The sequence below is a fragment of the Intrasporangium oryzae NRRL B-24470 genome, from assembly GCF_000576595.1.
Classification (GTDB): domain Bacteria; phylum Actinomycetota; class Actinomycetes; order Actinomycetales; family Dermatophilaceae; genus Intrasporangium_C; species Intrasporangium_C oryzae.
Window position 1 is genome coordinate 1 of record NZ_AWSA01000031.1, and the last position, 56,318, is coordinate 56,318.

At 72.2% G+C, this 56,318-nt stretch carries 46 protein-coding genes and 1 pseudogene; 32 read left to right on the forward strand and 15 right to left on the reverse strand.

All coding sequences use genetic code 11. From position 1 onward, the window contains the following. Positions 1 to 16: 16 nt before the first annotated feature. Genes N865_RS14045 through N865_RS14060 form a run of 4 tightly spaced genes read left to right on the forward strand, consistent with a single transcriptional unit; the run spans position 17 to position 3,318 of the window. Positions 17 to 898: an ABC transporter substrate-binding protein gene (locus N865_RS14045; RefSeq protein ID WP_034807149.1), complete on the forward strand. Its 882-nt coding sequence runs from the start codon at positions 17 to 19 to the stop codon at positions 896 to 898. 7 nt (positions 899 to 905) lie between these two features. Next, positions 906 to 1,835, forward strand: a complete 930-nt coding sequence (locus N865_RS14050; protein ID WP_245603770.1) for an amino acid ABC transporter permease — start codon at positions 906 to 908, stop codon at positions 1,833 to 1,835. Beyond that, positions 1,832 to 2,611 (forward strand): amino acid ABC transporter ATP-binding protein, encoded by a 780-nt coding sequence (locus tag N865_RS14055; RefSeq protein ID WP_051510590.1) that lies wholly within the window; start codon positions 1,832 to 1,834, stop codon positions 2,609 to 2,611. Before N865_RS14050 ends, N865_RS14055 begins: the two co-directional genes overlap by 4 nt. Further along, positions 2,608 to 3,318 (forward strand): TrmH family RNA methyltransferase, encoded by a 711-nt coding sequence (locus N865_RS14060; protein WP_051510591.1) that lies wholly within the window; start codon positions 2,608 to 2,610, stop codon positions 3,316 to 3,318. The genes N865_RS14055 and N865_RS14060 overlap by 4 nt, the downstream gene beginning before the upstream one ends. A 51-nt stretch (positions 3,319 to 3,369) precedes the next feature. Here the strand turns inward: N865_RS14060 and N865_RS14065 are convergent, their stop codons facing one another. Continuing rightward, a complete protein-coding gene (locus N865_RS14065) occupies positions 3,370 to 4,566 on the reverse strand; it encodes a citrate/2-methylcitrate synthase (RefSeq protein ID WP_034807151.1) in 1,197 nt (398 codons plus the stop codon). A 113-nt stretch (positions 4,567 to 4,679) separates the two neighbouring features. Between N865_RS14065 and N865_RS14070 the strand changes: the two genes are divergently transcribed. The 4 genes from N865_RS14070 to N865_RS14085 all read left to right on the forward strand — a co-directional run bounded on the left by N865_RS14070 (position 4,680) and on the right by N865_RS14085 (position 8,720). Beyond that, positions 4,680 to 5,921 (forward strand): citrate/2-methylcitrate synthase, encoded by a 1,242-nt coding sequence (locus N865_RS14070; protein ID WP_084328247.1) that lies wholly within the window; start codon positions 4,680 to 4,682, stop codon positions 5,919 to 5,921. A 97-nt stretch (positions 5,922 to 6,018) separates the two neighbouring features. Next, a complete protein-coding gene (locus N865_RS14075) occupies positions 6,019 to 7,257 on the forward strand; it encodes an MFS transporter (protein WP_051510592.1) in 1,239 nt (412 codons plus the stop codon). 98 nt (positions 7,258 to 7,355) lie between these two features. Continuing rightward, entirely contained in the window at positions 7,356 to 7,562 is a 207-nt protein-coding gene (locus N865_RS23570; protein WP_034807153.1) for a dodecin, read from the forward strand. Positions 7,563 to 7,592: 30 nt separating this feature from the next. After that, a complete protein-coding gene (locus N865_RS14085; protein ID WP_034807155.1) occupies positions 7,593 to 8,720 on the forward strand; it encodes a M24 family metallopeptidase in 1,128 nt (375 codons plus the stop codon). Between the two features lie 52 nt (positions 8,721 to 8,772). Here N865_RS14085 and N865_RS14090 read toward each other — a convergent pair whose 3' ends face one another. Together N865_RS14090 and N865_RS14095 are read right to left on the reverse strand one after the other, a co-directional pair. Beyond that, positions 8,773 to 9,159, reverse strand: coding sequence for a nitroreductase family deazaflavin-dependent oxidoreductase (locus tag N865_RS14090; RefSeq protein ID WP_034807157.1), 387 nt, complete (start codon positions 9,157 to 9,159; stop codon positions 8,773 to 8,775). Between the two features lie 67 nt (positions 9,160 to 9,226). After that, the gene (locus tag N865_RS14095; protein ID WP_051510593.1) at positions 9,227 to 10,654 is read right to left on the reverse strand and encodes an NAD(P)/FAD-dependent oxidoreductase; all 1,428 of its coding nucleotides are present in this window, start codon (positions 10,652 to 10,654) and stop codon (positions 9,227 to 9,229) included. A gap of 34 nt (positions 10,655 to 10,688) precedes the next feature. Here N865_RS14095 and N865_RS14100 point away from each other — a divergent pair, with 34 nt between their 5' ends. From N865_RS14100 to lysS, 6 genes are all read left to right on the forward strand, one after another. Then, positions 10,689 to 11,498, forward strand: a complete 810-nt coding sequence (locus tag N865_RS14100; RefSeq protein ID WP_034807161.1) for a GNAT family N-acetyltransferase — start codon at positions 10,689 to 10,691, stop codon at positions 11,496 to 11,498. Positions 11,499 to 11,720: 222 nt separating this feature from the next. Beyond that, positions 11,721 to 12,749 carry a class II fructose-bisphosphate aldolase gene (gene fbaA, locus N865_RS14105; RefSeq protein ID WP_034807163.1) on the forward strand — a complete coding sequence of 343 codons (1,029 nt, stop codon included), beginning with the start codon at positions 11,721 to 11,723 and terminating at the stop codon, positions 12,747 to 12,749. Positions 12,750 to 12,809: 60 nt separating this feature from the next. Beyond that, on the forward strand, positions 12,810 to 13,220 hold the full coding sequence (locus N865_RS14110; RefSeq protein WP_034807165.1) for a DUF3151 domain-containing protein: 411 nt from the start codon (positions 12,810 to 12,812) through the stop codon (positions 13,218 to 13,220). A gap of 181 nt (positions 13,221 to 13,401) precedes the next feature. After that, positions 13,402 to 14,310 (forward strand): type IV toxin-antitoxin system AbiEi family antitoxin domain-containing protein, encoded by a 909-nt coding sequence (locus tag N865_RS14115; protein WP_034807167.1) that lies wholly within the window; start codon positions 13,402 to 13,404, stop codon positions 14,308 to 14,310. Positions 14,311 to 14,452: 142 nt separating this feature from the next. Further along, the gene (locus N865_RS14120; RefSeq protein WP_034807174.1) at positions 14,453 to 15,772 is read left to right on the forward strand and encodes an adenylosuccinate synthase; all 1,320 of its coding nucleotides are present in this window, start codon (positions 14,453 to 14,455) and stop codon (positions 15,770 to 15,772) included. 82 nt (positions 15,773 to 15,854) lie between these two features. Further along, positions 15,855 to 17,660: a lysine--tRNA ligase gene (lysS, locus tag N865_RS14125; protein WP_034807176.1), complete on the forward strand. Its 1,806-nt coding sequence runs from the start codon at positions 15,855 to 15,857 to the stop codon at positions 17,658 to 17,660. 106 nt (positions 17,661 to 17,766) lie between these two features. Here the strand turns inward: lysS and N865_RS14130 are convergent, their stop codons facing one another. Next, positions 17,767 to 19,338 (reverse strand): M4 family metallopeptidase, encoded by a 1,572-nt coding sequence (locus tag N865_RS14130; protein ID WP_034807178.1) that lies wholly within the window; start codon positions 19,336 to 19,338, stop codon positions 17,767 to 17,769. Between the two features lie 700 nt (positions 19,339 to 20,038). Beyond that, positions 20,039 to 22,357, reverse strand: a complete 2,319-nt coding sequence (locus N865_RS14135; protein WP_407636782.1) for a HelD family protein — start codon at positions 22,355 to 22,357, stop codon at positions 20,039 to 20,041. A gap of 56 nt (positions 22,358 to 22,413) precedes the next feature. On the opposite strand from N865_RS14135, the gene N865_RS14140 reads away from it, so the two are divergent. Genes N865_RS14140 through N865_RS14150 form a run of 3 tightly spaced genes read left to right on the forward strand, consistent with a single transcriptional unit; the run spans position 22,414 to position 25,263 of the window. Then, positions 22,414 to 23,043 carry a GNAT family N-acetyltransferase gene (locus tag N865_RS14140; protein ID WP_034807180.1) on the forward strand — a complete coding sequence of 210 codons (630 nt, stop codon included), beginning with the start codon at positions 22,414 to 22,416 and terminating at the stop codon, positions 23,041 to 23,043. 10 nt (positions 23,044 to 23,053) lie between these two features. Then, on the forward strand, positions 23,054 to 24,334 hold the full coding sequence (purD, locus tag N865_RS14145) for a phosphoribosylamine--glycine ligase (protein WP_034807182.1): 1,281 nt from the start codon (positions 23,054 to 23,056) through the stop codon (positions 24,332 to 24,334). Positions 24,335 to 24,357: 23 nt separating this feature from the next. Further along, complete coding sequence (locus N865_RS14150; RefSeq protein ID WP_034807184.1) at positions 24,358 to 25,263, forward strand: phosphoribosylaminoimidazolesuccinocarboxamide synthase; 906 nt, start codon at positions 24,358 to 24,360, stop codon at positions 25,261 to 25,263. A gap of 98 nt (positions 25,264 to 25,361) precedes the next feature. On the opposite strand, the gene N865_RS14155 is transcribed toward N865_RS14150, so the two are convergent. Further along, a complete protein-coding gene (locus N865_RS14155) occupies positions 25,362 to 26,513 on the reverse strand; it encodes an acyltransferase family protein (RefSeq protein ID WP_034807185.1) in 1,152 nt (383 codons plus the stop codon). A gap of 190 nt (positions 26,514 to 26,703) precedes the next feature. On the opposite strand from N865_RS14155, the gene purL reads away from it, so the two are divergent. Continuing rightward, complete coding sequence (gene purL / locus N865_RS14160; protein ID WP_051510594.1) at positions 26,704 to 30,603, forward strand: phosphoribosylformylglycinamidine synthase; 3,900 nt, start codon at positions 26,704 to 26,706, stop codon at positions 30,601 to 30,603. A gap of 72 nt (positions 30,604 to 30,675) precedes the next feature. Here purL and N865_RS14165 read toward each other — a convergent pair whose 3' ends face one another. Next, entirely contained in the window at positions 30,676 to 31,692 is a 1,017-nt protein-coding gene (locus N865_RS14165) for an LLM class flavin-dependent oxidoreductase (protein WP_034807186.1), read from the reverse strand. 119 nt (positions 31,693 to 31,811) lie between these two features. On the opposite strand from N865_RS14165, the gene N865_RS14170 reads away from it, so the two are divergent. Both N865_RS14170 and N865_RS14175 read left to right on the forward strand, forming a co-directional pair. Beyond that, positions 31,812 to 33,200 carry a magnesium chelatase gene (locus N865_RS14170; RefSeq protein WP_034807188.1) on the forward strand — a complete coding sequence of 463 codons (1,389 nt, stop codon included), beginning with the start codon at positions 31,812 to 31,814 and terminating at the stop codon, positions 33,198 to 33,200. Then, positions 33,197 to 35,209 carry a vWA domain-containing protein gene (locus N865_RS14175; protein ID WP_034807190.1) on the forward strand — a complete coding sequence of 671 codons (2,013 nt, stop codon included), beginning with the start codon at positions 33,197 to 33,199 and terminating at the stop codon, positions 35,207 to 35,209. Before N865_RS14170 ends, N865_RS14175 begins: the two co-directional genes overlap by 4 nt. Positions 35,210 to 35,215: 6 nt before the next feature. Here the strand turns inward: N865_RS14175 and N865_RS14180 are convergent, their stop codons facing one another. Further along, positions 35,216 to 36,028, reverse strand: coding sequence for a spermidine synthase (locus N865_RS14180; RefSeq protein WP_034807242.1), 813 nt, complete (start codon positions 36,026 to 36,028; stop codon positions 35,216 to 35,218). A gap of 152 nt (positions 36,029 to 36,180) precedes the next feature. On the opposite strand from N865_RS14180, the gene N865_RS14185 reads away from it, so the two are divergent. From N865_RS14185 to purM, 6 genes are all read left to right on the forward strand, one after another. Continuing rightward, the gene (locus N865_RS14185) at positions 36,181 to 37,071 is read left to right on the forward strand and encodes an LLM class flavin-dependent oxidoreductase (protein ID WP_034807192.1); all 891 of its coding nucleotides are present in this window, start codon (positions 36,181 to 36,183) and stop codon (positions 37,069 to 37,071) included. Positions 37,072 to 37,131: 60 nt separating this feature from the next. Further along, positions 37,132 to 37,512 (forward strand): sterol carrier family protein, encoded by a 381-nt coding sequence (locus N865_RS22775; protein ID WP_034807194.1) that lies wholly within the window; start codon positions 37,132 to 37,134, stop codon positions 37,510 to 37,512. Further along, positions 37,509 to 37,736 carry a hypothetical protein gene (locus tag N865_RS14195; protein WP_034807196.1) on the forward strand — a complete coding sequence of 76 codons (228 nt, stop codon included), beginning with the start codon at positions 37,509 to 37,511 and terminating at the stop codon, positions 37,734 to 37,736. Before N865_RS22775 ends, N865_RS14195 begins: the two co-directional genes overlap by 4 nt. 78 nt (positions 37,737 to 37,814) lie before the next feature. Then, positions 37,815 to 38,381 (forward strand): RNA 2',3'-cyclic phosphodiesterase, encoded by a 567-nt coding sequence (gene thpR, locus N865_RS14200; RefSeq protein WP_034807198.1) that lies wholly within the window; start codon positions 37,815 to 37,817, stop codon positions 38,379 to 38,381. Between the two features lie 52 nt (positions 38,382 to 38,433). Then, positions 38,434 to 39,996: an amidophosphoribosyltransferase gene (gene purF / locus N865_RS14205; RefSeq protein ID WP_034807200.1), complete on the forward strand. Its 1,563-nt coding sequence runs from the start codon at positions 38,434 to 38,436 to the stop codon at positions 39,994 to 39,996. Positions 39,997 to 41,184: 1,188 nt separating this feature from the next. Continuing rightward, complete coding sequence (gene purM / locus N865_RS14215; protein ID WP_034807202.1) at positions 41,185 to 42,312, forward strand: phosphoribosylformylglycinamidine cyclo-ligase; 1,128 nt, start codon at positions 41,185 to 41,187, stop codon at positions 42,310 to 42,312. Between the two features lie 76 nt (positions 42,313 to 42,388). Here purM and N865_RS14220 read toward each other — a convergent pair whose 3' ends face one another. Beyond that, positions 42,389 to 42,583 carry a DUF3073 domain-containing protein gene (locus tag N865_RS14220; protein WP_034807204.1) on the reverse strand — a complete coding sequence of 65 codons (195 nt, stop codon included), beginning with the start codon at positions 42,581 to 42,583 and terminating at the stop codon, positions 42,389 to 42,391. Between the two features lie 340 nt (positions 42,584 to 42,923). Here N865_RS14220 and N865_RS14225 point away from each other — a divergent pair, with 340 nt between their 5' ends. After that, on the forward strand, positions 42,924 to 43,115 hold the full coding sequence (locus N865_RS14225; protein WP_034807206.1) for a BldC family transcriptional regulator: 192 nt from the start codon (positions 42,924 to 42,926) through the stop codon (positions 43,113 to 43,115). A gap of 81 nt (positions 43,116 to 43,196) precedes the next feature. Here N865_RS14225 and N865_RS14230 read toward each other — a convergent pair whose 3' ends face one another. Continuing rightward, positions 43,197 to 43,655, reverse strand: a complete 459-nt coding sequence (locus N865_RS14230; RefSeq protein WP_034807208.1) for a hypothetical protein — start codon at positions 43,653 to 43,655, stop codon at positions 43,197 to 43,199. 154 nt (positions 43,656 to 43,809) lie between these two features. Between N865_RS14230 and N865_RS14235 the strand changes: the two genes are divergently transcribed. After that, positions 43,810 to 44,250, forward strand: coding sequence for a VOC family protein (locus tag N865_RS14235; protein ID WP_034807210.1), 441 nt, complete (start codon positions 43,810 to 43,812; stop codon positions 44,248 to 44,250). Between the two features lie 46 nt (positions 44,251 to 44,296). On the opposite strand, the gene N865_RS14240 is transcribed toward N865_RS14235, so the two are convergent. Next, on the reverse strand, positions 44,297 to 44,770 hold the full coding sequence (locus N865_RS14240; RefSeq protein ID WP_034807246.1) for a GNAT family N-acetyltransferase: 474 nt from the start codon (positions 44,768 to 44,770) through the stop codon (positions 44,297 to 44,299). A 69-nt stretch (positions 44,771 to 44,839) separates the two neighbouring features. Between N865_RS14240 and N865_RS14245 the strand changes: the two genes are divergently transcribed. Continuing rightward, on the forward strand, positions 44,840 to 45,415 hold the full coding sequence (locus N865_RS14245) for a Dps family protein (protein WP_034807213.1): 576 nt from the start codon (positions 44,840 to 44,842) through the stop codon (positions 45,413 to 45,415). Between the two features lie 18 nt (positions 45,416 to 45,433). On the opposite strand, the gene N865_RS14250 is transcribed toward N865_RS14245, so the two are convergent. After that, on the reverse strand, positions 45,434 to 47,017 hold the full coding sequence (locus tag N865_RS14250; RefSeq protein ID WP_034807216.1) for a PucR family transcriptional regulator: 1,584 nt from the start codon (positions 47,015 to 47,017) through the stop codon (positions 45,434 to 45,436). 142 nt (positions 47,018 to 47,159) lie between these two features. On the opposite strand from N865_RS14250, the gene N865_RS14255 reads away from it, so the two are divergent. Continuing rightward, on the forward strand, positions 47,160 to 48,428 hold the full coding sequence (locus N865_RS14255; protein WP_034807219.1) for an NAD(P)/FAD-dependent oxidoreductase: 1,269 nt from the start codon (positions 47,160 to 47,162) through the stop codon (positions 48,426 to 48,428). Between the two features lie 246 nt (positions 48,429 to 48,674). On the opposite strand, the gene N865_RS14260 is transcribed toward N865_RS14255, so the two are convergent. The 3 genes and pseudogenes from N865_RS14260 to N865_RS14270 all read right to left on the reverse strand — a co-directional run. Beyond that, the gene (locus tag N865_RS14260) at positions 48,675 to 50,441 is read right to left on the reverse strand and encodes an alpha-amylase family glycosyl hydrolase (protein ID WP_034807222.1); all 1,767 of its coding nucleotides are present in this window, start codon (positions 50,439 to 50,441) and stop codon (positions 48,675 to 48,677) included. A gap of 89 nt (positions 50,442 to 50,530) precedes the next feature. Then, positions 50,531 to 53,605: a glycoside hydrolase domain-containing protein gene (locus N865_RS21870; protein WP_051510595.1), complete on the reverse strand. Its 3,075-nt coding sequence runs from the start codon at positions 53,603 to 53,605 to the stop codon at positions 50,531 to 50,533. Positions 53,606 to 54,000: 395 nt separating this feature from the next. Beyond that, positions 54,001 to 54,261: pseudogene (locus tag N865_RS14270) on the reverse strand (ATP dependent DNA ligase); the annotation flags it as partial. A gap of 31 nt (positions 54,262 to 54,292) precedes the next feature. Here N865_RS14270 and N865_RS21875 point away from each other — a divergent pair. Both N865_RS21875 and N865_RS14280 read left to right on the forward strand, forming a co-directional pair. Next, positions 54,293 to 55,648: a recombinase family protein gene (locus N865_RS21875; RefSeq protein ID WP_169735751.1), complete on the forward strand. Its 1,356-nt coding sequence runs from the start codon at positions 54,293 to 54,295 to the stop codon at positions 55,646 to 55,648. Next, entirely contained in the window at positions 55,638 to 55,868 is a 231-nt protein-coding gene (locus tag N865_RS14280; RefSeq protein WP_034807226.1) for a hypothetical protein, read from the forward strand. Before N865_RS21875 ends, N865_RS14280 begins: the two co-directional genes overlap by 11 nt. The last annotated feature ends 450 nt before the right edge of the window (positions 55,869 to 56,318 follow it).

Here is a 56,318-nt window from a genome sequence, read left to right on the forward strand (position 1 = left end):
CCCACAGGAGTCACTCATGTCCCGCTCCCGATCCTCCCTCGCCCTCGCCGCCGCGTCGGCGCTCGCCGTCGCAGCCCTGGCCGCCTGCGGGTCGTCCACCCCGGCCGGCGGCACGGGCGCCTCGAGCGCGGCCGGCACGGCAGCCGCCGACGCCTGCGCCACGGGCGCGCTCAAGCTCGTCACGCCCGGCAAGCTGACGGTCGGGACCGACAAGCCGGCCTACGAGCCGTGGTTCTCCGCCGACACCCCGAGCAACGGCAAGGGCTACGAGTCGGCCGTCGCGTACGCGATCGCGGAGAAGATGGGCTTCGCCAAGGGCGACGTGACGTGGGTCGTCGTCCCGTTCAACACGGCGATCTCGCCGGCGCCGAAGAGCTTCGACTTCGACGTCAACCAGGTCTCGATCTCCGAGGACCGCAAGAAGGCCGTCGACTTCAGCTCCGGCTACTACGACGTGCGCCAGGCCGTCGTCTCCTACAAGGGCAGCCCGATCGACGGCAAGACCTCCGTCGCCGACCTCAAGGCCGCCAACCTCGGCGCGCAGGTGGGCACGACGTCGCTCAAGGCCATCCAGGACCAGATCCAGCCGAGCAACGACCCGAAGGTGTTCGACACCAACGACATCGCCGTGCAGGCCCTGAAGAACAAGCAGATCGACGGCATCGTCGTCGACGTGCCAACCGCGTTCTACATGACCGCAGCCCAGCTCGACAACGGCGTCATCGTCGGCCAGCTCCCGGCGGCCGGCACCCCCGAGCAGTTCGGCGCAGTGCTCGACAAGGGCTCCGCCCTCACGCCGTGCGTCACCAAGGCGGTCGACGCGCTCCGCGCCGACGGCACCCTCGACAAGCTGCAGCAGGAGTACCTCGCGAACGCCGGTGCCCCCGAGCTGAAGTGACCTCGCGGTGACGTCACCAGCAGGTATGCCGGCAGGCCCGGTCCCCGGGCCCGCCGCGGTCGTGGGCGGTGAGGCCGCCCAGCAGGATGCCGCCTCGTGGAGCCCGTCGACCGTCGAGGTGGAGCGCCGGGCCTACCGGCGCTCACGGGCGACGCGCTCGGCGGCCGTCTCCGCCGTCAGCACCGTCGTCGTGCTCGGCGTGCTCGCCTGGCTCGTGACCCACTCCGAGGGGTGGCCGCGGGTCCAGGAGACCTTCTTCAGCTGGGACAAGGCCGTCTCCTCCTTCCCGGCCGTGCTCAAGGGCCTGTGGCTCAACATCAGGCTCATGATCGTCTGCGGCATCTCGATCCTCGTGCTCGGGCTGACGCTCGCGATCATGCGGACCCTGCGGGGGCCGATCTTCTTCCCGCTGCGGCTCATCGCCACGGTCTACGTCGACCTCTTCCGCGGGCTGCCGCTCCTGCTCCTCCTGCTGCTCCTCGGCCTCGGCGTGCCGGCCCTTCGGCTGCCCAACGTGCCGACCGAGCTGGTCTTCTGGGGCGCCGTCGCGATCGTCCTGTCGTACTCCGCCTACGTCGCTGAGGTGTTCCGGGCCGGCATCGAGTCGGTGCACCCGTCGCAGCGCGCCGCCTCACGGGCGCTCGGCCTCTCGAACGGGCAGACGCTGCGCCACGTCGTGCTGCCGCAGGCGGTGCGCCGTGTCACCCCGCCGCTCATGAACGACTTCGTCTCCCTCCAGAAGGACTCGGGCCTCATCGCCGTCCTCGGGGCCACCGACGCCATCCGTGCGGCCCAGATCGAGACGGCCTCCGACTTCAACTACACGCCCTACGTCGTGGCCGGCGTGCTCTTCCTCTGCCTCACCATCCCGATGGCGCGGCTGACCGACCACGTCGCCCGCAAGCAGGGCTGGCACGGCGCCGGGGGTGCCCTGTGACGTCGGAGTCCGCCACGACGCCCACAGGGGGCGCCGCCCCCGACGCGCCGCTCCTCACGGTGCGCGGGCTGCGCAAGAGCTTCGGCGAGCACGTCGTGCTCCACGACGTCGACCTCGAGGTACAGCCGGGGGAGTGCGTCGTGCTCATCGGCGCCTCCGGCTCGGGCAAGTCGACCCTGCTGCGCTGTGTCAACCTCCTCGAGCAGGTCGACGACGGTGTCATCACCCTGGGCGGCCTCGACATCACCGACCCCCGCGTCGACGCCGACGAGGTGCGCTCGCGCACCGGCATCGTCTTCCAGGCCTACAACCTCTTCCCGCACCTCAGCGTGCTCGACAACGTGACCCTCGCGCCCCGGCGTGTGCATCGGGTCGCGCGGGCCGAGGCCGAGCGTCGGGCCATGGCGATGCTCGACCGGGTCGGCCTCGCGGAGAAGGCCCGGGCCCGCCCCGACGACCTGTCCGGTGGCCAGCAGCAGCGGGTCGCCATCGCGCGGGCCATGGTCAACTCGCCGCAGCTCCTCCTCCTCGACGAGGTGACGTCGGCGCTCGACCCCGAGCTCGTCGGCGAGGTCCTCGACCTGCTCCGCGACCTGCGCGCCGAGGGCATGACGATGATCCTCTCGACCCACGAGATGGGCTTCGCGCGCAACGTCGCCGACACCGTCTGCTTCCTCGACGGCGGCCGGATCCTCGAGCAGGGCGCGCCCGCCGAGGTGCTCGGGGCGCCGCGCGAGCCGCGGACCCGGCAGTTCCTCTCCCGACTCGTCTCGTGACCGGTCCGCAGCACGAGCCGTCGGGTGCGCCCACGACCGGGCCCGACGAGGAGTCGGGCACCTCGCGAGAGCCCGCCGAGCGGCATACGGACGTGGGGGTGGGGCCGTGGGAGGGCCCATGGCCCGAAGGCGACCACTGGGACCCTGAGCTGCTCGGCGAGGGCGACCGGCGCAACGTCGTCGACGCCTACCGCTACTGGCGGCACGAGGCGATCGTCGCCGACCTCGACGCGAGACGGCACGACTTCCACGTCGCCGTCGAGAACTGGGGGCACGACTTCAACATCGGCTCGGTCATCCGCACCGCGAACGCCATGGGCGCCAAGGCGTTCCACATCGTCGGGCGGCGGCGCTGGAACCGGCGCGGCGCGATGGTGACCGACCGCTACCAGCACGAGCACCACCACCCCGATGCGGCGAGCCTCGCGGAGTGGGCGCGAGCCGAGGGCCTGACGCTGGTCGGCATCGACAACCTGCCAGGGTCGCTCCCGCTGGAGACGTTCGACCTCCCACGGCGGTGCGTCCTCGTCTTCGGGCAGGAGGGGCCCGGCCTGTCCGAGGCCATGCGGGCCGAGTGCGCCGTCGTGCTCCACATCGAGCAGTTCGGCTCGACGCGCTCGATCAACGCCGGGGCCGCGGCGGCGATCGCCATGCACGCCTGGGTCCGGCGCCACGTCTTCGGCCAGGGGGCCCGTGCTCCGGGTTGACGTGTTCGACCCGGTCGTCGCCTGGCGGAACACCTCAACCCGATCGCACCGTCAGCCGATCGCCTCGCGACCCCGCCAACGCAGCGGCTGCTCGGCGTACTCCTCGAGGACGTGGGCGACGACGCCGAACGAGCGGGCGACCTGGAACGCGACCTCGCCCGCGGCGGCCGGCAGGTCGAGCGCGTGGAGCAGCGCGGCGCTCGCGAGGTCGATGTTGGGGTGGTCGCCGGTCCGGTCCCGGACCGCCATGGCGAGCGCGTCGACGCGGCGTCGAAGGTGGCCCGTCCCCGGCAGGCGCCACACCGTCTCGAGCACGACGTCGGCCCGGGGGTCGCCAGCCGGGTAGAGGAAGTGCCCGAACCCCGGCACGTGGCCGCGCTCCCGGATCGCCGCGGCAATGGCGGCCTCGGGCCGTCGCTCGTCGGCGAGCAGGTGGTGGGCGGCGATCGGGGCCGCGCCGTGGAGCGGTCCGGCCATCGCGGCATACGCGGCGGTGAGGCAGTCATGGACGCCGGCCCGCGTCGACGCCGCGACCCGCGCGGCGATCGTCGAGGCCGTGAGGCCGTGGTCGAGCAGCGAGGTGAGCAGGACCCGGACGGCGTCGACCTCGGCCGGGCTGCCAGGGACGGCGCGGAGCCCGGCGAGGAGCGTCGCGGCGAGGTCGCCCCTGGCCGCCTCTGGGCCCGGGCCGGCGGCGGAGATGAGCGACGTCGCGGCACGGATCGTCGGCAGGGCGGACGCGCGCACCCGGTCCGGGTCGAGGTCGGCCGCCCAGGGGTCGTCGGCGGCGAGGACCTGGACCGCGACCGGGATCCGACGCTCGAGCGGCAACCGCTCGATGAGGCGGCGCACCGGGGCAGGAGGCGTCGTGGGGGTGGCCCGACCCACGTCGGCAGCCGCTGCGGCGTCGGCGGCACCGACCACGAGCGCGGCCGCCTCCTCCAGGGTGGTCGTCGCCACGACCTCCGCGAGTGGGACGCCGCGGTAGAAGAGCTCCCCGTCGACCTGGGTGCTGACCGAGCTGGCGACGCTGCGGAAGCGCAGGACCGGCTGGGGAGTCCCGGAGGGCCGGGTCGCCGCGGCCATGGCGTCGATCTGGGCCCGGTCGAAGAGGCTCTCCTGCTGGCCGGGTCGTCGCTCGCTGTGGAGCAGGCCCCGGCTGACGTAGGCGTAGAGGGTCGCGCGCTTGACGCCGAGGCGCTGGGCGGCCTCCGTGGTCGTGATCCACTGGCCCGCCGGACCGCTCATGGCTCCTCCTGTCGACTCGAGCAACGTTGATCGGATCAACGTTGACTCGATCAATATTGACGATGTTGATCAACACGTCTCAGAGTGGCGGGTGAAATGGAGAGGAGCAAGCCATGACCATCGACCACACCCGCAACACCACCTCGGGCACCACCGGCGACGACGGGTTCGTCACCGTGCCCCCCGGCCTGGCCAAGGTCGTCGTCACCGACACCGAGCTCGGCGACGTCAGGGGAGCGGAGGGGTTCTACCACTACCGCCAGTACTCGGCCGTGGACGTCGCCGAGCACGCGACCTTCGAGCAGGCGGCGCACCTGCTCGTCCACGGGCACCTGCCCGACGCGGCCGAGGAGGCTGCGTTCCGGACCCGGCTCGGGGCGCTGCGTGTGCTGCCCGACGAGCTCGCGGCCCTCCTGCCCGCCGTCTGCGCCACGACGGACGACCCGCTCCAGGTCCTGCGCACCGCGCTGTCGGCGTGGGGTGGCGTCATGGGCCTCCGTCCGCTCTACGACGCGTCGGCCGACGAGGCCCTCGACGCCGCGCTCGCCGCGGTGGCCGTCACCCCGACGATCCTCGCCGCGGCCCACCGGATCAGCCGCGGCCTCGAGCCGGTCGCCCCGGACCCGTCACTCCCGCACGCGGAGGACTACCTGCGGATGGTGGCCGGGACCGCGCCCTCGACGTCTTCGACGTCTTCGACGGCTTCGGCGCCCTCGGCGCGCGACGTGAGGGCGGTCGAGCAGTACCTCGTCTCGACGATGGACCACGGCTTCAACGCCTCGACCTTCACGGCCCGGGTCATCGCCTCGACGGGAGCCGACCTCGCCGCCTGCCTCGTTGGCGCCCTCGGCTCGTTCTCCGGGCCGAAGCACGGCGGCGCACCGAGTCGGGCGCTCGAGGCCCTCGACGAGATCGGCACCGTCGACCGGGCCGAGCCCTACGTCCGCGAGCGGATCACCAAGGGGGAGCGGGTCATGGGGTTCGGGCACGCCGTCTACCGGACCAAGGACCCGCGTTCCGAGATGCTCAAGGCCGTCGCGCGGCGCTACGACGACCCGCTCGTCGACTTCGCCGTCGCCGTCGAGGACGCCTTCGACCGCAGCCTCGCCGAGCTGAAGCCGGGCCGTGAGCTGCACGCCAACGTCGAGTTCTACGCGGGTGTCGTCATGAAGCTCGCCGGCCTCGACCCGAGCATGTTCACGCCGACCTTCTGCGTGGCCCGCGTCGTCGGCTGGACGGCCAACATCCTCGAGCAGGCGCGCGACCCGAAGATCATCCGCCCGGCCGCCCGCTACGTCGGCCCCACCGCGCCGCAGCCGATGCCGCACCTGCTGCCCGAGCCCGTCCCCGCCTGACGGCGCGCGCCGGCCGTCGACCGAGCGGGTGCGCCGCCGGGCCGGGTCGCGCGACCCGGCCCGGCGGCATATGGCCGGCTCATGGAGGATGGGGCCCGTGCCCGCCCCGTCCGTGACCAGCGACCGCTCGTTCGTCCGCTTCTGGATCGCCGACGCGGTCTCCAACCTCGGAACGTTCGTCTCGACCCTCGCGATCCAGCTCCTCCTCATCGACACGCTCCACGCCGACCAGCGCGCCATCGGCTTCGTCCGTTCGGCCCAGTGGCTGCCGTACCTCCTCTTCGGCGTCCTGGCGGGCGTCGTCGTCGACCGGGTACGGCGCCGGCCGCTCCTTGTCGCCGCTGACGTGCTCTCCGCGGTGTTCCTCGGCACGGTCGCCGCCCTCGCGCTGGCCGGCCGCCTCACCGTCCCGGCCCTCTGCGTGCTCGTCTTCCTCGCCGGGTCGGCGTCGATGTTCTTCATCGCGGCGCACCAGTCGTTCCTGCCGAGCCTCGTGCCGGTGACCTCCCTGCCCACCGCGTGGGCGCGGCTCGAGCAGACGACGACCGCCGCCCAGTCGATCGGCCCCCTCGTCGGCGGCCTGCTCGTGCGGACGCTTACCGCGCCGGTGGCCGTGCTCGTCGACGCCGTGTCGTATGCCGTGTCCGCCGTCCTGCTCGCGACCCTCCGGGTCCACGAGCCGGCTCCCGCACGGACCGAGGAACGGCACGTCTGGCGAGAGCTCAAGGAGGGGGCGCACTGGGTCTACCGCCACCGGATGCTCGCGCCGTACGCGGTGTCGCTCCACCTCTGGTTCTTCGCCAACGCCATCGTCTCGACGGTGCTCGTCTACTTCGCCGCCACCGAGCTCCACCTCGACGCCCTGGCCATCGGCGTCGTCCTCGCCGCCGCGGGGGTGAGCGGGGTCGTCGGCGCCGGGCTCGGACCCCGCCTGGCCCGGCGCTACGGCATGGGCAGGGTGGTCGCGGCCTCGGGGTGGCTCAGCCCAGCGGCATACGCCCTGCTCCTCCTCGCGCAGCCCGGGCCGGGGGCCATCGTGTGGCCGGTCGTGGCCAACCTCGTCTTCGGCTTCGGGCTCGGCGTGCGCGGACCGCTCGACATGAGCTACCGCAACATGGTGACGCCCGACCGGCTCCGGGGCCGGATGAACGCGACGATCCGATCGCTCAACTGGGGGTCGATCTCCGTTGCAGCCCCCCTCGCCGGCGCGGCCGCCGCGACATGGGGCAACCGGGTTGCGATCGGCATCGGCATCGCCGGGCTGGCCGTCGCTGCGGCTGTCCTCAGCCTCTCGCCGTACCGCGAGGCCGAGCTCGCGCCGGTCGCTCCCGCGTAGCCGGCGGCCGCCCACCACTAGCCAGCGACCGGCCGGGGCTGGACGATGGGGGAGGCCCCGACGGGTGTTCGGTGGCGTCCCCAGAGAGGTGGTGCAACGTGGCACACACATACGGCGTCACGGAGGTCGTCGGGTCGTCGACGACGTCCATCGACGATGCGATCCGCGGCGCGGTCGAGCGAGCCAACCAGACCGTGCGCCACCTCGACTGGTTCGAGGTGACGCAGATCCGGGGGCATCTCGAGGACGGGGCCGTCGGCCACCTCCAGGTGACGCTCAAGCTCGGCTTTCGCCTCGAGGAGTGACGCCCGCGCCACCCCGCTAGGGTCGGTGCCATGAGTGCCGGCCCCACCCTCCTCGACGTCACGACGATGCGCTCGCGCCTCGACCGGCTGCGGCGGGCCGCCGATGCCGCGGGCGTGACGGCCGTCATCGTCTCGCCCGGGTCCGACCTGCGCTACCTCGTCGGCGTCGGCGGGTCGTCCTTCGAGCGGCTCACCGCCCTCGTCGTGCCGACCGACGCGTCCGCGACACCCGTCTTCGTGTCGCCGGCCCTCGAGTACGCCGGCCTGGGCCACGTGCCGCTCGGCGACCTCGGCGTCGAGGTCCGGACGTGGGTCGACGGCGAGGACCCCTACGCGCGCGCCCTCGGCGGCGCGCCCGCCGGTCTCGTCGCCGTCTCCGACATGACGCCGGCGCTCCACCTGCTCCGGCTCCGCGACGCGGGCGCCACGGAGCAGGCGCTCGCCGGCCCGATCCTGCGCGAGCTGCGGATGCGCAAGGACCCCGCCGAGCTCGAGCAGCTCCGCCTCGCCGGCGAGGCCATCGACCGCGTCCACGCGCGGGTGGGCGAGTGGCTCAGGCCCGGCCGCACCGAGGCGGAGGTCGGCGCCGACATCGCGGCGGCGATCGTCGAGGAGGGCCATGCCGCGGCAGACTTCGTCATCGTCGGCTCCGGCCCCAACGGCGCGAGCCCCCACCACGAGCTCTCCGGCCGCGTCATCGAGGCCGGCGACGTCGTCGTCGTCGACATCGGCGGCCCGCTCCCCTCCGGCTACAACTCCGACAGCACCCGCACGTATGCCGTCGGGTCGCCTCGGGAGGCCGACGTCGAGTCCGTCTACGCCGCGCTCCGACGAGCCCAGCAGGCTGCCGTCGACGCGGTGCGGCCCGGCGTGACCTGCCAGGACGTCGACCGGGCGGCGCGCGCGGTGCTCGCGTCGGCCGGGCTGGCCGAACACTTCATCCACCGGACCGGACACGGCATCGGGCTCGACGTCCACGAGGAGCCGTACATCGTCGAGGGCAACGACCTGCCGCTCGAGGCGGGCATGACGTTCAGCATCGAGCCGGGGGTCTACCTGAGCGGCCGGTGGGGAGCCCGGATCGAGGACATCGTCGCGGTCACCGACGACGGCGTGGCACGCCTCAACAACCGACCTCACGAGCTCGTCGTCCTCTGACCGCCCCTGAGGCTGGGGTCCCCTCGTGGGGGGGTGTCGTCAGGGTTCGTCGTCAGGGGGCGGGGCGATGTGTCAGCTGGAGGAACCCGCCGCTGAAGTCCTGCCGCTCGAGCACCCGGCGGATCATGCCGTTCGCCGCGGCGAGGGCGACGTCCTTGCCCACGAAGGTCGGCTCGGTGCACTCGTGCGCCGCGCCCTTCCACAGGACCGTGCACCCGCCGGCGGCCCGGACGTTGCGCACCCAGTCGGTGCCGCGTCCCCAGGGCAGCCCGATGACGAACGTCGAGTCCGTGGCGATGACCGCGACCGGGGTCGTGTACTCCGTGCCGCTCCGCCGTCCCCGGTGGTGGACCACCGCCCAGAGGGGGAACCAGCGGTGGCCCGCCAGGCGGATCGCGACGCGGTTGAACTGCCTGGCTGCAGCAGGAGGTCCGGACATGACCCCAGCATGCTCCCCCGATGACCGAGGGAGTGGCGAAGGAGCCGCCGATCCGCCGAGGGCAGGGTCAGGAGTCGAAGCCGACGCCCATCCGGTCGAGCACCTTGAGCCACGTGCCACGTCGCCCGGTCCGGTCCTCGGCTGCGAGCGCGGACCGCGTCGCCCGCACAGCGGCATACCGGATCGGCTCGGGAGGGAACGGGATCGGCTTGCGGCGCACCATCGCCAACCGGGTCACCTCGGTGTCGCGGCCGTCGACGAGGTCGAGCGCCACGCGCGCCCCGAACCGGGTCGACGCGACGCCGAGGCCGGTGTAGCCGATGGCGTAGGCCATCCGCCCGCCGAGCGCGGTCCCGAAGACCGGCGTGAACCGCGACGTCGTGTCGATGACGCCGGCCCAGCGGTGGGTGAACCGCAGCCCCTCGAGCTGGGGGAAGATCTCGAAGAAGTGGTCGGCGAGAAGTCCGTGCGAGGAGTCCGACTGCTCGAGGGCGGGGTCGATGCGCCCGGGGAAGTGGTAGTTGGCGTCGTAACCGCCGAAGAGGATCCGGTCGTCGAGCGTCCGCCGGTAGTAGTGGAACTGGTTGCCGGCATCGGTCAGGCCCTCTCGGCCCTCCCAGCGCAGGGCGCCGAGCTGGGCCGGGGTGAGGGGCTCGGTCATGAGGACGTGGTCGTAGACGGGGAGCACCCAGGCGCTGAATCGGCGCAGGACGCCCTGGCTCGCGTTGGTGCCGATGACGACACGGCGGGCGTGGATGCTTCCTCCCTCGACCTGGACGCGCACGCCGTCACCCTCGGCGTCGAAGCCGGTCACGCGCGAGTGCTCGTGGAGGCGCACGCCCAGCGACTCGGCGGCGCGGGCGAGGCCCCACACGAGGCGCGCCGGGTCGACGAGGCCGACCTCCGGGTCGAAGAAGCCGGAGCGGTAGAGCGGTGAGTCGACGCGCGCCCGGGCCCGCTCGGCGTCGAGGTGCTCGACCGGCAGGCCGTGGTCGCGGTGCAGCTCGTAGGCCTCGCGGACCGCGTCGACCTGGTGCTCGTCGAGCGCGAGGGTGAGCTCGCCGGGCTTGTGGAAGTCGGCCTCGACGCCGTATGCCGTGAGCGTCGCCTGCAGGTCGGCGAAGTTCTGCGCCCCGAGCCTCTCGAGTGTCTCGATCTCGTCGGGCCAGCAGGCCACACCCTGGGCCAGGCCGTGCGTCAGCGAGGGCGCGACGAATCCGCCGTTGCGCCCCGACGCCCCGTCGGCGAGCCGGCCCGCCTCGACGACGACCACCTCGCGGGCCGGGTCGTCCTCCTTGGCCTGGATCGCGGCCCACAGGCCGGTGAACCCGGCGCCCACGACGAGCAGGTCGGTGCGGGCCGCCGCCCCGGTGAGCGGGGGCCTCGGGTCGGGTCGCTCCGGGCGGTCGGTCCAGAAGACCTCCGGACGGGCGTCGGCCAAGGCGGCTGAGGCGCGGGGGCTGAGGGGACGCTGCGGCGATGAGAAAACAGACATGACGAGTCGGATTCGACCATGCTTGGGTGGCGCTGTGAACCCCTCTTCGATCCAGAGCGAACTGCTCCGCATCTTCCACGAGCAGACCCGGGCGCCGATCCCGGCCGGCACCCCGGAGCGTCCGGTCGAGGTCCACGGCCTCGTCCGGCGCCAGTACGACCTCGACCCCTCCGGCTTCTTCGCGATGGTCGAGAGCCCCGACGGGCTCGGCGACGACCCGGCCGCCATCGACGCGGCCATCGCCCGGGAGCGCGACTTCTTCACGAGCCGCGGCCAGCGCGCCGAGTGGAAGACCTACGACTACGACGAGCCGGCCGACCTCGGTGACCGCCTTCGCGCGGCTGGCTTCGAGCCGGAGGACCCCGAGGCCCTCATCCTCGGCGAGGCGACGCCGCTCGCCGAGCAGGAGATCGTCCTGCCCGACGGCGTCGTCGTCCGGGCGGTCGACTCCGAGGCCGACTTCGCGCGGATCCGGGTGCTCCAGGAGACCGTGTGGGACAAGGACCAGGCCTGGGTGACCGACTCGCTCCTGCCCGAGTGGCTCGCCCGGCCCGAGTCGATGGACGTCGTCGTCGTCGAGGAGTCGAGGGAGGGGCCCGTCCTCTGTGCCGCCCGGGCCGAGTACGACGACAGCGGGTTCACCGGTCTCTGGGGCGGATCGACCCTCGAGGAGTGGCGGGGGCGCGGCCTCTACCGGGCCACCCTGCTCCACCGGGCCCGTCTCGGTCTCGCCCGCGGCAAGCAGTGGGTCCGCATCGACGCCTCGCCCGACTCGGAGCCGATCCTGCGCCGCCTCGGCCTGCACCGCGTCGCGACGACGACCCCCTACGTCCTCCACCCCTGACCCCCCAGACCTCCTCTCTCGCCACGTGAACGCAGCGTTCGTGCGCGAACTCAGCGGTATAACCCGCAGTTCGGAAACGAACGCGGCGTTCACGTGGCGGGGGGTGGACTGAGCGGGCGCTCACCGGGACGCGGACAGGCGGTGCCGGCCCAGCGGCATACGTGGCAGGATCTTTGGCGGACGACCCCGTCCTCTTCGACCGAAGTCTCACAGGAGCCTGGAATGCCCATCGCCACCCCTGAGGTGTATGCCGACATGCTCGACCGCGCGAAGGCCGGCTCCTTCGCGTACCCCGCCATCAACGTGAGCTCCTCGCAGACGCTCAACGCAGCCCTCAAGGGCTTCGCCGACGCGGGGTCGGACGGCATCATCCAGGTCTCCACCGGCGGTGCCGAGTACCTCTCGGGCCCGTCGGTCAAGAACATGGTCGCCGGCTCGCTCGCGTTCGCCGCCTACGCGCACGAGGTCGCGAAGAACTACCCCGTCAACATCGCGCTCCACACCGACCACTGCCCGAAGAACAAGCTCGACGGCTTCGTCCGGCCGCTCCTCGCCGCGTCGACCGAGCGCGTCCAGTCCGGTGGCACGCCGTGGTTCCAGTCGCACATGTGGGACGGCTCGGCCGTGCCGCTCGCCGAGAACCTCGAGATCGCCCGTGAGCTGCTCGCCCTCGCCAAGGCCGCCAACGTCGTCCTCGAGATCGAGGTCGGGGTCGTCGGCGGCGAGGAGGACGGCGTCGAGGGCGCCATCGACGAGAAGCTCTACTCGACCCCCGAGGACGCCATCGCGACGATCCAGGCCCTCGGCGCCGGCGAGAACGGCCGCTACCTGACCGCGCTCACCTTCGGCAACGTCCACGGCGTCTACAAGCCGGGCAACGTCAAGCTCCGCCCCGAGATCCTCCTCCACGCGCAGCAGGCGGCCGCCAAGGAGCTCGGCCTCGGCGACGACGCGCGCCCGTTCGACCTCGTCTTCCACGGCGGGTCGGGCTCCCTCCCCGAGGAGATCTCGGCGGCCGTCGACTACGGCGTCGTCAAGATGAACGTCGACACCGACACGCAGTACGCCTTCACCCGCCCGGTCGCCGACTGGATGCTCGCCAACTACGCCGGTGTCCTCAAGATCGACGGCGAGGTCGGCAACAAGAAGCAGTACGACCCGCGCGCCTGGGGCAAGGCCGCCGAGGAGGGCATGGCCGCCCGCATCGTCGAGGCCTGCCAGGCGCTCCGCTCGGCGGGCACGCACGCCTGAGCGCCCGCGACCGTCTCGCTTCGTCACACCGTTTCGTATGCCGCTGGGCTGGGAGGTCTCGTGAGTTCGGACAATCTGCTGGGCATTCCCGAGACCAGGCTCGCGGTCGATCCGGCTGCTGAGCTGCTGGCCTCGGGAGTGGACCCCGTCGCGGTCGCTGCGGCGCACCCGGCCAGCTCGCTCGCCTGGGCCACGCTGGCGGAGGGTGCGCTGGCTGCCGGCGGGCGCGACGTCGAGGCCTACGCCTACGCCCGGACCGGCTACCACCGCGCGCTCGACGCCCTGCGCAAGTCGGGCTGGCGTGGTCAGGGCCCGGTGCCGTGGTCGCACGAGCCCAACCGTGGGTTCCTGCGCTCCCTCGCGGCGCTGGCCCGGGCGGCCCGCGCGATCGGCGAGTCCGACGAGGAGGCGCGCTGCACGCAGTTCCTGCGCGACTCCTCAGCCGAGGGGGCTCGCGAGCTCGGCCTCTAGGGCCTGGCTGCCTCCGCGTGAGTGTTGGGTCTGGTGGTGAGCGGTCTACCGCTCACCACCAGACCCTTTCGCACACCTGACGACGCAGCGCTCTCCACATCCCCGGGCGGGTCGATACGACGTCCACACCCCGGCCGGCGATCCGTGGCCGATCACGAAGGCGGCCAGCAGTCTCGTGCCCGTGGACCCCGCCCTCATCGCCCGCAATGACGTCTTCCCCGCCTCGCGCGCCCTGGCCCTCGGGATGTCGCGCACCGAGCTGCGCCGGCTGCTCCGCGAGGGGCGTGTCGTGCGGCTGCACCGAGGGTGGTACTCCAGCAGGCAGCCCGAGGACGACATCGACCAGCACCTGCTCCGCGTCGAGGCCTTGCTCACGGAGTATGCCGGGCACGCCGTCGCGACCAACGCCTCCGCGCTGCTCCGCCTCGGTTTGCCGACATACCGGCCCGACCTCGCCCGAGTGCACCTCGTCCTGACCGACCCGGCCCTGCACCGGCACCGGAAGCCCGACCTCGTGGTGCATCCCTTCGTGCCGGTGCCGGAGGGCCTCGAGCCGACGCGCCGCGGCACTGTCCACCCGGCCGTCGCGATGGCCGCATGCGGGCTCCCCGACCCCCGCGCCTTCCTCGTGGCCGCCGATGCCGGGCTCGGCCGCGGGCTCGTCAGCCGCGAGCAGCTCGCTCGGGCCGTAGACGGTCTCGGCCGGCGCCGCGGTGTCGCCGGGGTCCGGGCCGTTCTCGACTGGTGCGACCCGCGGCACGAGTCGCCCGGGGAGTCGCTCACGGCATACGTCCTGCGCATGGCGGGATTCGCCCTCGAGCCCCAGTTCGGGGTGCCCGGGACGGAGCACTGGACGCCTGGCGGCCAGGGCTACCGCGCCGACTTCCGGATCGCCGGGACGCGGGTTCTCGTGGAGTTCGACGGCAGGGTGAAGTACACCGACCAGCGCTCGGTGTGGGACGAGAAGGTGCGGGAGGACCGCATCCGCAGCCTGGGCTACGAGGTGATCCGCCTCACCTGGGCCGATCTGCGCGACCCGGTGAGCGTGCGGGCGAAGGTCATCGCGGCGCTGCGCCGGGCCGGGGCGTGAGCGTGCCGTCAAGACGTGAACGTTCGGGCCGCCCTGTGAGCGGTCTGCCGGTGACGTCCGAACCCAACGGTGACGTCCGGGCCAGGTGCCGGGAACCGATAACCTTGCCGCTGGCAACACCACGCAAACGGAAGGCGGACTGATGCCGGCAATCGTGCTCGTCGGAGCGCAGTGGGGTGATGAGGGCAAGGGCAAGGCGACCGACCTGCTCGGCAGCAGCGTCGACTACGTCGTCAAGTTCAACGGCGGCAACAACGCCGGCCACACCGTCGTCATCGAGCAGGACGGCAAGCGGGAGAAGTACGCCCTGCACCTGCTCCCCTCCGGCATCCTGTCCCCGAACTGCACGCCGGTCATCGGCAACGGCGTCGTCATCGACCTCGAGGTGCTCTTCGAGGAGCTCGACGGGCTCGAGGCGCGCGGTGTCGACACGAGCAAGCTCCTCGTCTCGGCCAACGCGCACGTCATCGCCTCCTACAACCGGACGATCGACAAGGTCACCGAGCGCTTCCTCGGCAAGCGCCGCATCGGCACGACGGGTCGCGGCATCGGCCCGACCTATGCCGACAAGATGAACCGCATCGGCATCCGCGTCCAGGACCTCTACGACGAGGGCATCCTGCGCCAGAAGGTCGAGGCGGCCCTCGACGTCAAGAACCAGCTCCTCGTCAAGGTCTACAACCGCCGCGCCGTGGCGGTCGACGAGGTCGTCGAGGAGCTCCTGTCGTATGCCGGCCGGCTCGCTCCCATGGTCGCCGACACCTCGCTCGTGCTCGGGCAGGCGCTCGACCGGGGCGAGACGGTTCTCTTCGAGGCGGGCCAGGCCACGCTCCTCGACGTCGACCACGGCACCTACCCCTACGTCACGTCGAGCAACGCCGTCGCGGCCGGGGCCTGCACCGGCTCTGGCGTCCCCCCGACGCGCATCGACAGCGTCATCGCGATCCTCAAGGCCTACACGACCCGCGTCGGCGAGGGACCGTTCCCGACCGAGCTGCACGACGACATGGGCGAGTTCCTGCGCAAGACGGGCGCCGAGTACGGCGTGACGACGGGCCGCCCGCGCCGGTGCGGCTGGCTCGACACCGTCATCGGCCGCTACGCGACGCGGATCAACGGCGTCACCGACTTCGTCGTCACCAAGCTCGACATCCTGACGGGCCTCGAGAAGGTCCCCGTCTGTGTCGCCTACGACGTCGACGGCGTGCGCCACGACGAGATGCCGGTCAACCAGACCGACTTCCACCACGCGAAGCCGATCTACGAGGAGCTGCCCGGCTGGTGGGAGGACATCAGCCAGTGCCGCACCTTTGAGGAGCTGCCCCCCAACGCCCAGGCCTACGTCCTGCGCGTCGAGGAGCTCATCGGCGCGCGGGTCTCGGCGATCGGTGTCGGCCCGGGTCGCGACGAGATCATCGAGCGGTTCCCGCTCAACCCCAGGTCCCCGCAACACACCGAGTAGCAGCCACCGTCGACGGGTGCACCCGTCGATCTTCGCCGGTGCTCGGTGTGTTGCCGAGTTTGTCTGATGCAGAAGGAAAGTCATGGCTGAAAAGGTCGTCGAGCCCGCCGTCGGGCCGGTCGTCGAGCAGGACTGGGTCACCCGTCTGGCGGACGAGGTCATCGCGGAGGCGCAGCACCGCGCGCCCGGCGAGAAGATCGTCTGCGCGTCGGGCATCAGCCCCTCCGGACCGATCCACCTCGGCAACTTCCGCGAGCTGATCACCCCGCACCTCGTCGCCGACGAGATCAAGCGGCGCGGTATCGACTGCGAGCACATCCTCAGCTGGGACGACTTCGACCGCTTCCGCCGCGTCCCCAAGAACCTCCCGGGCGTCGACGAGTCGTGGGAGCAGTACATCGGTATGCCGCTCACCGCGGTCCCGGCCCCCGCGGGCTCCCCGCACGCCAGCTGGGCCGAGCACTTCAAGGCGCCGCTCCTCGAGGCGATGGAGGCGACGGGCATCGAGGTGCGCCAGATCAGCCAGACCGAGCAGTACCGCGCCGGCGCCTACCGCGAGCAGGTCCTCCTCGCGATGCGCGAGCGGGTCGCGATCGACAAGGTCCTCGACCAGTACCGCACCCTCGAGGCCGCCGAGAACGCCCGCCAGAAGGCGAGCGGCAAGGGCAAGCAGGGCAAGCAGGGCGGCCAGGCCGCGAAGCTCACGGAGGAGCAGGCTGCGGCGGCGACCGAGGCTGAGCGCGGCTCCGGCGCGGCGACCGAGGACGACGGGAGCCAGGGTAAGGCGGGCTACTACCCGTTCAAGCCGTTCTGCGGCTCGTGCGGCACCGACTTCACGACGGTCACGGCCTACGACGACGACACCCACGCCCTCACCTACGAGTGCACGAAGTGCGGTCACACCGAGACGGTCGACCTCGACACCTTCACCAACGGCAAGCTCGTCTGGAAGGTCGACTGGCCGATGCGCTGGGCCTACGAGCGCGTCCTCTTCGAGCCGTCCGGCGTCGACCACCAGAGCCCCGGCAGCAGCTTCGTCGTCGGTAAGGACCTCGCTCCGATCTTCGGCTGGGAGCGCCCGGTCGGCCCGATGTATGCGTTCGTCGGCATCGCCGGCATGGCGAAGATGAGCTCGAGCAAGGGCGGTGTGCCGATCCCGACCGATGCGCTCGAGGTCATGGAGCCGCCGGTCCTGCGCTGGCTCTACGCGCGACGCAAGCCCAACCAGAGCTTCGACGTCGCCTTCGGGCCGGAGCTGCAGCGCCTCTACGACGAGTGGGACGCGCTGGCCCGTAAGGTCGAGGGCGGCACCGCGCAGGCGGCCGACCTCGCCGCGCACCTGCGGGCCACGTCGACCGCGGCCGGACCGCTGCCGGCGACGCCGCGCCCGATGCCGTTCCGCACGATCGCGTCGGTCATCGACGTGACCCAGGGCGACGAGGCGCAGGCCGTCCGCATCCTGTCGGAGCTCGACCCCGACAACCCGGTCACGTCGACCGACGACCTGCGACCACGTCTCGACTGCGCCGAGCGCTGGATGCTCGGCTACGTCCCGGCGGAGGACCGCACGATCGTGCGGTCCGAGCCCGACACCGCCCTGCTCGGCTCGCTCGACGAGGCACAGCAGGAGTCCCTGCGCCTGCTCGTCGACGGCCTCGACGAGCACTGGTCGCTCGACGGCCTCACCCACCTCGTCTATGCCGTGCCGAAGATCCAGCGCGGCATCGACCCGGAGGCCAAGGTCAAGGACCCCGAGCTGTCCGCGGCCCAGCGTGCCTACTTCGTCCTGCTCTACCAGCTCCTCGTCGGCAAGGACACCGGGCCGCGACTTCCGACCCTGCTCCTTGCCGTGGGGGCCGAGCGGGTCCGCACCCTTCTCGGTCACTGAGCCCAGCGGCATACGGCCGCACGGGGAAGGCCCCGACCACGTCTGTGGTCGGGGCCTTCTCACGTATGCCGCTGGGTCGCCCCCGCGGGTCGCGCTCGGTCCGGCGTCAGTTGACGCTGACGGCGGACCAGGCGGCGGCGGTGGCGTTGTACTGCGGGCTGCCGGCGCCGTAGAGGTCGGCGGCGGCGGAGAGCATGCCCGCGCGCGCACCGGCGTAGGTCGTCGACGAGGTCCAGTACGTCGTGAGCGCGCGGTACCAGATCGCCGCGGCGGCGTCATGGCCGATGCCGGTCACTGTGGAGCCGTTGCACGTCGGGCTGTTGTAGGAGACGCCGTTGATCGTCTTCGCCCCGCTGCCCTCGGAGAGCAGGTAGAAGGCGTGGTTGCCGACGCCGGAGGAGTAGTGGACGTCGAGGCTGCCGACGGTCTTGCTCCAGCAGTTGGCCGACGCCCCGTCCTTGCTCGGCTGGTCCATGTAGCGCAGCGGCTTGGCCGGCGTCTTGAGGGAGAAGCGCTCGCCGATGAGGTAGTCGCCCGGGTCGCCGGTGGTGTTGGCCGTGAACTCGACCATCGTGCCCATGACGTCGGACGTCGACTCGTTGAGGCCGCCGGACTCGCGACGGTAGGCGAGGTTGGCCGTCGCCGAGGTCACGCCGTGCGTCATCTCGTGACCGGCGACGTCGAGGGAGACGAGCGGGCCGTAGCTGACGCCGTCACCGTCGCCGTAGCGCATGCAGAAGCACGAGTCGCTCCACGAGGCGTTGACCCAGTTGCTGCCGACGTGGACGAGGCTTCGGGCGCCGACGCCGTCGTTCTTGATGCCGTTGCGGCCGAACGTGTTCTTGTAGAAGTCCCACGTGGCGCCGACGCCGAAGTTCGCGTCGACGGCGGCCGTCTGGCGGTTGCTGTTCGAGTTGTTGCCCCAGACGTTGTCGGCGTCGGTGAAGAGCGTGCCGCTCGTCGAGGACGTCGAGCCGTTGTTGCCGTCCTCGGTGCGGGCGTTGCCCCGCGTCGCGTCGACCATCTGGTAGCTGCCGCCCGAGAGCGTCGTCTGGATGGTCACGGTGCCGAGGTAGAGGCTGTTGCCCGTGCCCGCGTCGTTGAGCTCGGTCGCCCATGCGTCGACGACGGCGCCGGTGCGGGCGTCGACGAAGACGACCTTGCCGGCGGGCTCGCGGTGGGCGCCGACGCCGTCGACCTGCGTCTTCCAGACGAGGCGGGGCGTGCCGTAGGCGTAGACAGCGAGAGTCGGCGACGAGGTGCGCACCGTGAAGTCGGCCGTCGCGGCAGCGGTCGTGGCCGCGGTGGTGGCGGCGACGGCCGGGGAGGTGGAGCCGACCCGCACCGATGACGAGGCCGCGTTGACACCCTTCCAGGCGCCCGAGGCGTCGGTGTGGACGACGAGGTCGCCACCGACGACCGGCAGTCCGCGGAACGTGCGGTCGAACCGGACGTGCGTCGTGCCGTCCTTGTCGGTAGCGACGCTGCGGGCGGACAGGCCCTGGTCGGCGTCGAGCCCGAAGGCGCTGCCGTGGGCCCGGGCCGCGCTGATGGCGCGCTCCACACCCTTGGCGTCGGCCGATGATGCGGCCTGGGCTCCTGTGGTGGCGACGGTTCCGAGAGCGGCGGCGACCACTGCGGCCGATGCCACGGTGGTCATGATGAAGCTCTTCTTCACGTGTACTCCTGGCGGTCGTGAGTCCCCCGAGACGATCGGGTGATCGCGACGCAAGAGTGCTGGCCCGTCGGAGCCGCGCGCCAGACTTTTCCGGATTTCTTTACCAAAACTGGGAAAAACCTTGGGACGGGGCGCACGTCACCCAGGTTCTTCCCAGACAAACCCCGGCCGCGTGAACGCAGCGTTCGTTCGCGAACTCAGGGGTATGCCGCTTAGTTCGGAAACGAACGCTGCGTTCACTCAGCGGGGGTGCGGGGAGGGTCGCGCGAGGGCGGGACCGGCATGCCGAGGAAGGGGGCGGGCGGAGGTCGAGGTGCAGGGGGGACGCATCACGACCTCCGCCCGAAGCGGATCCTTGGGAGGGGATCTCGCGGACGTCGGAGGGGCCCGGGGAGGGGCCGGCGGGGAGGGTGGGTGGTTCGCACTCCTACGACGTCCCTCTTATCCTCTCGCCCCGCGTCGGTCGCGGTCGACCCTTCGGCGATTCCTTGAACAACTCTTTACCTTGGCCAATTCGGGCCAAAGGTTGCCGATCGGTCACGCCCACAGCAGCGTCACGGAAAGCCACGGTTCCGCGCGCGGACGAAGGTGTAGCGCCGCGAGCCGACGGAGCCGCACCCTTTCCCCCGTTCGATGTATCCCCCGGTCACATCTGACCCTGGGATACATCGAAGCGGGGGAAGGAGGGGAGGGAGGGGGGTCAGGAGAGGACCGTCATGCGGTGCGCCGCACGCGTGAGCGCGACGTAGAGGACTCGGATGCCGCCCGGCGACTCCCTCGTGATCTCGTCCGGGTCGACGACGACCGTGGCGTCGTACTCGAGACCCTTCGTCGACATCGGGTCGATGACCTGGACGCGGCCGCCGCCCGAGCCGGACAGCGGCTCGAGCCGAGCGGCATACCGGCTGGGCGTCACGACGGCGACGGCGCCGTCGACCTCGTCGAGGATCCGCTCGACGGCCGCGCGGGCCGAGGCGAGGGGGTCGGCGCCGAGCGGCGCGTCGACCGGCTCGACACCCGTCTCGCGGACGGCCTGCGGGATGTCGGCGTCGGGGACCTCCCGCCGGACGACCTTCGCTGCGTAGTCGAAGATCTCGCGCGCGTTGCGGTAGTTGGTGTCCATGTGGAACGCCTGGCGCGCCTGGGTCCCGAAGGCCTCCTCCCGGGCTGCGGCCGCCTCGGACGGGTCGGGCCACGAGGCCTGCGCCGCGTCACCGACCACGGTCCACGACGCGTGCCGGCCACGGCGACCGATCATCCGCCACTGCATCGGCGAGAGGTCCTGCGCCTCGTCGACGAGGACGTGGGCGTAGTCGTCGGGCTTGCCGATGCGGCCGGCGAGGAGCCGGTCGCGCGGGTCGTCGGAGCGGACCGTCCCGGCGCTCTCGCGTGCCGGCGCCGCGACCGGCTGCACCTCGGTCACGCCGTAGGAGCTGAGGTCGTCGAGCTCCTCGATCTCGTAGAAGCCGCGCTCCTCGCGGGCCTCCTCCTGGACCGGGCCGACGCGGGCGGCGAGGTCGTCGATGAGCGCGACGTCGGCGACCGACCACGTGCCCGTCTCGAGCGCGACCCGGAAGGACTCGGCGAGCAGGGCCGCGTCGTCGCCGGACAGGGCACCGCGGGCGTGCCGCCGGACGAGGTCGGGGTCGGCGAGCCAGAGGAGGACCTCGCGGGGGTCGACCTGCGGCCACCAGGCCTGCATGAAGGCCTCGACCTCGAGGTGGTCCTCCCACCGGTCGAGGAAGTCGGCCTTGGCCTCCCGGTCTCCGGTGATCCCGAGCGAGGTCCACGCGGCCTCGCCGAGCGCGGCCTGTGCGGCCTTGGTCGCGGCGTTGCGCTGGTGCTGGCGCAGCACCTGCGAACGGACCCGGTCGAGCGTCCGGGCCTCGAGGCGCACGGCCCGACCGGACACCATCGCGCGGAACTCGGTCGGCGCGTCGGGGACACGTCCCCGGGCCGCGGCGCCGAGGAGCGGGCGGATCCGGGTCGAGCCCTTGATCCGCGCGACCGCCGGAGGGTCCAGCCGCTCGGTGTTGACTGCGTCGACGACGTCGCCGAGCGCCCGGAGCACGACGCTCTCCTCGCCGAGCGAGGGCAGGACCCGCTCGATGTATGCCGTGTAGGCGCCGGAGGGGCCGAGGACGAGGATGCCGCCCGACTCGAAACGGCGCCGGTCGGAGTAGAGCAGGTAGGCCGCACGGTGGAGGGCGACGACGGTCTTGCCCGTGCCGGGGCCGCCGGTGATCTCGGTGACGCCGCGCGCGCTGGCCCGGATCGCCTCGTCCTGGTGGGCCTGGATCGTCGCGACGATGTCGCGCATCCGCGAGCCCCGGGTCCGGGTGAGGGCGGCCATGAGGGCGCCGTCGCCGACGATGACGAGGTCGTCGGGGGCCTCGGGGACCATGAGGTCGTCCTCGATGCCGATGACGGTCGGGCCCTTGCTGCGGAGCACTCGCCGCCGGAGGACGCCCATCGGCTGGGCCGGGGTGGCGCGGTAGAACGGCGACGCGGCCGGGGCGCGCCAGTCGATGACGAGCGGCTCGTAGTCGTCGTCGCGGACGCCGAGGCGGCCGATGTAGCGGATCTCACGGTCCTCGGCGCGTCGCCTCGAGCCGTTCGTCGACGCGTCGGGGCCCATGCCGTGGTCGATGTCGAGACGACCGAAGACGAGGCCTTCGTACTGCGTGTCGAGCGCCGTGCGCCGCTTGGCCGCGTGAAACATCAGGGCGTCGCGCTCGAAGAGCCCGGCCGCCTCCTCGAGGCCCACCTCGGCGGACTTGGCGATCCGGCCGCGGGCGAGCCCCTCGGCCTGGACGTCGTCGGCGCGCCGGCCGGCCTTCTCGAGCTCCTCGTGGACCCGGTCGACATGGGCCTGCTCGACCGCGATCTGCTCGACGACGTCCTCGGGCAGTCCCTCGGGCAGGGCGCTGTGCGGTCCGCGGGGTCTTCCTGTGGGCCGTTCGGCAGGCAGGCCAGTGGACGGCCCGGTGGATCGGGTCGATGCGTTCGAAGTGCTCACAGACGTCCAAGGGGGATCGGGGTCGGCGCGGGAACGTACGAGTCTACTGTCTAGCCATGCGCGTGCACGCCTGCGTCCCACCCACGGGATCGCCCCTCGTCGGACGGCGCGTCCGGCTCGACCCGGTCCAGCCCTCCGACGCCCCCGGGCTCCTTGCCGTCTACGGCGACCCGCGCTGCTACGAGCAGGGCTACGCGATGGGGGTCCGGCACGAGAGCCTGGCCGACACCGAGGCGGTCGTCGCCGCGGCGGTCGCCGCGCGCGAGACCGGCCGGATGCACTACACCGTGCGCCTCGTCGACGACTCCGAGCTCGGCGCGGCCGGGACCATCGTCGGCACGAGCGCGCTCGGTGATGTCGACGCCGTCCGTGAGCACGTCCACCTCGGCTGGACGATGTACGGCTCGCGCTGGTGGGGCACGGCGGTCAACCCGGAGACCAAGTTCCTCCTGCTCACCCACGCCTTCGAGACGTGCGGCTTCGGGCGGGTCAAGATCCAGACCGACGTCATCAACAGCCGCTCGCGGGCGGCGATCCTCAAGCTCGGCGCGCAGTTCGAGGGGATCACCCGCCGCGACGTGCGACGCCCCGACGGCTCGTGGCGCGACAGCGCCGTCCACTCGATCCTCGTCGACGAGTGGCCCGCGGTCCGGGCGCGCCTGATGGCCCGTCTCGGGGACCAATAGGCTGTCGGCCGTGAAGGTCCTCGTCATCGGTTCCGGCGCGCGCGAGCACGCACTCGTCAAGGCCGTCGCGGCCGATCCCGAGGTCGACGCGGTCATCGCCGCGCCCGGCAACCCCGGCATCGACTCGACCGCCCTCTGCGTGCCCGTCGACATCCTCGACGGCGACGCCGTCGCGGCGCTCGCCCGCGAGCACGAGGTCGACCTCGTCGTCGTCGGGCCCGAGGCCCCCCTCGTCGCCGGAGTCGCCGACGTATGCCGCTCAGCCGGTTTCGCGGTCTTCGGGCCCTCCGCCGCGGCGGCCCGGCTCGAGGGCAGCAAGGCGTTCGCCAAGGAGGTCATGGCCGCCGCCGACGTCCCGACGGCCCTCGCCCACGTGTGCACGACGTTGGAGGAGGTCGAGGCGGCCCTCGACGCGCTCGGGGCGCCCCACGTCGTCAAGGACGACGGCCTCGCTGCCGGCAAGGGCGTCGTCGTCACCGACTCGCGCGCCGCGGCCCTCGACCACGCCCGGGCCTGCCTTGCCAAGGAGGGCGGGCGCCTCGTCGTCGAGGAGTTCCTCGACGGACCCGAGGTGTCGGTCTTCTGCCTCTCCGACGGCACCGACGTGGTCGCGCTCTCGCCCGCCCAGGACTTCAAGCGGGTGGGCGACGACGATGCCGGTCCCAACACCGGCGGCATGGGTGCGTACTCACCACTCGACTGGGCTCCCGAGGGCCTCGCCGACGAGATCGTGCGCCGGGTGGCCCAGCCGACGATCGACGAGATGCGTCACCGCGGCACCCCTTTCGTCGGCACGCTCTATGTCGGCCTCGCCCTGACCTCGCGCGGGCCGAAGGTCATCGAGTTCAACGCTCGCTTCGGCGACCCCGACGGGCAGGCCTCGCTCGCCCGCCTCGAGTCGCCCTTCGCGCAGCTCCTCCTCGCCGCGGCGACCGGCAGCCTCGCACAGTACGGCCCGCTCCGCTGGTCCGACGACCGGGCGGTCGTCGTGGTCGTCGCCGCCTCCGGCTATCCGGCCGCGCCCCGCACGGGCGACCCGATCACGGGCCTCGACGCCGCGGCCGAGGTGCCCGGCGTGGTCGTCCTCCACGCCGGGACGAGGCGCGACCCCGACGGGGTGCTCGTGTCGGCCGGCGGCCGGGTCCTCGACGTCGTCGCGGTGGGAGCCGACCTCGCGAAGGCCAGATCAGCGGCATACGACGCCGTGGGGCTCATCGAGCTCGAGGGCTCCCACCACCGCACGGACATCGCTCTCAAGGCCGAGCGCGGCGAGATCAACGTCGGCGCCTGAGGGTGCCCGAGATGGAGGCTGAGATGACCAACCCGCTCGAGATCCCGGGCTTCGCCCACGTCTACTCCGGCAAGGTCCGCGACCTCTACGCGCCGCTCGCGGCCGACGGGACGGTCGTCGCCGACCGGCTCATGCTCGTCGCGTCCGACCGGATGTCCGCCTACGACTGGGTGCTCGAGACCCCCATCCCCGACAAGGGCGCGGTCCTGACGCGGCTCTCGCTCTGGTGGTTCGACCAGCTGAAGGACCTCGTGCCCAACCACGTCGTCTCGACCGAGGTCCCCGACGTCGTTGCGGGGCGCGCGGTCATCGTCCGCAAGCTCGAGATGCTCAAGGTCGAGGCGATCGCCCGGGCCTACCTCACGGGCGGTGGGCTCGAGGAGTACCGCGCAACGGGTTCGGTGTGCGGCGTGCACCTGCCCGAGGGGCTCGAGGACGGCTCGCGCCTGCCCGAGCCGGTCTTCACCCCGACGACGAAGGCACCCGTCGGCGAGCACGACCTGCCCATGACCCCGGCCGAGGTCGCGGCCGAGCTCGGTGCCGACACCGCGGCCGAGGTCTCCGAGCTGACCCGTGCCATCCTTGCGCGCGGCAACGAGATCGCGGCCGAGCGGGGCATCCTCATCGCCGACACGAAGGTCGAGTTCGGGCGCGAGCCCGGCGCGCCTGCCGGCCGTGGCGGGCTCGTCCTCGCCGACGAGGTCCTGACGCCCGACTCGTCCCGCTTCTGGCCCGCCGACCGGTGGCAGCCGGGGCGCACCCAGCCGTCCTACGACAAGCAGTACGTCCGAGACTGGCTGACCTCGCCCGAGTCGGGCTGGTCGAAGGCGAGCGGTGAGGCACCACCGCCCCTGCCGGAGGCGGTCGTCGCGGGGACCCGCGCCAAGTACGTCGAGGCCTACGAGCGTCTCACCGGCGAGAGCTTCTGACCCCTCCCTCCCTCCACGCCTCCCACCCCCGGTTCGATGTATCACGGCGCCCCCTGGGGCCCGGTAATACATCGAACCGGGGCAGGAGCGGGATGGGGTCAGACGATGCGGGAGACGCCGGGGACCCTGGTCAGGAGCCAGCCGAGGCCGAACGACAGCGCGACCCCGAGCGTGGCGACGGTGAGGTAGGACACCTCGGGCGGCCAGCCGACGAGCCGGGACGCGAGGACGAGCCCGACGAGGACGCCCTGGTGGACGAGGAAGGCGGCGAACGCGGACCGAGAGAGCTCGGCGCCGAACCGCGCCTGATGGTCGAACCGCCTCTGGAACGCGTCGCACACCCACAGCGTCGCGGTGACGATGATGACGCCCTCGGCCGCGGCGACCATGGCCGACTGCCAGGTCAGGCCGCCGAGGTAGAGCTCCATGGCGTACCCGAGCGGTCCGCTCGTGGCGATCGCGACGACGCTCGCGAGGATGGCGGCCCAGGCCACGTACCGCACCCGTCGGGCGACCCGTGCGTCGAGCGGGAACCAGCCCCGCTCGGCCGCGGCGATCCCGAGGGCGAAGCCGCCGAGCCACCCGGGCGCCTGTCCGATCGCCAGCCGCCACCGCTCCACGCCCATCGGCACGCCCAGCCGGACCGTCCACGAGGCGACGGCGATGAGCGCGGCGAGGGCGAACAGCTGCCGCAGGCGCAGTGGGTCGGCACCCGCTCGGCGCGGCGACAGAGCCCGCAGAGCGGCATACCCGGCCGAGAGGACGAAGAGGACGCCGAGGAACCACGTCGGCCCCGGCGCGGGTGGCCACAGCACGTGGGGGACGAAGGGCCAGAACCCCTGGGACCAGCCCTTGTTGTCTGGGTCGACGTACTCGATCCAGGGGCTGAGGAACAGGATGTAGAAGGTCATGGGGACGAGCAGGCGCAGGGCCCGGTCGGCCACGAACCGCAGCGGCCCCTTCCGCTCGAGCGAGCGCGGCGTGAAGTACCCCGCGACGAGGAAGAAGAGCGGGAGGCCGAACAGCGACACGACGGCCGTGATGAGCGTGAGGAGGGTGAGGAGCGGCTCGCGAACGGGCGGCTCCTCGAACACCCAGGTGCCGATACCGGTCCACGCCATCGTCGCGTGCGCGACGATCACCCCGGCGACGAGCACGACCTTGAGGTTGTCGGCCCACGCGCTGCGTGTCGGGCGCCACGACGCCGGAGCCGTGGCGACCTCGTGGGCTCCTCCGGGGAGAACTCTCATGGCGACACCTCCCACCACCCAGCACAGGGCCCTGGCGCCGCACGGGCAAGAGGCCAAGGTCCTGACGGGCCGGCCCCGCCCAAGGGCTGCCTCCTGGCGCCGCGGACGGGCCGGCCGCCCCCGCCCGGTAACCTTGACCCGGCATCCTCCGTGCCGTACCCCTCGCCCCGACACCGGGAGACCACACGCCATGGCCTCGTCGCACGACCTCGTGCTGACCACCGTCCCGGGCGGCAACGCCCTCTCGCTGTTCCGTGCCGCTGCGCTGGTCGCCCACCTGCAGCGTGTCGTGCCGGGGGTGACCGGTATGTCCGCCCGGCACGTCCACCAGGTTGCGAGCCACGGACCGCTCGACGAGGCGACCCTCGAGACGGTGACCCGCCTGCTCACGTACGGGCCGCCCGCTGCCCCCGAGCCCGCCGGCGCGAACCTCGCGACGGTCGTCGTCTCGCCCCGCCTCGGCACGCTCTCGCCGTGGGCCTCCAAGGCGACCGACATCGCCCACAACTGCGGCGTCGACGTCCGTCGGGTGGAGCGCGTCACGGAGTACCACCTCGCGACCGACGCCCCGCTCACCGAGGAGCAGTGGGCCGCCGCCGCCGACCTGCTCCACGACCGGATGACCGAGTCGGCCCTGCCGTCCCTCGAAGCCGCCCGCTCGCTCCTCGACGAGCGCCACCCGGAGCCGATGGAGCGGGTCGACGTCCTCGGCCGGGGCCGCGCCGCCATCGAGGAGGCCGACACGGCATACGGGCTGGCCCTCTCCGACGACGAGGTCGACTACCTCGTCGAGGCGTTCACGGGCCTGCGCCGCAACCCGACGGACGTCGAGCTCATGATGTTCGCGCAGGCCAACTCCGAGCACTGCCGTCACAAGATCTTCAACGCCGACTTCGTCGTCGACGGCGAGGAGAAGACGCGCTCGCTCTTCGGGATGATCCGGCACACCGAGCAGGTGGCCGGCGAGGGCACCGTCGTCGCCTACAAGGACAACGCCTCGGTCATGCGGGGCGGCCGCGCCACGCGCTGGCTCCCGGAGGGCACCGACGGGCCGAGCCGGTATGCCGCGCGCGAGGACGAGGTCCATGTCCTCATGAAGGTCGAGACGCACAACCACCCGACCGCCATCAGCCCGTTCCCCGGCGCGGCAACCGGCGCCGGCGGCGAGATCCGCGACGAGGGCGCCACCGGACGCGGCAGCCAGCCGAAGGCGGGTCTGACCGGGTTCGTCGTCTCCAACCTCCACCTGCCCGGCACGGACGAGCCGTGGGAGCGCGAGCCCTACGGCGCTCCCGACCACATTGCGAGCCCGCTCGACATCATGGTCGAGGGGCCGATCGGCGCCGCGGCGTTCAACAACGAGTTCGGGCGCCCGGGTCTCGGCGGGTTCTTCCGGGTCTACGAGCAGACCGTCGACGGTGTCCGCCGCGGGTTCCACAAGCCGATCATGAGCGCGGGCGGCCTCGGGTCGATCAGCGCCGACCAGACCGAGAAGATCTCCTTCCCCGCGGGCACGCTCCTCGTCCAGCTGGGCGGCCCCGGCATGCGGATCGGCATGGGCGGCGGGGCGGCGTCCTCGATGGCCGCGGGCGCCAACGCGGCCGAGCTCGACTTCGACTCCGTCCAGCGCGGCAACCCCGAGATCGAGCGGCGCGCCCAGGAGGTCATCAACCACTGCTGGAGCCTCGGGGACGACAACCCGATCCTCGCGATCCACGACGTCGGTGCGGGGGGCCTGTCCAACGCCTTCCCCGAGCTCGTCGACGGCGCCGGCCTCGGGGCCCGGTTCGACCTGTCGGCCGTGCCGCTCGAGGAGTCGGGCCTCGCGCCCAAGGAGATCTGGTGCAACGAGAGCCAGGAGCGCTACGTCCTCGCGATCGCCCCCGAGTCGTTGCCGCGGTTCGCGGCGCTCGCCGACCGTGAGCGCTGCCCGTATGCCGTCGTCGGCGTCGCGCGCGACGACGCGCAGCTCGTGCTCGCCCCGGGACCGCAGGACGAGCCCGGTGACGACCGTCCCATCGACATGCCGATGGAGGTGCTGCTCGGCAAGGCGCCCCGGATGACGCGAGACGTGACCCGCGTCGAGCGCCGGGGCGACGAGCTTGACCTTGCCGGCATCGACCTGCGCGAGGCGGCCTACGCCGTCCTGCGCCACCCGACCGTCGCCTCCAAGCGCTTCCTCGTGACCATCGGCGACCGGACGGTCGGCGGCCTGACGCACCGCGACCAGATGGTGGGTCCCTGGCAGGTGCCCGTTTCCGACGTCGCCGTGACGCTCACCGACCACGTCGGGTTCGCGGGACAGGCGATGGCGAGCGGCGAGCGTATGCCGCTCGCCTCGGTCGACGCGCCCGCCTCGGGTCGCATGGCGGTCGGGGAAGCCCTGACCAACCTCCTCGCCGCACCGGTCGCCGGGCTCTCGGGCGTCAAGCTCTCGTGCAACTGGATGGCAGCCTGTGGCGAGCCGGGCGAGGACGCCGCGCTCTACGACACCGTCCACGCCGTCGCGATGGAGCTCTGCCCCGCTCTCGGGGTGTCGGTGCCGGTCGGCAAGGACTCGCTGTCGATGCGCACCCGCTGGACCGACGAGACGACCGGTGAGGCCAGGCAGGTCACCTCGCCGGTGTCGCTCGTCGTCTCGGCGTTCGCCTCGCTGCCCGACGTGCGGGGCACCTGGACGCCGCAGCTGGGTGAGGACTCCGTCCTGCTCCTCGTCGACCTCGGCGGCGGTCGCGACCGGTTGGGCGGTTCGATGCTCGCCCAGGTCTCGGGGGCCTTCGGAAGCGAGGTCCCCGACCTCGACGAACCATCCCGCCTCGTCTCGCTCGCCGCCGCCCTGGCCGCAGTGCGCGCGCAGGGGATCGACCCCGCGTACCACGACCGCTCCGACGGCGGGCTCTGGGCCGCGGCGTGCGAGATGGCCTTCGCCGGCGCCACGGGCGTCGACCTCGAGGTCCCCTCGGTCGCCGCGCTCTTCGCCGAAGAGCTCGGCGTCGTCCTCGGCGTGGGTGCCGGCGACCTGCCGGCCGTCCAGGAGCTGCTCGCCGAGCACGGTCTCGGTGACCTCGTGTCCGTGGTCGGTCGCACGAACGCCGACCGCCGCGTCCGCGTCACGCTCGCCGGCGAGGCAGCCCTCGACGAGCCGGTGCGCGACCTCGCGCAGGCGTGGGACGAGGTGTCGTGGCGGATCGCCGCCCTGCGCGACAACCCCGCCTGCGCCGACGAGGAGCACGCCGCGTTCGGGGCTGACACCGACCCCGGTCTCGTCGTCGCGCCGACCTTCGACCCGGCCGACGACGTCGCAGCGCCTTACATCGGGCTCGGGGCCCGGCCCAAGGTCGCGATCCTGCGCGAGCAGGGCGTCAACAGCCACGTCGAGACCGCGTTCGCCTTCGACCGCGCCGGTTTCGAGACGTACGACGTGCACATGACCGACCTGCAGACCGGCCGGTTCGACCTCGCCGACGCGGTCGGCCTCGTCGCGTGTGGAGGCTTCTCCTACGGCGACACCCTCGGGGCGGGCGAGGGCTGGGCGCGCTCGGTCCTCTTCAACGAGCGGCTGACCGAGGACTTCACACGGTTCTTCCACCGCGAGGACACGTTCGGCCTCGGCATCTGCAACGGCTGCCAGATGTTCGCGGGGCTCAGCGACCTCATCCCGGGCGCCGACGCGTGGCCCCGGTTCACCCGCAACCGGTCCGAGCAGTACGAGGCCCGGCTGACCCTCGTCGAGGTCCTCGACTCGCCGTCGATCTTCATGACCGACATGGCGGGCAGCCGTCTGCCGATCGCGGTCGCCCACGGTGAGGGGCTCGCGGACTTCTCGGCTCGGGGCGATGCCGGCCAGGTCGCCCGGGTGGCCCGGTTCGTCGACAACCTCGGCGCGCCGGCCGTGACCTACCCGCACAACCCCAACGGCTCGCCCGACGGGCTGACGGCCGTGACGACCCCCGACGGCAGGTTCACGGCGATGATGCCGCACCCCGAGCGCGTCGCCCGCAACGTGCAGATGTCGTGGACCTCTGGCCCGGTCGAGGCCGAGAGCCCGTGGCTGCGGATGTTCCGCAACGCCCGAGTCTGGGTCGACTGAGCGTCGTCCACCGCATGCTCCGCCCGGACGGCCTCGGGACCCGAGACCGACCGGGCGGAGCGCCCGAGCGGGTCAGCGCCAGCCGAGCCCGGGCGCGACGTGGGTCAGCACGCTCTCGATGACGTGCGCGTTGTAGTCGACCCCGAGCTGGTTCGGCACGGTCAGGAGCAGGGTGTCGGCGGCGGCGATGGCCTCGTCCTCGGCGAGGGAGGCGACGAGCGCGTCGGGCTCGCCGGCATACGACCGGCCGAAGCGGGCGAGGCCGCCGTCAAGGTGGCCGACCTGGTCCCGGCTCGCCGTCTCCCTGAGGAAGAGCTGGCGGTCGAGGTCGCTGACGATCGGGAAGATGCTGCGGCTGACCGACACCCGAGCCTCGCGCTCGTGACCGGCGGCCTTCCACGCGTCCCTGAACCGCTGGATCTGCTCGGCCTGGAGCTGGTGGAAGGGCACGCCCGTGTCCTCGGTGAGCAGGGTGGAGCTCATGAGGTTGAGGCCCTGCGTCGCGGTCCACTCGGCCGTCGCCCGCGAGCCGGCTCCCCACCAGATCCGGTCCCGGAGCCCCGGGGAGTGCGGCTCGATGCCGAGCAGCCCGGGTGGGTTGGGGAACATCGGACGCGGGTTGGGCTCGGCGAAGCCACGTCCCTCGATCACGTCGAGGAAGGTCGCCGTGTGGTCGCGGGCCAGGGCGGCATGGTCGCCGTCGGCGGGCTCGTAGCCGAAGTACCGGAAGCCGTCGACGACCTGCTCGGGTGACCCCCGGCTGATGCCCAGCTGGAGCCGTCCACCAGCGATGAGGTCCGCCGCGCCGGCGTCCTCGGCCATGTAGAGCGGGTTCTCGTAGCGCATGTCGATGACACCCGTGCCGATCTCGATGCGCGAGGTCCGGGCGCCGATGGCGGCGAGGAGCGGGAAGGGCGAGGCGAGCTGCCGGGCGAAGTGATGGACCCGGAAGTAGGCCCCGTCGGCGCCGAGCTCCTCGGCGGCCACGGCGAGGTCGATGGACTGGAGGAGGGCATCCGCTGCGGACCGCGTCTGCGAGTGCGGTGACGGCGTCCAGTGCCCGAACGAGAGGAACCCGATCTTCTTCACGGCGGTGCAACACCGGCAGGTGGCCAACCCTTCCTCGCCACGGGCGAACCCGGTGTATGCCGGGGAGCCGGCCCAGCGGCATACGAGCGGGTCTTGACGGCCCGGGTTAGCGTGAGGGGGTGACTGCAGCTCCCGGAACGACCACGGTCGGGGCGCTCCGCGCGTCCGGCCACAGGCAGAAGCACCTCAAGGAGGAGCTTCGCGACAACCTCCTCACCGCCCTGCGCGACGGCCGGGACCCGTGGCCCGGGCTCCACGGCTTCGACGAGACCGTCATCCCGCAGGTCGAGCGCGCCATCCTCGCCGGGCACGACATCGTCCTGCTCGGCGAGCGCGGGCAGGGCAAGACGCGGCTCCTGCGCACCCTGGTCGGTCTCCTCGACGAGTGGACCCCGGTCATCGCGGGGAGCGAGCTCGGCGAGCACCCCTTCGACCCGATCACCCCGGTCTCGCGCCGTCGCGCGGCCGAGCTCGGCGACGACCTCCCGGTCGTCTGGCGGCACCGCGACGAGCGGTATGCCGAGAAGCTCGCCACCCCCGACACGAGCGTCGCCGACCTCATCGGCGACGTCGACCCGATGAAGGTCGCCGAGGGGCGCTCGCTCGGCGATCCCGAGACGATCCACTTCGGGCTCATCCCGCGCTCGCATCGCGGCATCGTCGCCATCAACGAGCTGCCCGACCTCGCGGAGCGCATCCAGGTCGCGATGCTCAACGTCATGGAGGAGCGCGACATCCAGATCCGCGGCTACGTCCTGCGGCTGCCCCTCGACGTCCTCGTCGTCGCGAGCGCCAACCCCGAGGACTACACCAACCGCGGCCGGATCATCACCCCGCTCAAGGACCGCTTCGGCGCCGAGATCCGCACCCACTACCCCGTGGCGCTGTCGGACGAGGTCGCGGTCATCCGCCAGGAGGCGCACCTCGTCGCCGAGGTGCCGGACGCGCTCGTCGAGATCCTCGCCCGGTTCACCCGCAACCTGCGCGAGTCCACCGCGGTCGACCAGCGCTCGGGCGTGAGCGCCCGTTTCGCGATCGCCGGCGCCGAGACGATCGCGGCCGCGGCGCTGCACCGGGCGACCGTCCAGCGCGAGCCGCAGGCCGTCGCCCGCGTCGTCGACCTCGAGACGGCCGTGGAGGTCCTCGGCGGCAAGGTCGAGTTCGAGACGGGCGAGGAGGGGCGCGAGCACGACATCCTCACCCACCTGCTGCGCACCGCGACGGCCGAGACGGTCCGCGACCACTTCCGCGGGATCGACTTCGCCCTGCTCGTCGACGCGATCGAGGGCGGCGCGATGGTCTCGACGGGTGGCCAGGTCAGCGCCATCGACTTCCTGTCCGGGCTGCCGCGCCTCGGTGAGTCGGAGCTCTACGACGAGGTCTGCGACCGGCTCGGCGCCCGCAACGACGGCGAGCGCGCCAGCGCGATCGAGCTCGCCCTCGAGGGGCTCTACCTCGCCCGCAAGGTGAGCAAGGAGACGAGCCGGGGGGAGACGGTGTACGGATGAGGACGCGCTACGGCAGGTATGCCGGCGGGCCCGACCCGCTGGCGCCTCCCGTCGACCTTGCCGAGGCCCTCGACGCGATCGGCGAGGACGTCATGTCGGGGTCCTCGCCCGAGCGGGCCATGCGCGAGTTCCTGCGCCGCGGCGGCTCGCAGCAGCAGGGCCTCGACGACCTCGCGCGACGGGTCGCCGAGCGGCGGCGTGACCTGCTCCAGCGCCACCGCCTCGACGGCACGCTCGAGGAGGTGCGCGAGCTGCTCGACCACGCCGTGCTCGAGGAGCGCAAGCAGCTCGCGCGCGACCTCGACGACGATGCGCGCTTCGCCGAGATGCGCCTCGGCAACCTGCCGCAGTCGACGGCGGCCGCGGTCAGCGAGCTCGGCGACTACCCCTGGCGATCGTCGCAGGCCCGCGAGGACTACGAGCGGATCAAGGACCTGCTCGGCCGCGAGATGCTCGACCAGCGCTTCGCCGGGATGAAGCAGGCCCTCGAGAACGCGACCGACGAGGACCGGGCGGCCGTCAACGAGATGCTCCAGGACCTCAACCGGCTCCTCGAGGCGCACCGGCTCGGCGAGGACACCGACGAGCAGTTCGCCGAGTTCATGGACAAGCACGGCGACTTCTTCCCGGAGAACCCGCAGAACGTCGAGGAGCTCATCGACGCGCTCGCGGCCCGCGCCGCCGCGGCCCAGCGGATGCGCAACTCGATGACCCAGGAGCAGCGCGACGAGCTCGACGCGTTGGCGCAGCAGGCGTTCGGCTCTCCCGAGCTGATGCAGTCGCTCTCGGCCCTCGACGACAACCTGCGCGCCCTGCGGCCGGGGGAGGACTGGGGGTCGTCGGAGTCGTTCGAGGGCGACCAGGGCCTCGGCCTCGGCGACGGGACGGGCGTGCTCCAGGACCTCGCGCAGCTCGACGCCCTGTCCGACCAGCTCTCGCAGGCCTACGACGGCGCTCGGATGGACGACATCGACCTCGACGCCCTCGCCCGCCAGCTCGGTGACGAGGCGGCCGTCGACGCTCGGACCCTGACCGAGCTCGAGCGGGCGCTGCGCCGGAGCGGCTACCTCCGCCGCACGTCCGACGGGCAGCTGCGGCTCTCGCCGAAGGCGATGCGCCAGCTCGGACAGGCCCTCTTGCGCGATGTCGCCGAGCGGATCTCCGGCCGGCAGGGCCAGCGCGACACCCTGCAGTCGGGCGCCGCGGGGGAGCGGAGCGGGGCCTCGCGTGAGTGGGTGTTCGGCGACACCGAGCCATGGGACGTCACGCGGACCGTCACCAACGCCGTCCTGAGAACGGTCGGCGAGGGTGGTGACGCCTCACGCGGCGTCCGCCTCGACATCCGCGACGTCGAGGTGACCGAGACCGAGGCGCGGACCCAGGCGGCCGTCGCACTCCTCGCCGACACGTCGTTCTCTATGGCGATGGACGGCCGGTGGGTCCCGATGAAGCGGACGGCGCTCGCCCTGCACCACCTCATCTCCTCGCGGTTCCGGGGCGACCACCTCCAGCTCATCGGATTCGGGCGCAACGCCGAGGTGATGGACATCGAGGAGCTGACCGCCCTCGACGCGAGGTGGGACAAGGGGACCAACCTCCACCACGCGCTGCTCCTCGCGAACCGGCACTTCCGCAAGCACCCCAACGCCCAGCCGGTCCTGCTCATCGTCACCGACGGCGAGCCGACCTCGCACCTCGAGCCCGACGGCGAGACGATGTTCTCCTACCCGCCGCACCCGCTGACCATCGCCCACACGGTGCGCGAGCTCGACGCCTCCGGTCGGCTCGGGGCCCGGACGACGTTCTTCCGGCTCGGCGAGGACCCCGGCCTGGCGCGCTTCATCGACCAGATGGCCAAGCGGGTCGACGGCCGGGTCGTCGCGCCCGAGCTCGACGACCTCGGCGCGGCCGTCGTCGGGAGCTATCTCGGGGCCCGGGGGCCGTCGTCGACGGGCCCGATGGGGACCGGCTACCGCGACTGGTTCGGGGGCCGGGGCTTCTGGGTCTGAGGGCGCTCAGCGCACGCGCCAGCCCTTCGCGTCTGGCGGAGGCGGGCTCTGCTCACCCTCGTCGCCGAACGGCTTGGCGCCCCCGCCCAGCCTCGCCAGCTGCGCGTCCTCCCGCAGCCCGGTCGGCAGGGGCGCCCGGGCGACGTCGCGCCTCAGCCGCTCGAGCGGGAGCGGCGCGTGGCTCGCGACAGCGACCGCGTTGCCGAACCGCCTGCCCTTGAGCACCTCGTGCGTGGCGACGAGGGCGACGTGCGGCAGGTGCAGGCGGATCGTCGCGAGCACCCTTGCGGCCCAGCGCATCCCGGGCTCGTCCGCGAGGTTCCAGAGGGCGAGCCCGTTCGGTCGCAGCACCCGTGCGACGTCCAGGACGTATGCCGCTGAGGCCAGCTCCGCTGGGACGCGCCCAGCGGCATACGCATCGGTCACGACGACGTCGGCCGAGTCGTCCGCGAGGGCGCGGACGCCGGTCAGCCCGTCGACGGGACGGACCCGGATGCGGTGGCGTCGCGGCAGCGGGATCTCACGACGGACGAGCTCGGTCAGCCCGGCGTCGGGCTCGAGGATGATCTGCGGCGAGCCGGGCCGGGTCGCCTCGACCCAGCGCGGCAGGGTGAGGCCGGCGCCGCCGACGTGCGTGACCGCGAGCGGCCCCGGCGGGAGGGTGTCGATCGCGAGGGCAAGGTGCTGGACGTACTCGAACACGAGGACGGTGGGGTCGTCGGGCTGGACGTGCGACTGGGGCTGGCCGTCCATGACAACGGTGACGCCGCCGCGCTCGTCCCACTCGAAGGACACCCGGTCCGCCATTCGTCTGGTCATCCCGTCGGTGTTCCGGTCGCTCACTCTGGGCTCACTCGGTCGGTCACCGGCCCGGCGCCATATCGGTCTCCCCTGGTCGACTTCGCCTGCACCGACAGTCTCTCAGGCAGGGACGAACCGCGGCCGGGCGCGAAGGGCGCTAGCGTCGTGTCGTGCGATTCGGAGTGACGATCCTTCCCGAGCATGCGTGGTCCGTCGCGGCCCCACTCTGGCGCGAGGCCGAGGCGATGGGCTTCGACCACGCGTGGACCTACGACCACGTCGTGTGGAGCGGGCTGCCGGAGGCGCCGTGGTTCGGGGCCGTGCCCACGCTGACGGCCGCCGCGACGGTCACCGAGCGCATCGGGCTCGGCACGTTCGTCTCGTCGCCCAACACGCACCAGCCCGTCGCGTTCCTGCGCGACATCCTCGCGCTCGACGACATCTCCGGCGGCCGCTTCCTCCTCGGGATCGGCACCGGCGGCGACCTCGACTCCCGGATCGCGGGCGAGGACCTCTCGCTGGGGGACAGGGTCGCCCGCTTCCACGAGTTCGCCACCCTCCTCGGTCGACTCCTCTCCGAGGACCACGTCAGCGCCGAGGGCCGCTTCTACGGCGCCCGGGACGTCCGCACCCTCCCGGGCCCGGTGCGCGGCGGCGACACGGGCGACCGCGTCCCGCTCCTCATCGCCGCCAACGGCCCCAAGTCGATCCGCCTCGCCGTCGAGCGCGGCGACGGCTGGCTCACCTACGGCGGGTCCGCCGAGACCGACGCCGGCTGGTGGGAGCTCGTCGCGCGGGCCGGCCGGGCGGTCGACGAGGCGCTGGCGGCGGACGCGAGCGGGCGGCATACGTCCTCGTCGTTCTCGCGCTACCTCAACCTCGACTCGGCGCCGACGTTCTCGCTCGACAGCGTCGGCGCGTTCGAGGACGCGGTCGGCCGGGCTGCGGAGCTCGGCTTCACCGACGTCATCACGCACTGGCCCCGTCCCGAGGGCCCGTATGCCGGCCGGCGGGAGACGCTCGACGCCGTCGTCGCAGAGGTCCTCCCGCGCTGGCGCTGACCGGGGCGCGGGTGTCGGGTCGGGATCGGGGTGTCGCCGGGGCGGGTTAGCCTGCTGGGCATGCCACCCCGCCGCCGCACCCCGGTCGCCGACGGCCGCGCCGCCCTCAAGGTATGCCGCTCGGCGGGCTTCGCCGCCGACCGCGCCACCACCGCGACGGCCGTCCGCTACACCCTCGAGGAGCTCGCGACCGTCGCACCGGGCCGCACGGTCGAGGTGCGCGTGCCGCCCCACGGCGCCGTCCAGTGCATCGAGGGGCCGGTCCACACCCGGGGCACGCCGCCCAACGTCATCGAGACCGACGCGGCGACGTGGCTCCGCCTCGCGACCGGCGACCTCGCGTGGGCCGACGCCGTCGCCGGCGGGCTCGTGCGCGCCAGCGGGCTGCGGGCGCACCTGCACGGACTTCTGCCGCTGACGTCGCTTAGGCTTGACGGGTGACCAGCCAGCCCCCTCGGATCCCCAACTTCAAGCGCCTGCTCATCTCCGGCGCCGTGATCGGCGTCGTCGTCGGCGTCGTCGTCTCGCTGATCGGTGACTCCGCAGGCGGATACTCCGAGACCAGCGCGGCCATGTACCTCGGCGCGCTCGGCGCGGTCGTCGGCCTGGCCCTCGCCGGCCTGCTCGGCATCCTCCTCGACCGGTCGGGCCGCGACGGCGCCTGACCGGCCGGACGTGCCCGCACGACAGCACGAACAGCCCGGGCAGCCCCGGCAGCCCGGGCAGTCCGCACGGGTGGGCTGATGCGCCTCTTCGTCGCCGTCGTCCCACCTGACGAGGTCCTCGACGAGCTCGCCGAGCACATCGAGCCCCGCCGCGAGGCCGGGCCCGAGATCCGTTGGACCGACCGCCACCAGTGGCACGTCACGCTCGCCTTCCTCGGCGTCGTGCCGGAGCGACGCCTCGACGACCTGACCGAGGCGCTCGCCGACTCCGCGGCACGACGCGACCACCTCGTGCTGCGCCTCGCCGGTGCCGGGACCTTCCCCAACCCCTACGCTGCGCGCGTGCTGTGGGCCGGGGTGGAGCAGCTGCGCGGCGACCTCGGAAAGGTCGCGAGCGGCATACGGGCGGCGTCCAACCGCGCCGGCGCGACCCCTGACGGGACGCGCTTCCACCCGCACGTGACCCTCGGGCGGTTCCACCGGCCGACGGAGGCGACGCGGTGGATCCGGACGTTCGACGTGCTCGAGGGGCGCGCGTGGACGGTGACGCGCCTCCAGCTCGTCGAGTCGCACCTCGGCGAGGGGCGCGAGCGCCGACCCCGCTACGAGACCCTCGCCGAGATCGATCTCGGCGCTCGGCGGTGACGGGCGTCCACCGCCCGGCGGGGCGTCCGGCAGGGTATGGGAGACTGTGGCAGTGGCACGCGGCGACGGGCAACTGACCCATGACCTCCTTCCCGGCGAGAAGGGACCCCAGGACGCCTGTGGCGTCTTCGGCGTCTGGGCGCCCGGAGAGGACGTCGCCAAGCTGACGTACTTCGGGCTCTACGCCCTGCAGCACCGCGGCCAGGAGTCCGCCGGCATCGCGACGAGCGACGGCGAGAAGATCCTCGTCTACAAGGACATGGGGCTCGTCTCCCAGGTCTTCGACGAGACGGCCCTGTCGTCCCTGCGCGGCCACATCGCCATCGGGCACACGCGCTACAGCACGACCGGCGGGTCGACGTGGGAGAACGCCCAGCCCACGCTCGGTGGGTCGGAGTACAAGACGCTCGCCCTCGCGCACAACGGCAACCTCATCAACACCATCGAGCTCAAGTCCCTCGTCGACGAGCACTTCGGCGGCGGCCGCGTCACGGGCGAGCTCGCGCGCGGCAACACCTCCGACACCGCGCTCGTCACGACGCTCCTCGCGGCCGACCCCGACAAGACGCCCGAGGAGGCCGCGCTCGAGCTGCTGCCGCGCCTGCGGGGCGCCTTCTGCTTCGTCTTCATGGACGAGACCACCCTGTATGCCGCCCGCGACCCGTGGGGGGTCCGTCCCCTCGCGCTCGGCCGCCTCGAGCGCGGCTGGGTCGTCGCCTCGGAGACTGCCGCGCTCCAGACCATCGGCGCGTCGGTGATCCGGGAGGTCGAGCCGGGCGAGCTCATCGTCATCGACGCGGACGGCCTGCGGTCGCACAAGTTCGCCGAGCCGCAGCCGAAGGGCTGCGTCTTCGAGTACGTCTACCTCGCCCGGCCCGATGCGGTGATCCGCGGCCGGGTCGTCCACGAGGCCCGCGTCGAGATGGGCCGGGTCCTCGCCCGCGAGCACCCGGTCGAGGCCGATCTCGTCATCGGCGTGCCCGAGTCGGGCGTGCCGGCGGCGGTCGGCTACTCGCAGGAGTCGGGGATCCCGTTCGGGCAGGGCTTCGTCAAGAACGCCTACGTCGGCCGGACCTTCATCCAGCCGTCCCAGACCCTGCGCCAGCTCGGCATCCGCCTCAAGCTCAACCCGCTCGAGCACACGATCCGGGGCAAGCGGCTCGTCGTCGTGGACGACTCGATCGTGCGGGGCAACACCCAGCGGGCCCAGATCCGCATGCTCCGCGAGGCCGGGGCCGCGGAGGTCCACGTCCGGATCAGCTCGCCGCCCGTGCAGTGGCCCTGCTTCTACGGCATCGACTTCGCGACCCGGGCCGAGCTCATCGCGACCGGTCTCGGGGTCGAGGAGATCCGGGCCTCGATCGGCGCCGACTCCCTCGGCTACATCTCCGACGACGGCATGATCGGCGCGACCAACCAGCACCCCGACCAGCTCTGCACCGCGTGCTTCACCGGCCGCTACCCGATCGAGCTGCCCGAGGACGGTCACGTCGGCAAGCACGTCCTCGAGACGCTGCCCCTGACGGTCCGCACCGGCCACGACCGCTCGGTCGACGTCGAGGGTGTCGCACTCGGCGTCGGGCTCGGCGGCGAGAACGCCCTCCAACACCCCTGACCCTCCCCTCCATCCCCCGGTTCGATGTATTCGCCGGTCACCCATGGCCACGGGGATACATCGAACCGACAGGTGGGGCGGTCGTGGGCCGCGGCGACCTGGGCGAGGAAGAGGTCGGCTTCGAGGCGTAGCCCGATCACGTCGATGCGCAGCACGCGATCTCCGGCGAGCACCACGGCGTTCTGGCGCAGGTTGTCGAGCATGACGCTGAGCCCCTCCCGATGCTGCGCGCCATCGATCTCCACCACGAGGTCGCAGCAGTCCCATCGGACGTCGAGGTAGATGCGGCCTCGGGCGCCGTGCCGAACCACCTGGCGACTGGGCTCGGGCAGGCCACGCCGCCGACATCGCAGCGCAAAGTCGAGCTCACCCAGTGACTCGACGCCGAACGCGATGTCCCGCACGACGCTGCCGATGAACGCGCGACGGGTCCTGCCCCGCGCCGAACGCTGCGCGGCCGCAAGAAGGGTCGGCGTCGTCAGCCTCTGCTGGACCGTCATGAGCAGGACGAGGGCCGCCTGCCGATCCGATGCCGCCCAGTGGGCAGCCCGAACCGCCGCCACGGCCGGACGGACCCGTGGCACGCCCGTCGCCACCAGCTCGCCGGCGACACGACGAATCACCTTGTGGATCGTCACACCCGGGATGGGAGCCGTGTTGTGGTTGTGCTTCGCCGACACGTGGATGCGATCGTCCTCGTAGCCCTTGAGCCCAGCGGCCTGCAGCGCGGTCGCCCCGTCGATGGCTGCGATCGACGCGCCGACCTCCCACACCGCCCGCCAGTGTCGAGCGACGAGATCGAGCGGCGCGGTGTGCACGGCCACGGTCTGACGCCCGTGCGTCTGCCACCGACCCGACTCGACGGCGCGGCGGACGTGGATCTCGCTCAGCCCAGCGGCATACAGCTGCCGTCGAGAGGCGACCCCGCTCTGGCTCTCGGCGATCCGACGAGCGATGGCGAGCCGTTCCCTGTCCATGCCGGGAGGCTGGCCTCCCGCAGTGGCGCGCGTCCTCGTCGCCGTCGACCTTGTGGACAACGGCGAGGGCGCTCGTCGGGCTGTGGACGAACTGGCCTCCGGTTCGATGTTTTCCACGGTCACCGCTGACCGCCGAATACATTGAACCGGGGAGGGAGGGGGGAGGGAGGAGGGGAAAGGCGGGGTTCGGCGCGCCGGTAGGCTTGGGGGTGTGACGAACGAGCCTGACGCCCCGATCACGTATGCCGCAGCAGGAGTGGACGTCGAGGCGGGTGACCGGGCCGTCGAGCTGATGAAGGAGTCGGTGCGCCGCGCCACGCGTCCCGAGGTCGTCGGCGGGCTCGGCGGGTTCGCCGGGATGTTCGACGCGAGCGCCCTCGCGGGCATGACGCGCCCGATCCTCGCCACCTCGACCGATGGAGTCGGCACGAAGGTCGCGATCGCCCAGGCCCTCGACAAGCACGACACGATCGGCTTCGACCTCGTCGGCATGGTCGTCGACGACATCGTCGTGTGCGGCGCGGAGCCGCTCTTCATGACCGACTACATCGCGACGGGCAAGGTCGTCCCCGAGCGGATCGCCGCCATCGTCGGTGGCATCGCCCGCGCCTGCGAGGAGGCCGGCGTCGCCCTCGTCGGCGGCGAGACCGCGGAGCACCCGGGTCTGCTCGACCGCGACGAGTATGACGTGGCGGGCGCCGCGACTGGCGTCGTGGAGTATGCCGCCGTGCTCGGTCCGCAGCGCGTCGCCGACGGTGACGTCGTGGTGGCCCTCGCGAGCAGTGGGTTGCACAGCAACGGCTACAGCCTCGTGCGCCGCGTGGTGGCGTCAGCCGGCTGGTCGCTCGACCGGTACGTCGACGACTTCGGCCGCACGCTCGGCGAGGAGCTGCTGGAGCCGACCCGGATCTACACGAGGCCCCTGCTCGACCTCATCCGCGCGGACGGCATGGACGTGCACGCGCTCAGCCACGTCACGGGTGGTGGGCTCGCGGCCAACCTCGCCCGGGTCCTGCCGGCGGGGATGTTCGCGCGCCTCGACCGGTCGACGTGGACCCCGCCCGCCGTGTTCGGGACCATCGGCGAGCTCGGCCGGGTCCCGCAGGCCGACATCGAGCGCACCCTCAACCAGGGCGTCGGGTTCGTTGCCGTCCTCCCCCAGGACCAGGCAGACCGCGCGATGGAGATCTGCGAGGCGAGCGGCATACGGGCATGGCTGCTCGGCGAGGTCACGCTCGAGGAGAAGGCCACCGTGGCGCCTGACGCGGAGGTCGTCAGGGGAGCCAAGGGTGTGGACGGCGGCGCGGTCCAGGTCGTCGGGCAGCACCCGACGACCTGAGGACCGGCTCAGCCGATCGCGGGTCGGGAGCGGAACACCCGACCACACGAGGTGAAGCAGGAAGCGGAGGGAGGGCTCAGCGCCCGCCCGTGGCCCACTTCCCGTATTCGTCGTACTCGTCGTCCTCGACGGGCCGTGGATCGTTGGCCCCATCGCGCTGTGACGAACCGTGCAGCTCACGCTCCAGCGCGCTCAAGTCCGTGTCAGGTGTGTAGTACTTGAGCTGCCGTGCGACCTTGGTCTGCTTGGCTTTGGCTCGGCCGCGCCCCATGGCGTGACCCCCTCGTGCGTCGTGCCGGGACGGCATCGCTCGTCAAAGAACCGATGGCTCTTCGATGTCCGCGTAGCGGCCCCGGGAATGTGTGTGTTCTCGTGGTGCTAACGCTACATGAGGCATGCAAGTCGTGCGTACGCGCGGGTCCCCGATCCGCGTGGCGCGCCGCGGCCGACTCGTGGTGTTACCCCCGACCCGGGCATCCGACACGCGGTCGGAATGAGGCCTTTTCCTCAGAAACCCGACGCCGATGACGCGAAAACTTTACGCTTGCTTTACCGAGCCCCGGACTGGGGCCAAGCATGTCGCAGCCGAGCGACAGGGTGGTGGGAACACGATGACGACACAGGATCGGCCAGAGACCGAGAAGCTGCTCACTCCTGCTGAGGTCGCCGCACTCTTCCGCGTTGACCCCAAGACGGTCACAAGATGGGCCAAAGCGGGCAAGCTCACGTCGATCCGGACCCTCGGGGGGCACCGGAGGTACCGCGAGTCCGAGGTCCGCGAGCTCCTCGGCGGAGGACACTGACATCTCGCCCCCAGGGGCCATGTGATCGATCAGGGGAGGGTCGCTTCGTGAGCGACCCTCCCCTGAGCACGTGCGGGGACGTCAGGCCCCGCCGGCGGGAACCTTGTTGACGGTGCAGACGAAGTACTTCACGACGCCGTTGTCGACGAGGGCGCCGGCCGCGATGGCGGCCTGGACCTCGTTCGCCGCGTCGAGCACACCGTCGCCGTCGAGGTCACCGGCGGCGAGGGCGGCGGCATACGTCCCGGTCGGCGACACCGCGTGCACCTGCCAGCGACCGCCGTTGAAGCCGGGGTCGCCGGGTGCGGCCGTGGCGACGCTGCGCTGCAGGCCGGAGAAGCTGTAGATCGTGTCCCACGACTGGGCCGGCGCCCCGGTGCCGCTGAGGTCGGTCGGGGTGGCGACCGTCCGGTAGAGCTCGTGGTCGATGTAGAACGCAGGCCCGGACACGCCCGACGCCTGGGCGGCCGCGGTGCCGGCCACCATGCTGCCGGCGCCGAGAGCGGCGAGAGCAAGGGCACGAATCAGGTTGCGCTGCATAGCATTTCACCTCCTGGCCGACCACCGTGATCGGCTCTGGGTCGAGTCAACGGCACCGCAGCCCCGGACTCCATGACGCGGGCGTTACCCATCCCTTACGAACCCCTGACGTCGGGCGCAGGGGCTGTCGGTGGGCGGAGCTACGGTCGGGCCCATGGACACGATCCCGCACATCACCGCGATCACGCTGGGCGTCCGCGACGTCGAGCGGTCGCGTCGGTTCTACGTCGACGGGCTCGGCTTCCGTCAGGTCCTGCACCTGCCCGGCGAGATCAGCTTCGTCCAGTGCGCTCCCGGCCAGCTGCTCGCGCTGTGGCACATCGATGCCATGCCGAGCGAGTACGGCGACGTCGCGTTCGGGGGGTCGGCGCCGCCCATGTCCCTCGGGCACACGACGTCGAGCGCCGAGGAGGTCGCGAGGCTGTATGCCGCCGGGCTGGCTGCCGGGGCCACCTCCGTCTCGGAGCCGACCGCACGGGATTGGGGCGGGACGAGTGCGTGCGTGGCCGACCCCGACGGGTTCCGGTGGGACTTCGTGTACAACCCGAACTTCCGGACCGACCCCGACGGCACGGTCCACCTCGGCATGCCCTGAGCGCCGGACTGCGACCCGCAGGGCAGGTGGTCTCGGCCGGCTCGGGTCAGGTCACGACCGGACTGCGACGCTCGAGCAGGACGACGTCGCGCCAACGGCCCTCGCGCTTGGCGATCCGCTCACGGACGCCGATCTCACGGAAACCGGCCTGCTCGTGCAGGCGCAGGCTGGCCTGGTTCTCCGGGAAGACGCCCGACTGGATCGTCCAGATGCCGGCCGCCTCGGTGGAGGCGATGACGGCCACCAGGAGCGCCCGGCCGACGCCGAGCCCGCGGGCGCCCGGGTCGACGTAGACCGAGTGCTCGACGACCCCGGCATACGCCGCCCGGGTCGAGACGGGGGAGACGGCGACCCAGCCGAGGACCTCGCCTGCGTCGTCGAGGGCGACGTAGCGGTGGTCGGGCAGGCGGGCCGCGTCGAACTCGGTCCAGGACGGCGATGTGGTCTCGAAGGTCGCGTCGCCGCCGTCGATTCCGGCCTGGTAGATGGTGAGGACGCGGTCGGCGTGCTCGGCGGTCATCGGGACGATCAGCACAGGCCCACGCTAGTCGCCCGGGCGTGTCGCCCTGGACGCGGGTATGAAGGAAACATGGCCAATCCGAGAGAAGCGAAGTTCACCGTCCCGGGCCTCAGCATCGCTGACGGCCACCAGGTTGGCGAGGCGCTCCAGCTGCGCCTCCACGCGCTCAACGACCTCCAGCTGACCCTCAAGCACGTCCACTGGAACGTCGTCGGCCCGCACTTCATCGGCGTCCACGAGATGCTCGACCCCCAGATCGAGGCCGTGCGCGCCATGGTCGACGAGACGGCCGAGCGGATGGCCACCCTCGGGGTCGCGCCGGTCGGCACCCCGGGGCACCTCGTCGCCAACCGGACGTGGGATGACTACGACCTCCTCCGGGCGGACACGAGCGCTCACCTCGGGGCACTCGACCTCGTCTTCAACGGCGTCATCGAGGACCATCGCAAGGTCATCGCGCTGACCGACGACCTCGACCTCGTGACGCAGGACATGCTCATCGGGCAGGTCGCGCAGCTCGAGCTCTTCCAGTGGTTCGTCCGTGCCCACCTCGAGAGCAGCGGTGGCGAGCTCAGTACCGCCGGCGCGTCCACCGAGCAGGCGGCCGCGAAGAAGGCCGCCAAGAAGGCCGCGCCGAAGCGCTGACCATCGAACCGGGAGGGGTCAGTGGCCCAGGGCCCTGAGCTGCAGGCGAAGGGCGAGCCGGGTCTCGGGGTCGTCGAGGTCGAGGTCGACGACGTCGCCCAGGCGCTGCATCCGGTAGCGCAGCGTGTTGGGGTGCACGTGCAGCCGTTCGGCGGCCCGCTTCGGGTCGCCGGGGTGGTCGAGCCACGCCGCGAGCGTCGCGGCATACGCGCTGCCGTGCTCGCGGTCGTGCGCCTCGAGGTCGCCGACCGGGCCGAGCAGGGGAGCGAGGCGTATGCCGCTGACCGCGCGTTCCGTCGTCACCGCGGCCCACGCGTCCTCGATCGTCGTCGCAGGACCGGTCAGGCGTCCGGCCTCCCGGAGGCGCTGCACCTCGAGCGCGTCGTGGCGGGACTGGGCGAGGGCCGCGGCTCGGTCGACGACGCCACCGGCGCTCACGGCGGCGCCCGGCGTCGTCGTCCGGACGTCCTCGACGATGCCGCGCAGCCAGTCCCAGCTGCCCGGCGTCAGGTCCCCGGGAGCCTCACGGACGAGCGCGAGGACCTGCCCGTCGAGCCGGGCGACGAGCGGCTGGCGCCAGGCCCCGCGGCGGGCCGCCGACTCCCACAGGTCGACCTGGCTCTCCGTGTCACCCGGGTGCTCCGCGCCGCCATCCGGGGCGAGACCGAGGACGACCACCCGCCAGGGCGCCGGGGGCAGCCACGTCTCGGCCTCGACGAGGTTGCCGCTGAGGAGCGTGCGGAGCCGGTCGGCGGACACGCGGCGCGCGAGGTCGGCCTGCGAGCGCAGCCGCAGCAGGTGAAGGGCGACGACCGAGGCCGTCTGGCCGAGCGAACGGACGACAGCCGTGTCGGGCGGCCCGTCGACGACCGCCCAGATCGAGCCGAGCCACTCGTTGCCGGCGCGGACCGGGATGACGAGACGCGGCTTGAGGGCGCCGTCGGCGGGCACGTAGAACGGCTCGTTGGACCGGGCGAGGCGGCGGAAGACCCCGCGGCCGCGCAGGCTCGCGAGGACCGCGTCGGGGACCTTGCGCCCGACGATCGTCGACACGCGGACCGGGTCGGCGACGTCCTGGCGGGACGAGTAGGCGAGGACGCGTGACTGGGTGTCCTCGATCGTGACCGGCGCATCGACGAGCGCGGCGCAGGCGTCGGCGAGGGCGAAGAGCTCGTCGTGGACCGGCCCGTCGGAGCGGACCGCCGAACCCGAGGCGGCCCGGTCGAGGACGCCGCGCAGGAGCCAGACGACGTGCGCCCACGAGGCGTGGTCGGCGAGCTCGACGAGGGTCATCCCGACCCTGCGGGCCGCTGCCCGGACCTCGCGCCGTCGGGCCGTCGAGCGCCGCAGGACGACGCCGCCGCTGCCCGCCGTGACCGCGGCCCCGAGCAGCTCGACGGCCCGCTCGGGCGACTCGACGCCGACCCCGAGGAGGAGGTCGCCCGCCTGCCCGTAGACCCCGGCCCCGGGCTCGGCGAGGGTGATGTCGTCGATCTCCGGGCCGGGCGCGGCGACCGCCACGGTGAGCAGGCCGCCACCGAGGGTCCCGACGAGGTCGGCGAGCGCGAGCCCGCGTGGGGCTGTCGAGGAGGTGAGCGGCATACGACCATGATGCCGGGCGACTGTGCTGCTAGCACAGCCAGCAGGCGATTCTTTGGCACTTCGTCACGACGGGGTCGGCCGGGCGATGGCCAACCATGGTGGAAGAGCCCCGCACCGCCGAACGACAAGGAACGTCGAACCCATGGCTGCAGTGACCCCGTCCGGTATCCCCGCCCCCGAGCGCGTCGCCGTCGTCGGCGCCGGCATGGTCGGCCTCGCCACCGCCTGGTTCCTCCAGGAGCGTGGCGTCGAGGTGACCGTCATCGACCGCGAGGGCGTCGCCGCCGGCTCCTCGTGGGGCAACGCGGGCTGGCTGACGCCGGGCATCGCGACGCCGCTGCCCGAGCCCGCCGTCCTCAAGTACGGCCTCCGCGCCGTCCTCAGCCCGAGCTCGCCCGTGTACGTCCCGCCGAGCGCGAACCCGGACTTCCTCAAGTTCGTCACCGGGTTCACCCGCCACAGCACGATGAAGGCGTGGAAGAAGGCCATGGGCGCCCTCGTCCCGGTCAACGACCTGTCCCTGGCGAGCTTCGACCTGCTCAGGGCGGGTGGCGTCGACGCCGACACGTACGAGGCCAAGTCCTTCACGGCCGCGTACCGGACCGCCGAGGAGCGCCAGACCCTCCTCGAGGAGATCGAGCACATCCACGCCTCCGGCGGCGACATCACCTTCGACGTCCTCACCGGCGACGAGGCCCGCGCCATCGAGCCGGCCCTGTCCGACAACATCGGCGCCGCGATCGTGCTCCACGGCCAGCGCTTCATCAACCCGGGCGCCTACGTCAACGCCCTCGCCGACTCGGTGATCGCACGCGGCGGCAAGATCGTGTCGGGATCGGCCGTCACCGGCATCGCCGACACCGGCGCGGGCGTCGCCGTGTCGACCGACTCCGGCGCCGCCGAGTCCTACGACGCTGTCGTCGTCGCGACGGGCGCCTGGCTCGGGCGGCTCGCCCGCGAGTTCGGTGTCAAGCGCGTCGTCCAGGCCGGCCGCGGCTACTCCTTCAGCGTCGAGGTCGAGGACCTGCCCAACGGCCCGGTCTACTTCCCGGCCGCCCGCGTCGCCTGCACGCCCGTCGGTGACCGCCTCCGCGTCGCCGGGATGATGGAGTTCCGCAAGCCCGAGGCCGCGCTCGACCAGCGCCGCATCAAGGCCATCGTCGAGGCCGCCCGCCCGCTGCTCAAGGGTGCCGACCTCGACCACCGTCAGGACGAGTGGGTCGGTTCGCGTCCGTGCACCGTCGACGGCCTGCCGCTCATCGGCGCGACGACGAGCTCGCGGGTCTTCGTCGCCGGCGGCCACGGCATGTGGGGCATCACCCTCGGCCCGGTCACCGGCCGCCTGCTCGCCGAGCAGATCGTCACGGGCACGGCGCCCAAGGAGCTCAGCCCGTTCGACCCCCTGCGCTGACCACCGGGCTCGCCGAGCCTGTCGACAACGGCCACCCGACCCTTCGCGTCGGGTGGCCGTTGTCGCAACAAGTCCGCCCGGGCGGAGGTCCGGTGGTCGGACCGGGCCTGGGGACCGCAGCAAGTCCGCCGGGGCGGAGGTCCGGTGGTCGGACGGGGCCTGGGGACCGCAACACGTCCGCCCGGGCTGAGAAGGGGCGGTGTCGGGGAGCCGGCCCAGCGGCATACGGACTCGTGGTGGTGATCGTCAGGCTGGGGTGAGGACGACGAGGCTGTAGGGGCCGACGGAGACGGTGCCCTGGGCCGGCTGGTCGCCGAGCGGCTCGTCGACCGCCTCGACGTCGGCGCTCGGGTGGTCGCCGAAGAGGGCACTGTAGGTCCCCGCGTCGGAGTTGAAGCGCAGCCGCCAGTCCCCGGCTGCGGGTATGCCGGTCGTCACCTCGCGGGGCTCGGCGCTCGCGTTGACGACGACGACCGCGACGGCCTCCTCGTTCCAGCGCGACCAGGCGAGGGTCTTTGCCTCGTCGTCGAGGTGCAGGACCGTGCAGCCGTGGCCGGTCAGCCCCGCCGAGTCGCCACCGAGGTTGCGGCGCAGGAGGATGAGGTCGCGGGTCAGGCGGACGATGTCGCGGAAGGCCTCGGCGCGTTCCCAGTCGAGCGGGACGGTGTCGCGGAACCACTCGTCCTCGAGGAACTCCTGACCCTGGAAGAGCATCGGGATGCCGGGAGCGGTGAGCGCGATCGCCATGCCGAGCGTGGCCCGCTTCTGGGCGTGCCACCCCGACGGGTCGTCGCCGTCGATCTCGTGGGGCACGCGGAGCTTGCCGTTGGCGACCTCGTCGTGGCTCTCGGTGTAGACGATCCGCGAGAGCGGGTCCTCGTGCCCGACGAGCGCCTCCGCGAGGGCGCCCATCGAGCGCTCCCCGTCGTCGACCGCCGAGAGCATGTCGCGGATCGACCGGACGAAGCCGCTGTCCCACTGGGCGTCGAACCCGGCGCCGCCGTCCTCTGCGGTCGTGATCGCCGGGTCGCCCTGAAGGTCCTCGGCGATGAGGATCGTTCCCGGATGACGCTCGTGGATCGTGCTCGTCAGCGAGCGCATCAGCTCCCAGCCCTCGGGCAGGTCGGTGCCGGGCCCGTCGATGGTGCGGATGTAGAGCGTCGCGTCGAAGCGCAGCCCGTCGACGTGGAACTCTTCGACCCACATGAGCGCGTTGTCGTGGATGTACTCGCGGACCTCGGGCCGGCCGTAGTCGGGACGGGTGTCGCCCCAGGGCGTCGACGCGCGGTCGTCGTTGTAGAAGTAGATCCCGCCCTTGTCGTTCTCGCTCCATCCGTCGAACTGCCACAGGGCGAGGTCGCTCGGGCCGAAGTGGTTGTAGACCACGTCGACGATGACGGCGATGCCGCTCTTGTGCGCCTCACGGACAAAGGTCTTGAGCAGGTCGGGCCCGCCGTAGCCGCTCTCCACGGCGAACGGGTCGGCAGGGTTGTACCCCCACGAGTAGTCACCGGCGAACTCGGCCACCGGCATGAGCTCGACCGCGTTGATGCCGAGCTCGCGCAGGTAGCCGAGCTTGCCCAACAGGCCTCCGAGGTGGCCGCGGTCGCCGTTCTCGGAGACGAACGAGCCGATGTGGGTCTCGTAGATGACGAGCTCGTGGTGCGGCGGGAGGACGAAGGCGTCGCCGTGCCAGTCGAAGGCCCCGCGGTCGTAGACGATGCCGTTGCCGACCGAGTTGGTCACGGCGCGCGCCCGTGGGTCGATCCGGTGGAGGTGGGTGTCGCCGTTGCGGATGAGGAACTGGTACTCGTCGCCGTGCCGCACCCCCTCGACGTCGGCGTACCAGTGCCCACCGTCCTCGCGGACCATCGGATGGCGGTCGCCCGACCAGCCGTTGAAGCCGCCGATCACGGCGACGCCGTCGGCATGGGGTGCCCAGACGCGGAACGCTGTCCCGCCCTCGTGGGGGATGGCCCCGAGGCCGGGGCGATGGTGCACGTGCTCTGACATGAGGGCTCCGGCCGGTCCGGGATCAGGTGGTGGAACCCGAGCCTAGTGAGGCCCGGCGTGTTCTCCCGGACCGGCCTGCCCTCGTCTCGTCAGTGGAGGTAGCCCTCGACATCCCCGAGGACCTGGACCGTGCCCGAGGAGTGGTTGACGATCGTGATCGTGCCGTTGCTCGCCAACCGGGTGACGACGAGGACGGAGACCGTCCGCCCGGTGCTGAAGCTCGGGGCGGGAGTTCCTGCCGTCGAGGCCGAGCCGATGCTGAGGTAGCCCGACGCCTGGGAACCGGTGGCGGTGAGGTTGAACTCGGCCGCTGTGGCTCCGGAGGGGACGGGCGAACCGGTGACGCCGGCCACCTTCACGGTCAGTGAGGCGCCGGCCGCGAGCGCCACCTTGACCGGGTTGGTCGTCGTGCCGTAGCGGGTGTCGAGCAGGCGCGCCGGGGCTGGCGTGACCCACTGGTTCGTGGTGCCGCTCGCGAGATAGCCCTCGAGGTCGGCGAGGACGTGGACCGTGCCGTTCGAGTGGTTGACGATCGTCATCGTGCCGTTGCTTGCAAGGCGGGTGATGACGAGGTCCCCGATCGTCTGCCCGCCGGCGAAGTCGACACTCGCGCAGCCTCCGGTCGACGTGGAGTTGGCGGTGAGGTACCCGGACGCCTGGGCGCCGGTGACCGTGAGGTTGACTGCCACGGCAGTGGCCCCGGCGGGCACCGGGGAGCCGTTGACGCCCGCCACCTTCACGACGAGGGCCGCGCCGGGCGCGAGCGCGGTCTTGACCGGGTTGCTCGTGGTGCCGTAGCGGGTGTCGAGCAGGCGAACCGGGGTGGGGGACACCCAGTGGTTCGTGGTGCCGCTCGAGATGAGGTAGCCCTCGACGTCAGCAAGGACCTGGACGGTGCCCGTCGAGTGGTTGACGATCGTCATGGTGCCGTTGCTCGCGAGGCGCGTGACGACGAGGTCTGCGACGGTCTTCCCCGCCGTGAAGTCGGCCGTGGCGCTGCCCCCGGCGGCCGTGGAGTTGGCCGTGAGGAAACCCGACGTCTGGGAAGACGTCGCGGTGAGGTTGATCGCCGCGGCGATGGCGCCGGACGGCACGGGAGAGCCGGTCACGCCGGCCACCTTGACGGTGAGCGAGGCTCCTGCCGCGAGCGCGGTCTTCACCGGGTTGGTCGCGGTGCCGAAGCGGGTGTCCAGCAGGCGCACCGGTGCCACGGGGACGAAGTGGCCGTGCGGCAGCGGGGTGACCGCAGCTGAGGGCGCCGAGGCCGGCCCCGTGCCGACGTCGTTCGTCGCCTTCACCGTGAACGTGTAGGCGGTCCCGTCGGTCAGGCCGGTGACGGTCGCCGACGTCGCCGTTCCCGCGACCGTGGCCGTCGCCCCGCCCGGAGACGCCGTGACCGTGTACCCCGTGATGGCGCTGCCGTTGTCGGAGGGCGCGGTCCACCGGATCGTCGCCTTCGCGTCCCAGGGGATCGCCGACACCGCCGTCGGCGCGGACGGAACCGTGGCAACGAGCTTGAACGACATCGCGTCCGCGCCGACCTCGGCGGTCGAGGGGCTCGGGCCGTTGTCGGCCAGGTGAACCGTGATCTGGCTGCCGGGGCGGGCGATGTAGCTGCCCAGCCCGTAGTACCCGCTGATGGCCGACTGGTCGACGGTCTTGACGACCGACCCGTTCGCGTCCTTGATCGTGTACGGGACCGTCGCCGTGGCCCGCGTGCTCGGGATGTACGCGCTGAGGGCGTACTTGCCCTGGGGCAGCTGGGGGTACCAGGTCGCTCCGTTGGACTCCGTGCTGCCGTTGGCGTACGTCGCGTAGGCGCGTCCCTGAAGGCCCTGGGGCGGGTTGGGGTTCCAGTAGGCCATCTTCCCGGTGAAGACGAAGGACCCGCTGCCCGGTCCGAAGACGTTGGTGCCGTAGTCGACGGGCACAGGCGCACCCGCCACCTGCCCGCCGAGCCAGTTGGCGTCGATGTTGATGCTCACCCCGCCCCAGGTCTCGGTGAGGGTGTCGTACTGATGCAGCCGCCGACCCGTCGACCAGTACGCGTCCGTGAACGCCGGGTACGAGGCGGAGTCCGACAGCGTCTGGAGGCTGTTCCAGTGCGCGAACCACACGTCGTCCGGAGCGACGAAGCCGCTCGTTCCGGCGGTGATGGCGTTGGACATGTCGACCATGAGCGAGCCGCTGCTCCCGTAGGTGCCGGAGAGGTAGCCGAGCGCACGTAGCTCGCTGGTCCACGCGGACAGGTACGTGAGGACCGTCTGCGTGCACGAGGTGTTGGTGTTGTCGTAGTCCTCCATGTCGTAGTAGATCGGGGTGCCTGAGCCGAGCCCGAAGTACTGGGCCCGGCTCACGGCGTCGTCGGCGCTCGACTTGCCCTGCGCCGCAGCGGTGCTCGGGTCGATGACCGAGAGGCCGGTCTGGTTGACGCACGGCGCCTGGATGCCGACGTAGATCGGGATGAGGCCCCATCCCATCGAGGACATCTGGCTCACCCACGTGGAGCTGAGGTTGCCGTCGCCGCAGGCCCGCATCGAGCCGCCGATGTAGATGCCGGCGGCGCGGTAGGGCGACGACGAGTACCACGACTGCATCGTCGAGCTGGACGGCGCGGCGCAGCTGTCGAAGCCCATGCCGGTGAACGTCCTCGCGCCGCTTGCGGTGGTGGTCAAGGGGGCCCGCGTCACGCCACGGCTCACGCCCAGGGGCGCGGCCGTCGCTCGCGGGTCAGTGGCCGAGCCCGTGGTCGAGCCCGTGGTCGAGCCCGTGGTCGAGCCCGTGGCCGACCCGGTCGCCGGCGCGGGGGACTGCGACGTGGCTGTCCTCGCTGAGGCGAGGACGGTGTCCACGGCGGCCTCGTCGGCGCCCCAGGCGGCGTCCGCCTCGACGTCAGGACCGGTGAACCACACCTGCTTCGTGCGACCGACGGGGTTCTTCCCGCTCCGGGCCGCGAGTCGGCCGACCGTGGTCGGCCGGGACGTCGTCGACTCCAGGCGCCGGGCCGACGCGGGTCGGAGCAGGATGCTCTCGGCGCGACCCACGAGGTGGGCCGGGCAGTCCTGCTGGGCCCCGGGCTCACCGAGGTAGACGGCCTTGACGTCGAGCCGGACGCACCGGGTGGGGTCGGCCGCCAGGTCGACGACCTGCCAGTCACTCGGCACGAGGAGGCTGACTCCTCGGTAGCTGACGCGCCGGCGTCCAGCCGACGGGGCCGTCGCCGAGGCGCCTGTCGAAACCGCCGTCGGAGCCCCCGCCGAAGCCGCGGCCGAGGCGGTGGTGGCCCGTGGTGGGCTGCTGGAGGGTGTGGCCGCGCCGGAGGCGAGGGCCGGTGCGGGCCCTCCTCCACCGAGCAGCAACCCCGTCGCACTGAACAGGAGCAGGAACCGTCGCCACGGTGCGGGCATGTCACGAACCTCTTTGCATCAGCCACGGTTCCGGCCGGCCCCCTGTCGGCCGGTAACGGACTCTCGTGACACAGGGCACCCAGTGGGGCCCCAGTGACCCAAGAGGCTACCGTGGCAGGAGGGGCACGAGGAGGCGAGGGGGGCCCGAGGGCTCACCACCCGGCGAGGTTTCGGATCGTTTGTACCGTATCGATCTCGGAGACCGGTTTGTCGTCGCGGTAGCGCAGCACCCGCGCGAAGCGGAGCGCCATGCCCCCCGGATACCGGCTCGAGCGCTGCACGCCGTCGAACGCGACCTCGACGACCTGCTCGGGGCGGAGGTGGACGACCCAGTTGCCGTGGTCGGTCGCGAGCTGCTGGAACCGCTCGGTCTGCCACGCGAGCATCTCGTCGGTCATCCCCTTGAACGTCTTGCGCGGCGCCGCGTGACATATGCTTGGCCTCATGACCGACCGCGCCTACCTCCGCATCTCGCTCGACACCCTGGCCTCCGGCTCCATCGCCAAACAGCGCGCCGCGCTCACCAAGGCCGCGGACGGTGAGCCCGTCTTCTACGCCGACGAGTCCGTCTCCGGCTCCAAGGTCCCCTTCGCCAAGCGTCCGGAGGGTGCCCGTCTTCTCTCCGATCTCCACGCCGGGGACCGCGTCCTGGTCACCAAGCTCGACCGGATGGGACGCAACACCGAGGACGTCCTCGCCACCGTCCGTCGGATCACGGAGGCAGGCGCCAGCGTCCGCTTCACCGAGCAGGACATCGACACCTCGGGTCCCGTCGGCCAACTCCTCCTCACGATCCTCGCCGCCGTGGCCCAGATGGAGGCCGCCATGATCGCCGAACGCCGCCGCGAGTCCCTCGTCGCGTTCAAGGCCGAGGGTCGCCACGCGGTGGGAGAGGCGCCCTTCGGGCTCCAGAGCGCCCCCAACCCGACGGGCCGCGGTCTCGTCCTCCGACCCCACCCGGAGGAGGCTCCGGCGCTCCGTGAGGCCGTGGAGCGCCTCTACGCGGGGACTCCGCTCTCGACGCTCGCGGCGGATCTCGGCATCCTCGACACGCGGCTCGGCCGCGTCCTCCGGAATGAGCGTCTGGCCGGTGTGCTGGAGCAGACGCCCGACGGCCCGCGCCTCGACCCCGACATGGCCGTCTTCACCCTCGTGGAGTGGGACCGGCTCCAGAAGCACCTCACCTCCCGTCCGGTGAAGACGTGGACCCCGTCGGAGGGGATCGGCGCCGCGCTCTCATGCTCGGAGTGCGGGGACCGCCTCTACTTCAACGCGGCCAAGGTCCCCACTGAGGCCACGTACCGATGCCGCGGTGTCGCCGCCAACCACAAGGAGGGTGGCCGTCCCCGCGCCGCCGTGACCGCCCACAACGCGGAGGCCCGCGTGGAGTCTCTCTTCCTCGACGCCATGGGAGACCTCCCCGTCACGATCACCGTGACCGAGGAGAGCGACGCGGCCCGTACTGAGGGCATCGCGCTCGCGCGTATGCGCCTCAAGGCGGCCGAGGAGGCTCTCAGTGCCGCCAAGACGCGCGAGGAGCACCTGGCCGCGACCGACGCCCACTGGGACGCGCTGGAGGCTGTGGAGGCCGCCAAGGCCCTTCCGGTGCAGTCCTTCTCGGTGGTCAAGCAGACCGGGGAGACGTTCGCCGACCTCTACGCCCGCGGTGGCGCGGACCGCGTCAACGCTCTCCAGCTCGCGGGCCGCTGGGTTGTCTCACCCGGCCGCCTCCCGCTCGCGGACAAGGTCCGCTTCTTCGCGGACGCAGACCTCTGGGTGGAGGCCAACGATGGCAAGTGATCTCACCTCCGACGACCTCGCCGCCATCGCCTCCGCGGAGGCCGGCGAGGCCGTTCCGGCCGACGTCGACCCCGTCGACCTGGACGCGCCGAGCCGGTGGACGGACGCGCCCACGGTGCGCGTCTGGCCGCTCACGCCGGAGGACTCCGTCCTCCATGCCGCGGCCCTCGCCGTCTACCTCGCCGAGCGCACCATCGTGGCCGAGGCCGAGGAGCCGTAAACGCCTCTCTCCCGGCCGATCTGAGCCCCGTCCTGCCTCGGTAGGGCGGGGCTCTCTTCGTCCGGCTCCGCCCCGCGTGGCCGCCGTCGTGGCCCGTTCCGCCGCCTCCGCGGGGCCCGGTGGCCGGTGGCGCGGCGCCGGAGTGGGGAGCGTCCGACGCGGGGGAGCGGGCGGCCCGGTGCCAACTCTTGTCACTGCTCCAGCGTTTACACGCTCGGCCCCCTGGGGCCTCAACTTGCATCACTGAGGTGTGAACACATCATGTTTTCTAGTCCTCCCTAGGAGAGCGACAGAACACATATAGGCCCTACACCTTGTACCTACGTGTGTTCACACCTCAGTGATACAAGTTGGGTCGCTGGAGTGCGCCCCCGCCTCGACCGCCCGCCTACGCGCGTCTCAGTATGTGGATCAAACGCCGCAGAATGAGCAATGCCCGCCCTCCTCGCA

What these genes read in the sequence shown, in the direction of transcription:
- N865_RS14175 (WP_034807190.1), top strand. Translation starts at nt 33,197, where the DNA reads ATGAGGACGCGCTACGGCAGGTATGCCGGCGGGCCCGACCCGCTGGCG.
- N865_RS14085 (WP_034807155.1), top strand. Translation starts at nt 7,593, where the DNA reads ATGAGTGCCGGCCCCACCCTCCTCGACGTCACGACGATGCGCTCGCGC.
- N865_RS14140 (WP_034807180.1), top strand. Translation starts at nt 22,414, where the DNA reads ATGCGCGTGCACGCCTGCGTCCCACCCACGGGATCGCCCCTCGTCGGA.
- N865_RS14235 (WP_034807210.1), top strand. Translation starts at nt 43,810, where the DNA reads ATGGACACGATCCCGCACATCACCGCGATCACGCTGGGCGTCCGCGAC.
- fbaA (WP_034807163.1), top strand. Translation starts at nt 11,721, where the DNA reads ATGCCCATCGCCACCCCTGAGGTGTATGCCGACATGCTCGACCGCGCG.
- N865_RS14065 (WP_034807151.1), bottom strand. Translation starts at nt 4,566, where the DNA reads ATGAGCGGTCCGGCGGGCCAGTGGATCACGACCACGGAGGCCGCCCAG.
- N865_RS14230 (WP_034807208.1), bottom strand. Translation starts at nt 43,655, where the DNA reads ATGCAGCGCAACCTGATTCGTGCCCTTGCTCTCGCCGCTCTCGGCGCC.
- N865_RS14245 (WP_034807213.1), top strand. Translation starts at nt 44,840, where the DNA reads ATGGCCAATCCGAGAGAAGCGAAGTTCACCGTCCCGGGCCTCAGCATC.
- N865_RS14120 (WP_034807174.1), top strand. Translation starts at nt 14,453, where the DNA reads ATGCCGGCAATCGTGCTCGTCGGAGCGCAGTGGGGTGATGAGGGCAAG.
- N865_RS14095 (WP_051510593.1), bottom strand. Translation starts at nt 10,654, where the DNA reads ATGTCTGTTTTCTCATCGCCGCAGCGTCCCCTCAGCCCCCGCGCCTCA.
- thpR (WP_034807198.1), top strand. Translation starts at nt 37,815, where the DNA reads ATGCGCCTCTTCGTCGCCGTCGTCCCACCTGACGAGGTCCTCGACGAG.
- N865_RS14150 (WP_034807184.1), top strand. Translation starts at nt 24,358, where the DNA reads ATGACCAACCCGCTCGAGATCCCGGGCTTCGCCCACGTCTACTCCGGC.
- N865_RS14155 (WP_034807185.1), bottom strand. Translation starts at nt 26,513, where the DNA reads ATGAGAGTTCTCCCCGGAGGAGCCCACGAGGTCGCCACGGCTCCGGCG.
- N865_RS14070 (WP_084328247.1), top strand. Translation starts at nt 4,680, where the DNA reads ATGACCATCGACCACACCCGCAACACCACCTCGGGCACCACCGGCGAC.
- lysS (WP_034807176.1), top strand. Translation starts at nt 15,855, where the DNA reads ATGGCTGAAAAGGTCGTCGAGCCCGCCGTCGGGCCGGTCGTCGAGCAG.
- N865_RS21875 (WP_169735751.1), top strand. Translation starts at nt 54,293, where the DNA reads ATGACCGACCGCGCCTACCTCCGCATCTCGCTCGACACCCTGGCCTCC.
- N865_RS14225 (WP_034807206.1), top strand. Translation starts at nt 42,924, where the DNA reads ATGACGACACAGGATCGGCCAGAGACCGAGAAGCTGCTCACTCCTGCT.
- N865_RS14250 (WP_034807216.1), bottom strand. Translation starts at nt 47,017, where the DNA reads ATGCCGCTCACCTCCTCGACAGCCCCACGCGGGCTCGCGCTCGCCGAC.
- N865_RS14280 (WP_034807226.1), top strand. Translation starts at nt 55,638, where the DNA reads ATGGCAAGTGATCTCACCTCCGACGACCTCGCCGCCATCGCCTCCGCG.
- N865_RS22775 (WP_034807194.1), top strand. Translation starts at nt 37,132, where the DNA reads ATGCCACCCCGCCGCCGCACCCCGGTCGCCGACGGCCGCGCCGCCCTC.
- N865_RS14260 (WP_034807222.1), bottom strand. Translation starts at nt 50,441, where the DNA reads ATGTCAGAGCACGTGCACCATCGCCCCGGCCTCGGGGCCATCCCCCAC.
- N865_RS14090 (WP_034807157.1), bottom strand. Translation starts at nt 9,159, where the DNA reads ATGTCCGGACCTCCTGCTGCAGCCAGGCAGTTCAACCGCGTCGCGATC.
- N865_RS14045 (WP_034807149.1), top strand. Translation starts at nt 17, where the DNA reads ATGTCCCGCTCCCGATCCTCCCTCGCCCTCGCCGCCGCGTCGGCGCTC.
- N865_RS14255 (WP_034807219.1), top strand. Translation starts at nt 47,160, where the DNA reads ATGGCTGCAGTGACCCCGTCCGGTATCCCCGCCCCCGAGCGCGTCGCC.
- N865_RS14240 (WP_034807246.1), bottom strand. Translation starts at nt 44,770, where the DNA reads ATGACCGCCGAGCACGCCGACCGCGTCCTCACCATCTACCAGGCCGGA.
- N865_RS14180 (WP_034807242.1), bottom strand. Translation starts at nt 36,028, where the DNA reads ATGACCAGACGAATGGCGGACCGGGTGTCCTTCGAGTGGGACGAGCGC.
- purL (WP_051510594.1), top strand. Translation starts at nt 26,704, where the DNA reads ATGGCCTCGTCGCACGACCTCGTGCTGACCACCGTCCCGGGCGGCAAC.
- N865_RS14220 (WP_034807204.1), bottom strand. Translation starts at nt 42,583, where the DNA reads ATGGGGCGCGGCCGAGCCAAAGCCAAGCAGACCAAGGTCGCACGGCAG.